Annotated in this window: 42 protein-coding genes; 20 read left to right on the top strand and 22 right to left on the bottom strand. The window is 45.1% G+C overall.

Annotated elements, in window-relative coordinates:
• Positions 1-279: 279 nt before the first annotated feature.
• Both QUB61_RS17285 and QUB61_RS17280 read right to left on the bottom strand, forming a co-directional pair.
• Positions 280-5,385 (bottom strand): PAS domain-containing protein, encoded by a 5,106-nt coding sequence (locus tag QUB61_RS17285; RefSeq protein WP_333130466.1) that lies wholly within the window; start codon positions 5,383-5,385, stop codon positions 280-282.
• Positions 5,386-5,544: 159 nt separating this feature from the next.
• On the bottom strand, positions 5,545-5,979 hold the full coding sequence (locus QUB61_RS17280; RefSeq protein WP_333130468.1) for a hypothetical protein: 435 nt from the start codon (positions 5,977-5,979) through the stop codon (positions 5,545-5,547).
• A 48-nt stretch (positions 5,980-6,027) separates the two neighbouring features.
• Here QUB61_RS17280 and QUB61_RS17275 point away from each other — a divergent pair, with 48 nt between their 5' ends.
• Positions 6,028-6,867 (top strand): glycosyltransferase, encoded by an 840-nt coding sequence (locus QUB61_RS17275; RefSeq protein ID WP_333130470.1) that lies wholly within the window; start codon positions 6,028-6,030, stop codon positions 6,865-6,867.
• A gap of 2 nt (positions 6,868-6,869) precedes the next feature.
• On the opposite strand, the gene gloB is transcribed toward QUB61_RS17275, so the two are convergent.
• Entirely contained in the window at positions 6,870-7,643 is a 774-nt protein-coding gene (gloB, locus tag QUB61_RS17270; protein ID WP_333130472.1) for a hydroxyacylglutathione hydrolase, read from the bottom strand.
• 614 nt (positions 7,644-8,257) lie between these two features.
• On the opposite strand from gloB, the gene galE reads away from it, so the two are divergent.
• The 10 genes from galE (at position 8,258) to QUB61_RS17220 (ending at position 20,217) form a co-directional block, all read left to right on the top strand.
• Positions 8,258-9,259 carry a UDP-glucose 4-epimerase GalE gene (gene galE / locus QUB61_RS17265; RefSeq protein WP_333130541.1) on the top strand — a complete coding sequence of 334 codons (1,002 nt, stop codon included), beginning with the start codon at positions 8,258-8,260 and terminating at the stop codon, positions 9,257-9,259.
• Between the two features lie 92 nt (positions 9,260-9,351).
• The gene (locus tag QUB61_RS17260; RefSeq protein ID WP_333130474.1) at positions 9,352-10,275 is read left to right on the top strand and encodes an alpha-1,2-fucosyltransferase; all 924 of its coding nucleotides are present in this window, start codon (positions 9,352-9,354) and stop codon (positions 10,273-10,275) included.
• A gap of 29 nt (positions 10,276-10,304) precedes the next feature.
• On the top strand, positions 10,305-11,141 hold the full coding sequence (locus QUB61_RS17255; RefSeq protein WP_333130476.1) for a hypothetical protein: 837 nt from the start codon (positions 10,305-10,307) through the stop codon (positions 11,139-11,141).
• Positions 11,142-11,420: 279 nt separating this feature from the next.
• Entirely contained in the window at positions 11,421-12,578 is a 1,158-nt protein-coding gene (locus QUB61_RS17250) for a glycosyltransferase family 4 protein (protein ID WP_333312610.1), read from the top strand.
• A gap of 86 nt (positions 12,579-12,664) precedes the next feature.
• Positions 12,665-14,668, top strand: coding sequence for an ABC transporter ATP-binding protein (locus QUB61_RS17245; protein ID WP_333130480.1), 2,004 nt, complete (start codon positions 12,665-12,667; stop codon positions 14,666-14,668).
• A 222-nt stretch (positions 14,669-14,890) separates the two neighbouring features.
• The gene (locus QUB61_RS17240; protein WP_333130482.1) at positions 14,891-16,090 is read left to right on the top strand and encodes a glycosyltransferase family 4 protein; all 1,200 of its coding nucleotides are present in this window, start codon (positions 14,891-14,893) and stop codon (positions 16,088-16,090) included.
• Between the two features lie 115 nt (positions 16,091-16,205).
• Positions 16,206-17,156 (top strand): glycosyltransferase family 10 domain-containing protein, encoded by a 951-nt coding sequence (locus QUB61_RS17235; RefSeq protein ID WP_333130484.1) that lies wholly within the window; start codon positions 16,206-16,208, stop codon positions 17,154-17,156.
• An 11-nt stretch (positions 17,157-17,167) separates the two neighbouring features.
• The gene (locus tag QUB61_RS17230) at positions 17,168-18,283 is read left to right on the top strand and encodes a formylglycine-generating enzyme family protein (RefSeq protein WP_333130486.1); all 1,116 of its coding nucleotides are present in this window, start codon (positions 17,168-17,170) and stop codon (positions 18,281-18,283) included.
• A gap of 96 nt (positions 18,284-18,379) precedes the next feature.
• Positions 18,380-19,348: an Npun_R2821/Npun_R2822 family protein gene (locus QUB61_RS17225; protein ID WP_333130488.1), complete on the top strand. Its 969-nt coding sequence runs from the start codon at positions 18,380-18,382 to the stop codon at positions 19,346-19,348.
• Complete coding sequence (locus QUB61_RS17220; RefSeq protein ID WP_333130490.1) at positions 19,345-20,217, top strand: Npun_R2821/Npun_R2822 family protein; 873 nt, start codon at positions 19,345-19,347, stop codon at positions 20,215-20,217. The genes QUB61_RS17225 and QUB61_RS17220 overlap by 4 nt, the downstream gene beginning before the upstream one ends.
• Here the strand turns inward: QUB61_RS17220 and QUB61_RS17215 are convergent.
• Positions 20,182-20,454, bottom strand: coding sequence for a hypothetical protein (locus QUB61_RS17215; protein ID WP_333130492.1), 273 nt, complete (start codon positions 20,452-20,454; stop codon positions 20,182-20,184). The genes QUB61_RS17220 and QUB61_RS17215 overlap by 36 nt on opposite strands.
• Positions 20,455-20,512: 58 nt before the next feature.
• Between QUB61_RS17215 and QUB61_RS17210 the strand changes: the two genes are divergently transcribed.
• Positions 20,513-22,411, top strand: coding sequence for an Npun_R2821/Npun_R2822 family protein (locus QUB61_RS17210; protein ID WP_333130494.1), 1,899 nt, complete (start codon positions 20,513-20,515; stop codon positions 22,409-22,411).
• A 113-nt stretch (positions 22,412-22,524) separates the two neighbouring features.
• Here QUB61_RS17210 and QUB61_RS17205 read toward each other — a convergent pair whose 3' ends face one another.
• From QUB61_RS17205 to QUB61_RS17190, 4 genes are all read right to left on the bottom strand, one after another.
• Entirely contained in the window at positions 22,525-23,475 is a 951-nt protein-coding gene (locus QUB61_RS17205) for an NAD-dependent epimerase/dehydratase family protein (protein ID WP_333130496.1), read from the bottom strand.
• A 194-nt stretch (positions 23,476-23,669) separates the two neighbouring features.
• Entirely contained in the window at positions 23,670-24,086 is a 417-nt protein-coding gene (locus tag QUB61_RS17200) for a hypothetical protein (protein WP_445300253.1), read from the bottom strand.
• A 221-nt stretch (positions 24,087-24,307) separates the two neighbouring features.
• Positions 24,308-25,984 carry an AarF/ABC1/UbiB kinase family protein gene (locus QUB61_RS17195; RefSeq protein WP_333130498.1) on the bottom strand — a complete coding sequence of 559 codons (1,677 nt, stop codon included), beginning with the start codon at positions 25,982-25,984 and terminating at the stop codon, positions 24,308-24,310.
• A 36-nt stretch (positions 25,985-26,020) separates the two neighbouring features.
• The gene (locus tag QUB61_RS17190) at positions 26,021-26,185 is read right to left on the bottom strand and encodes a hypothetical protein (RefSeq protein ID WP_333130500.1); all 165 of its coding nucleotides are present in this window, start codon (positions 26,183-26,185) and stop codon (positions 26,021-26,023) included.
• A 257-nt stretch (positions 26,186-26,442) separates the two neighbouring features.
• Between QUB61_RS17190 and QUB61_RS17185 the strand changes: the two genes are divergently transcribed.
• A complete protein-coding gene (locus tag QUB61_RS17185) occupies positions 26,443-27,657 on the top strand; it encodes a transposase (RefSeq protein ID WP_333130502.1) in 1,215 nt (404 codons plus the stop codon).
• Positions 27,658-27,754: 97 nt separating this feature from the next.
• On the opposite strand, the gene QUB61_RS17180 is transcribed toward QUB61_RS17185, so the two are convergent.
• Entirely contained in the window at positions 27,755-28,912 is a 1,158-nt protein-coding gene (locus QUB61_RS17180) for a DegT/DnrJ/EryC1/StrS family aminotransferase (RefSeq protein WP_333130504.1), read from the bottom strand.
• Positions 28,913-29,039: 127 nt separating this feature from the next.
• Between QUB61_RS17180 and QUB61_RS17175 the strand changes: the two genes are divergently transcribed.
• Positions 29,040-29,819: an ABC transporter permease gene (locus QUB61_RS17175; protein ID WP_333130506.1), complete on the top strand. Its 780-nt coding sequence runs from the start codon at positions 29,040-29,042 to the stop codon at positions 29,817-29,819.
• 432 nt (positions 29,820-30,251) lie between these two features.
• Positions 30,252-30,899, top strand: a complete 648-nt coding sequence (locus tag QUB61_RS17170; RefSeq protein ID WP_333130508.1) for a Uma2 family endonuclease — start codon at positions 30,252-30,254, stop codon at positions 30,897-30,899.
• A gap of 88 nt (positions 30,900-30,987) precedes the next feature.
• Here QUB61_RS17170 and QUB61_RS17165 read toward each other — a convergent pair whose 3' ends face one another.
• The 7 genes from QUB61_RS17165 to QUB61_RS17135 form a co-directional block, all read right to left on the bottom strand.
• Positions 30,988-31,497: a hypothetical protein gene (locus tag QUB61_RS17165; RefSeq protein ID WP_333190062.1), complete on the bottom strand. Its 510-nt coding sequence runs from the start codon at positions 31,495-31,497 to the stop codon at positions 30,988-30,990.
• 355 nt (positions 31,498-31,852) lie between these two features.
• Complete coding sequence (locus QUB61_RS17160; RefSeq protein WP_333130512.1) at positions 31,853-32,095, bottom strand: hypothetical protein; 243 nt, start codon at positions 32,093-32,095, stop codon at positions 31,853-31,855.
• A 1,019-nt stretch (positions 32,096-33,114) separates the two neighbouring features.
• Entirely contained in the window at positions 33,115-35,004 is a 1,890-nt protein-coding gene (locus QUB61_RS17155) for a hypothetical protein (protein ID WP_333130514.1), read from the bottom strand.
• A gap of 288 nt (positions 35,005-35,292) precedes the next feature.
• A complete protein-coding gene (locus QUB61_RS17150) occupies positions 35,293-35,967 on the bottom strand; it encodes a nitroreductase family protein (protein WP_333130516.1) in 675 nt (224 codons plus the stop codon).
• 265 nt (positions 35,968-36,232) lie between these two features.
• Positions 36,233-37,216, bottom strand: a complete 984-nt coding sequence (locus tag QUB61_RS17145; RefSeq protein ID WP_333130518.1) for a GntR family transcriptional regulator — start codon at positions 37,214-37,216, stop codon at positions 36,233-36,235.
• Positions 37,217-37,431: 215 nt separating this feature from the next.
• Positions 37,432-38,988 (bottom strand): adenylate/guanylate cyclase domain-containing protein, encoded by a 1,557-nt coding sequence (locus QUB61_RS17140; RefSeq protein WP_445300254.1) that lies wholly within the window; start codon positions 38,986-38,988, stop codon positions 37,432-37,434.
• A 188-nt stretch (positions 38,989-39,176) separates the two neighbouring features.
• On the bottom strand, positions 39,177-40,565 hold the full coding sequence (locus QUB61_RS17135; RefSeq protein WP_333130522.1) for an aminopeptidase P family protein: 1,389 nt from the start codon (positions 40,563-40,565) through the stop codon (positions 39,177-39,179).
• Between the two features lie 399 nt (positions 40,566-40,964).
• Here QUB61_RS17135 and QUB61_RS17130 point away from each other — a divergent pair, with 399 nt between their 5' ends.
• Both QUB61_RS17130 and QUB61_RS17125 read left to right on the top strand, forming a co-directional pair.
• A complete protein-coding gene (locus QUB61_RS17130; protein ID WP_333130524.1) occupies positions 40,965-41,408 on the top strand; it encodes a DUF4332 domain-containing protein in 444 nt (147 codons plus the stop codon).
• Between the two features lie 103 nt (positions 41,409-41,511).
• Complete coding sequence (locus QUB61_RS17125; protein WP_333130526.1) at positions 41,512-41,871, top strand: Spx/MgsR family RNA polymerase-binding regulatory protein; 360 nt, start codon at positions 41,512-41,514, stop codon at positions 41,869-41,871.
• Between the two features lie 2 nt (positions 41,872-41,873).
• Here QUB61_RS17125 and QUB61_RS17120 read toward each other — a convergent pair whose 3' ends face one another.
• The 6 genes from QUB61_RS17120 to QUB61_RS17095 all read right to left on the bottom strand — a co-directional run bounded on the left by QUB61_RS17120 (position 41,874) and on the right by QUB61_RS17095 (position 46,885).
• Entirely contained in the window at positions 41,874-42,122 is a 249-nt protein-coding gene (locus tag QUB61_RS17120) for a GNAT family N-acetyltransferase (RefSeq protein WP_333130543.1), read from the bottom strand.
• Between the two features lie 27 nt (positions 42,123-42,149).
• Positions 42,150-42,287 carry a hypothetical protein gene (locus QUB61_RS17115; protein WP_333130528.1) on the bottom strand — a complete coding sequence of 46 codons (138 nt, stop codon included), beginning with the start codon at positions 42,285-42,287 and terminating at the stop codon, positions 42,150-42,152.
• Between the two features lie 164 nt (positions 42,288-42,451).
• Complete coding sequence (locus QUB61_RS17110; protein ID WP_333130530.1) at positions 42,452-44,062, bottom strand: cyclic peptide export ABC transporter; 1,611 nt, start codon at positions 44,060-44,062, stop codon at positions 42,452-42,454.
• Positions 44,063-44,202: 140 nt separating this feature from the next.
• On the bottom strand, positions 44,203-44,808 hold the full coding sequence (locus QUB61_RS17105; protein ID WP_333130531.1) for a Uma2 family endonuclease: 606 nt from the start codon (positions 44,806-44,808) through the stop codon (positions 44,203-44,205).
• 158 nt (positions 44,809-44,966) lie between these two features.
• Entirely contained in the window at positions 44,967-46,538 is a 1,572-nt protein-coding gene (locus tag QUB61_RS17100) for an NAD(P)H-quinone oxidoreductase subunit N (protein ID WP_333130545.1), read from the bottom strand.
• A gap of 197 nt (positions 46,539-46,735) precedes the next feature.
• On the bottom strand, positions 46,736-46,885 hold the full coding sequence (locus tag QUB61_RS17095) for a hypothetical protein (RefSeq protein WP_333130533.1): 150 nt from the start codon (positions 46,883-46,885) through the stop codon (positions 46,736-46,738).
• A gap of 153 nt (positions 46,886-47,038) precedes the next feature.
• On the opposite strand from QUB61_RS17095, the gene QUB61_RS17090 reads away from it, so the two are divergent.
• From QUB61_RS17090 to QUB61_RS17080, 3 genes are all read left to right on the top strand, one after another.
• On the top strand, positions 47,039-48,289 hold the full coding sequence (locus QUB61_RS17090) for a transposase (RefSeq protein ID WP_333130535.1): 1,251 nt from the start codon (positions 47,039-47,041) through the stop codon (positions 48,287-48,289).
• Positions 48,280-48,564, top strand: a complete 285-nt coding sequence (locus QUB61_RS17085; protein ID WP_333130537.1) for a methyltransferase domain-containing protein — start codon at positions 48,280-48,282, stop codon at positions 48,562-48,564. Before QUB61_RS17090 ends, QUB61_RS17085 begins: the two co-directional genes overlap by 10 nt.
• Positions 48,565-48,651: 87 nt before the next feature.
• Positions 48,652-49,491 carry a hypothetical protein gene (locus QUB61_RS17080; protein WP_333130539.1) on the top strand — a complete coding sequence of 280 codons (840 nt, stop codon included), beginning with the start codon at positions 48,652-48,654 and terminating at the stop codon, positions 49,489-49,491.
• The last annotated feature ends 818 nt before the right edge of the window (positions 49,492-50,309 follow it).

Genomic DNA, 50,309 nt, shown 5'->3' with positions numbered 1-50,309 from the left:
AAAGGTTTCATCCTATTTTACCTTTTTTTGTCTACCCCCTTGACAATTTGCACTTTTTCTTAACTTGTCACAAATGGTTGACGGTTGACGGGCATAATATCTTTTGGCGTTGCTGATTTACGGTATGAAAGGCTAAATATGCCAGTCATAGAAACCAGTATCCACAAAGCTTCTGGATGTTAAACTTATTTTTTTCATACCCTGATTAAGCAACGCCTATCTTTTAACTGGCAAATTCAGTTGGAAATTCGCCAAACGGAGAGGTGCTGCTCTTGAGGCTTACCTACCACTCTGTCGCGATCGATCGCTCTCAACGATCGATCGCGCTACAGTAGCAACTAACTGGGTCGGATCGATCGGCTTGGCTAAATGTTTGTCAAATCCTGCTTGCAAAACTTGGCGCTCGTTCGCTTCTCCAGCATAGGCCGTTAAGGCGATCGCCAACAACTGCCGATACTCAGGCGCAAGCTGAGTGCGGATGCGATTTATCAACATATATCCGTCCATCTGGGGCATTCCGATGTCGCTGACGAGCAAATCCGGTGCAGTTTGTTCGATCGACTCTAGCGCCTCAGCAGCAGATGACAGGGAAATCACCTCTGCACCCGCTTCCTCAAGCACGAAAGCGACAAAATCTCGCGAGTCGAGTTCATCATCTACCACCAAAATTCTCAATCCAGCTAGCGGCAAGGATGAGAGATCGGGACTAGCAGCCCCATGACGTTCTTCCTCCTCCTGCCTTCTAGAATCATCATTTAATAGCGGTAATCTCACCGTAAACGTCGCTCCTTGACCCTCTCCGGCGCTTTCTGCAAACACCGTTCCCCCGTGAAGTTCGATCAGTTGGCGGACGATCGCCAATCCCAAACCCAAGCCGCCAAATTTGCGAGTTGTGGCGCCATCTTCTTGTCGGAAATGGTCAAAAACATAAGGCAAGAAATCCGGAAGAATGCCTTTACCAGTGTCTGTGACTTGAATTTGAGCTTGGCGTTCGATTTGCCCTAATCGAACTTCAACTCTACCGCCTTCGGGCGTGAATTTCACCGCGTTTGACAGCAAATTCCAGACAATTTGCTGCAAGCGACTTGTATCGCCGACAACTTGCCCGACATCGTGACTTAAAATTGTTTGAATTTGAATTTTTTTTGCTTGGGCTGCTAATTGCACGGTTTCCACGGCAGACGGAATAATGGTTGCCAGATTCACCGGAGCCACATTCAATCTGAGTTTCCCTTGCAGAATCCGAGACACGTCAAGCAAGTCTTCGATTAATTGAGATTGCAGTCTGGCGTTGCGCTCGATCGTCTCAAAAGCCTTGGCAGTTTGAGGCCTGTTCAGCTTGCCGCCGACGAGCAGTTGCGACCAGCCTAAAATCGGATTCAGGGGCGATCGCAACTCATGAGAAAGCACCGCCAGAAACTCGTCTTTAATGCGGTTAGCTCGCTCGGCTTCCGCGCGGGCAGCTTGTTCTAATTGAAGAACCATATCGCGCTCAGTTTCCACTTGTTTGCGCTCTGTAATGTCGATAACAGAGCCGATATAACCCTCAAATTGTCCGCTTTCGGAAAATCTGGGAGCAGCCGCATCTATCGCCCAAGAATATCCGCCATCCTGGCGCCGGAGGCGATATTCCACGCGGAAAGATTCCTGGCGTTCGTTGGCGGTCAAGAACACATTTTTGGCCTGTTCTCGGTCTTCTGGATGCGCCGCGTTTACCCAACCCAATCCCAAACCTGTTTCCTCAGTTTGACCTGTGAATTCATACCAGCTTTCGCTCAAGAAAGTGCAATAGCCTGTGGGGTCTGTTACCCATACCATAAAGGGAGCGTTGTTAGCCATATTGCGGAATCGTTCTTCGCTTTCTTGCATCGCTGCTTCGGCTTGTTTGCGTTCTGTGATATCCCGACAGACAATCACTCCGCCTTTGATTTCGCTGCTAACATCAACTACCGGATAACCGCTGATACTGATCCAGCGACCTGCGGAATCTTCGCGGCGGACAAATACCTCTACATCATTGACATATTCACCTTTGATTGCTCTGGCCAGAGGTAGTTCAGCGTCGGGGAAGAAGGTTTTTTTGTCTGCCGTAAATAGTCCGTAGGTGCTCGACCATTCCTCACAAGATTTTTCATTCGATAGCTGACCGAATATCCCTACGGCGGCTCGGTTAAACAACACAAACTCCCCTTGTTGGTTTGCCAAAATTAAACCATCACCAATGCTGTCAATGATGACTTGCAGTAACTTAGTTTGTTCTTGCATGGCGACTTCTGCTCGTTTGCGATTTGTGATGTCGCTGGAGATGCCAATCAAGCCGATAACTTCTCCCGCCTCATTGCGGTAGGGAGCTTTCATTACCAGAAATGTCCGAAGGCCATCGTGAGATTCTTCGAGGGCTTCTGTTTGGCCGGATTCCATAATGCGCCGATCGTTTTCCGTGACTGTGACTCCAAGTTCTGCTACTGGGTATAAATCGCGATCGCGACCACCAATTACTTCAGAAGCAGGTTTGCCCATTATTTCCAGCGTGGCTGGATTTGCATAAATAATCCGTCCTTCTCGATCTTTGACAAAAATTGGCGTGGGCGCTGACTCGTTAATCACGTTCAAAATCGCATTCTTTTGCCGCAGTTCTTCTTCAGTGCGTTTGCGATCGCTAATATCGCTCCAATAAGCCGTAAGTCCTTCGGCCGCAGGATAGGCGCTCACTTCTACATACATCTGGAGCGAGGGCAAAAACTCTTCAAATTTCACAGAAACTTGCTCGTTAACGACTCGATGAAATTCTTGATATGCCCTTGAATTTGATTCTTTCTCGGCGGGGAATAGCTCCCAGATCGATCGACCTAACAAGTCGGCTCTCGATCGAGAAAGCAGTTTTTCTGCTGTGGCATTAACGTAGGTATAGCGCCATTGTGAATCGAGCGCCATAAAGGCATCGGTAATACTTTCTATAATATTGCTGACTTGCTGGGAGGCTGCTTGCACCGCGAGTTCAGCGTTTTTGCGCTCGGTGATGATTTCGCAAAAAATCATGATGCCGCCAATCTCATTGGTGTTGGTTCGCCAAGGATGGATTTCCCAGTGCACCCAGTCAACGCAGCCATCAGGGCGGGGAACCAGATCTTCTTGGCAGGTTTCAACTTCTCCCGCCAGACAGCGCTGGTGGATTTGTTTGAAACGATCGGGCAAATCCGGAAAGAGGTCGTAGTGCGATCGGCCCACAATGTTTTGAGTGCCGAGTCCGTAACTTGCCAGCCAGCGGTCGCTCACCAGCATATACCGCATCTGGCGGTCAAACATCGCCACCCCCGCAGGCGAATGTTTGACGAACAGCCGCAGTTGCTCTTCCTGTTGCCGCAGGAGATTCTCCGACTGTTTGCGATCGCTGATTTCTTTGAAAAGTAAGGCGACTTTTCGGCTCTGCGGCTCAGGAGTGCGGAACGCCAAAACCTCGAACCAGCGGTTCATGACTTCCGAGCCGTGCTCGAAGCGCAAGGACTCCCCCGTCAGCGCCACTTTGCCGTACATCTCAAACCAATAATCTTCGAGATCCGGAACGAGCTCGCGCGCCGTTTTACCCGCAGCTTGTTCGAGTCCGGTTTGTTTCAAGAAAGCCGGATTGACTTCCAAAAAGCGGTAATCGATCGGCTTTTCGTTGGCGTCAAACAGCATTTCGATGATGCAAAAGCCTTCGTCCAGGCAATCAAACAAAGTGCGATAGCGTTCCTGGGAGCGGTGCAAAGCAGCAAGAGCTTGTTTGCGCTCGCTAATATCCATAAACGCTGCCACAGAGCCGCGAACTGCGCCCTGTTCGTCAAATAACGGCACCGCATTCACCAACCAATCAAAGGCTACCCCGTCCGATCGCACCATTTGAATTTCCACATCTCGCACTGCGACGCCGTTCGCCACCGCCAGTTGCATGGGCAGTTGTTCTCCCGGAATTTCCTGTCCGTTGCGGAACCGTCTAAACGGAAGGGCGGAGGCTTGCTCTCCGGTTCCTGAAACATTGGTATCGGGCGGGACTATCAACATCGACTGGGCAAATCGGTTAGCGCGAATTACTTTACACTGTGGGTCGTCCGCGATCGTAATGCCAACGGGTACAGCATCAAGTATCGATTGCAGTTCATTAACTCGTCGCTCTAGTTCCTGGTTGAGCCGTCGAATTTCTTTTTGGGTAGCTTTGCGATCGGTAATTTCATGCACCGTCACATTCACGCCCAACACGCGATCGTCCTCGGCCCTCAGCGGATAGAGACTCAACAGCCAATCCTGTTCGACTCCCGGCCGTGCTGAGTTCGTCCTGCGAACTTCGAGCTGTTTGAGTGGAACTTTAGTTTCAATAACTTGTCGGTAAAGCGGCTCTAAATCATCTGCCATTTCTGGCAAAATTTCGCGCACTGTTTTGCCGATGTGGGCGGCGGCTGGAACTCTGTTGATTTCTGCTAGCCGATCGTTGAGGCGGACAAAGCGCAACTCGGTATCGATAAAGCAAAGTCCGATCGGCGCACTAGCATAAATCGCCTCGATTTCTGCTAGTTGTTGCTGCACAGTTTGCGCTTGTTTAATAAAAATAGCCCTTGCCGCTTTCTCCTCGGTCACATCTTGAAAATAAACGGCAAGTCCCGATGGGATCGGATAGGCTCGTACCGCATACCAAGCATTGAGCGGCGGATAAAAAGATTCAAAACTAACTGTAACTTGGAAGGTGGCGGCGCGGCGATATTCCTGTTCAAACAAACTGCCCACTGATTCGGGAAACTCTTCCCAAACGCTGTTGCCAATCAAATCTTTCGAGGCTCGATTCAGCCACCGCGCCGCTTGCGAATTGACGTAGGTAAATCGCCAGTCTCGATCCAAAGCAAAGAACCCGTCCGAAATACTTTCGAGGGTGTCTGACAGTTGTTGCGCGGGCGCGTTACAAACTGGTTCGGGCTTTTGTTGAGCGAGCTCCGTGAAGGTTGTTACTACCGCATAGGGAGCCGATCGATCTCCCTGAAATAAAGGTTGAGAATTAAGCGTCAACCACACCAATTCTCCCTGTGGCCGATCGAAGCCCATGATGACATTTGAGCATGGTTGCCCGGTTTGCAGCGCCACCATCGCCGGATGCGTCTCGCTGGGAAAATCCGAGCCATCTTCACGCACAGTCTGCAGCAGGCTATTTATTGAAGTGCAGCCCTGCATCTGTTGTGCTGTCATCCCCAACAGCTCCTGGGCGTGAGAATTGCACCCCTGAATGCTACCATCTGCTAATTGCAGAAGCATCCCTACATCTGTTGGCAAAGGCGCGCCTGGGTAGAGCGGTTTGTTAGAATCCGTTGAAACAGAGGGGTCGATTTTCGGTTGGAGTTCAGTATTGCGTGGGTTTTGCATCGGTTTCTAACAACGCTCATTTTACTGTTGGCAAAGCCAATCGCGCTCATCTATAATAGGGAAATAACCAGAGGAACTTTGGGTTTAATCAGGGTGACAATCTAACCTAAGAGGGATGTCGTTCCTGCTGGTGGAATGTCAAGGTCGGGAAAATTTATTTTATCGTAGAGCCCCACGTCTTAACCAGTTGCCAGATTCAGCACAGGCGACGGGCCAATTTCTGGCTGTTTCCAATGCGAGGTCAGTCAGTCTCATCAGTTTTCCGCGTTGCTGCATATTACCAACGGCTGTTGCTGGTTTTAGGGCGCGAACAGATGAAACTTGGGCACAGGTAAATAAGTGGTGGATGAAGCTTGAAAATACATCAGCCCTCTCTTGCAGCGAGTGAAACGAAGCAATCGCTCTTGTTACGCCCGCCTTACATTCTGTTACATTGTAAACTTGATTGGCGCCTGCCAACTTAAAAACCCCGTTTCTTTGTGTAAACCAGATCGTAAATTTAGGCAAGGTTATGTTCGTCTCAACGGTAAACGGGCGATCGTATTTACTCAATACAGGGTCGCCTGCTTCCTGCCGTGCCAGCGTTTTTGTCAAGTTTGACCGCGCGCCTTTTACCTTTGTTCATTTCACAAACTTAATCCTATGCACATATTCACAGCCGCCAATCGCAACTATATTCTGGGGTTAGCAGCACTTCTTAAGTCTATAGATCTCAATGTTAGTAAATCTGGACAGGAGCAGGTAAAAATTAGCATTGTATCTACCGGCATAGATCCACAGCAAAAGGAACAGTTACAGAATTGCTGCAAATACCACATTGAATGGCAAGAATTCCAATCTAATTACGACCAACTTCTTTCGCTGTCAGGTTCTAAACTTGCTTACGTTAAATTGCAGCCGGAAAAATATACCAAGGAAACAGGAAGGCTGATTTGGATCGACAGCGACGCGATCGTTCTGGGAAGTTTAGAGCCGCTGTGGAACCTCGATCTTCAAACAACGCCGATAGCAGCCGCACCCAACGTCTGGGGAAATCCGAACAATTCTCAAGATCGAAACCCTTATTTAAATAGTGGCGTTTTAGTTTACAACATGAAGCTTTGGGAGGAAGAGCAAGTGTCCGAAAAGTTGATGGAAAACGCTCGATTAAACATTTGGGCCGATCACGATCAGGGTGCATTAAATTCATTTTTAGCAGGAAGGTGGAAGCAATTAGAGCAAATATGGAACAACCACAATACAGAAGATATGTCAACTAAAGTGATGCACTTTATATCGAGACCGAAACCGTGGGAAAGCTCAGCCCCCAATCAATTATGGCTCGATATGTTGTCTCAGACACCGTTTAAGGACGACATGGAAAACAATCCCAATAAGTTTAAAAAGGTGTCGAGATTTCAGCTAAAATACAGAAAATTTGGTCAGTGGTTGACAGAACCGATACTCAAGTTTAAGAGTTACGTGAAGAAACAAAAACGTTAAGGTCAAAACCGGTCTTTCATGCCGCGCAATCGAGCGAAGGTTTGCACTGGATCGCGGGTGTTGGTGGCTGATTGGAGGTTGGGAAAATCCCAGCGCAAAAATGGGTTTGTGCTTTTTTCCAGGCCGATCGATGATGGTATTGTAGGTTGCGATCGACTTCGCGCTTCCTTGACCGAGTCCCAGCGCTGCAGCAGATCGGGATTGTCGCCATCTACGCTGATGGCAAATTGCAAGTTTTTCAGCGTGTATTCGTGGGCGCACCAAACTCTTGTATTGTCGGGCAAGTTTCGCAGTTGCCCGAGGGAGGCTAACATTTGGGCGGGAGTGCCTTCAAATAGTCTGCCGCAGCCTCCAGCAAATAAAGTGTCGCCGCAGAACAATTCGCCGGTTTCCCCTGGGTTGCTGGGGGGGAAATAGTAGGCGATGTGAGCTTTTGTGTGGCCGGGTACGAAGAAGATTTCGGCGCTTCTGCCAGCAAATTCAACGCGCGAGCCCGCTTGTAAAAACACTTGCTGTCCGGGTATTCTGCCTCGGTCTTCTGCGCCGCCGTAAACTTTAATTTCGGGAAAGCGATCGATCAGTTGCTGGTTGCCGCCTACGTGGTCGCTGTGGTGGTGCGTGTTGAAAATTGCTGTTAATTCGGCGCCGAGCGATCGCAGTTGCTGCAAGACCGGCTCTGCTTGCGCTGGATCGACGACGGCTGCCGTGCGGCGATCGGGGTCGTGCAGCAAGAAAATGTAATTGTCCGACAGTACCGGAAGCCGATAAACCTGCATAGAAAACTGCCTCTCTCGGAAAAATATTATATAATTAAATTACTCTGAACCCTATCCAAAGACTGAATCCCGAATTATCAAGTCCACACATCTATCTTTGGAAGTAAAACTCTGATACGTTATTTCTGCTGTTGAGCAAATTGATTTGCAGTCGGGTGCGCATCATTTTTGGGTCAAGAACGGCAATCCCGTTTAACTATTGTGACATAAATGCGAACATCTCACAACAAATCGAACTTAACAATTTCTCAAATGGTCGATCGAATTGTAACGTCTGGCAAGATCACTCGCCGGGAAAATTTAGTTTTGACTTCTGCTCTTCTCTCAGATGATAAAATTTCAGAAGAGGATCGGCATCAAATCAATCGGATATTTGATTATATCCAAATTGGTCGCCTCAAGTTTATCGATTGAACAGAAAGACTTGCTCCCTCAGCATCTGTCTGGAGTATAAAAAGCGTTTTTTAGGAGTGCGAGCGTCCCGTCGGGCACAGCAAAGCCTATATATTGCGCTTGAATTCTCCGGCTCGCGCCGAGTGTGAAAGCCTCAGATGTGGAAGTCTCAAATTAACAAGGCTTTTGGCAATCCCAGCTACAAAAACAGGCAGAAGAAAATGAGTGCAGACAAACCAACTATTTTGGTGACGGGCGGAGCAGGATATATTGGCTCTCACGCGGTATTAGCCCTGAAAAACGCCGGTTACGGTGTGGTGATTTTGGATAATTTAGTTTACGGTCACCGAGATATAGTAGATCGGGCTTTGCAGGTCGAGTTGGTAGTTGGCGATACGAGCGATCGCACTCTTCTCGATAACGTATTTGCCAAGCACAAAATTGATGCGGTAATGCACTTTTCTGCATACGCTTACGTGGGCGAATCTGTTACCGACCCAGCTAAATATTACCGCAACAATGTCATCGGTACTATTACCCTTTTGGAAGCAATGATTGGTGCTGGGGTGAATAAATTGGTGTTTTCTTCTACTTGCGCGACTTACGGCGTACCGCAGAAAATCCCGCTGACAGAAGACCACCCACAAAACCCGATCAATCCCTACGGTGCTACTAAGTTAATGGTAGAACGGATTTTGTCGGATTTTGACGCCGCGTACAATTTCAAGTCTGTTTGTTTCCGCTATTTTAACGCGGCTGGGGCCGATCCGAACGGGTTGGTAGGAGAGGATCACAATCCAGAAACTCACCTGATCCCGCTGGTGTTGTTCGCTGCTTTGGGGAAACGAGATTCGATCGCGATTTTTGGCACGGATTACGATACTCCTGACGGTACTTGCATTCGGGATTACATTCACGTTAACGATTTGGCATCTGCTCACATTTTAGGATTAGAATATTTGCTAAATGGTGGCAAATCTGATTTCTTTAATTTGGGCAACGGCGGCGGGTTTTCGGTGAAAGAGGTGATAGAAGCGGCTCGCCAAGTGACGGGAAAAGAGATTAAGGCTGTTGAGCGCGAACGGCGTCCGGGAGACCCGCCTTCTTTGGTTGGCAGCAGCGAGAAAGCCATCAAAACCTTGGGTTGGTCTCCAGAATATCCCGACATTAAGAACATTATCTCCCATGCTTGGCAGTGGCACCAAAAACGCCACAGCTCTTAGTATGTAGGGTGGGCATTGCGCACCTTACTATTACAGCAAAGTTTGATTGAATTCTTGTGGGGCGGGCGTCCCCCCCGCCCCAAAAATACAATATGCTAATAATATCTGCTAAATCGGGACAACTCGGCAACCGACTGCTGCTTTTTGCTAATTTCATTGCTTGCGCGATCGAGCATAATTTGACTGTTCTCAATCCTGCTTTTGACGAATATGCAGAATTCTTTGTGGGAACCGCTGGGGATTTTTTGTGTTGTTATCCTCCTCCCTATTTTACCGCAGCAGGTAACAATTTTGTCAGAAGTAAATATTATAATTTTATTAAGTATTTAAGCAACAAAAAAATATTAAAAACGCAAGAAATAACCCGAAAAGAACCTTTTAGTTGGCTCAAATATCAGGATATCGAACAAATCAAGCACGGTTCAATTGTTTGTTTTCAAGGCTGGCTGTTTCGAGATGGCTGGTTTGTAGAAGATGTCCCCAAGTTACACAAGTACGCCGACCCGATTAGAGCCTACTTTGAACCATTAGAGCGATATAGAATCAATGTAGATCGTTTGATATTGGATTTAAAAAATAACTCCGATCTGGTCGTCGGAATTCACATCCGCCAAGGGGATTATGCTCAGCATCAAAAGGGGAGATACTTTTACACAACTGAGCAATATTTAGAAGTCATGAATTCTGTGGTAAGGCTATTTGAAGGAAAAAAAATCAAGTTTTTGATTTGTTCTAATATTCCGCAAAATCAGAGTTTATTTGATAATTTTAACTGTGGATTTGGCAGCGGTCATTTAATTGAAGATATGTATGCTCTGGCTGAGTGCGACTATGTTGTCGGGCCGCCTAGCAGTTATACTATGTGGGCTTCTTTTTATGGAGATAAACCTCTTTATACGCTCCGCAATGTCAATAAAACAATTAACCTGAAAGATTTTGTACATTTTTATGAATGGCAAGGAATTTATCACAGTCGAGATGACTGGAGTGAGAGCTTTTGGGAGTGGACACACTGAGGTCAATAAGTAAATCAATAAGTAAATTAATGAATTCAAAGAAATTAGCAGTTAAGGGATTTATCACTATTTTAACTGGTCTTTACTCTTTCCAGGATTGCGTTCATTTTCTGGCGTCTGTCAGGAAGTTTCACCGCGAACCAATTATTATTTTAATAGATAGAGTACCTCTAATTTTATATCCTTTACTTCAGGTGTTCGGAAATGTCATATTGAAACCTGCACCTTCTCGCGAAAATCCTGTTTTAGCGTCGCGGCTAGCTAAGCTGGCTTTGTACCGGGAATCTCTGTTTGAGAAAACTATTTATATGGATTGTGATATTTGTTTGCTGTCGCCAATAGATGAGGTTTTTGATTTTCTTGACGGGGTGGATTTGTTGGTGACGGAAGATGTGCAGCCTGCGATTGCTAAAGCGGCAAATTTATTAAGAGTCAAGCAGGATATTCTGTCAACTTTGCAGTCTGTCGGGTTGCCGCTAAATGAAAATAGCATTCAATACAATGGCGGATTTATCGCTTTTACCAAAAGCAGTAAAACTCAGGAATTGTTCACAAACTTTAAGAAATATTTCGAGATGGTAGTAGCACATCAAAATGTGCTACTCTTAAAAGACCAGGGTGCTTTTGCCGCGGCTGTTGAATCGGTGAAACCGAAAATGACAACTTTGTCCCCGGTTTACAACTACTTGGATAAGTGGAAGGAAAGTTATGCGATCGACAAACCGATTAAAGTAATGCACTGCACTTATCCTTACCGCCCTCAGTACGCCAAGAACGTGACGCGATCGCTCTTTACTAGAATAGTCGATCGGACGGCAAAAATATTTTTACCAAATCAACTTAACAATCCTTGGCGTTTAAAATAATTAAAGTTGGTTGGCTAACTCCATCAAAAACAACAAAACTCAGGCAACAATACAAAAAAAATTAGCCTCAACATCTCCAAAAATTTACCTATCATAAGTATTGCTGGCTTGAATAACAGTCCTGGGTGCATCACTGGTTGGTTTTTACCAAAATACTTCGTTGCTGACCTTTCCCCTGGTTAAAAACCCCGTTTCTTTGCTCAGGCGCAACTCCTGCTCGCCTTCACAAAAGCTCGGTTAAGCAGAAAAATCAAACAAATGTTTTCAACAAAATCCTCAGTGAAAGTTTCATTAGTAGTGAGCGATTTGTCAGGAGGAGGTGCAATTCGTGCTTTTCTCTTAGCTCAAGTCCTGATCGAGCTTAAATGTGATGTAGAAGTTGTTGGATTCCAGTTTGGCAAGGACTTGTATGCTATTCCTCCCAGAGACATCCCGGTATGTGCGATACCAGCTCAAAATTATCCGGGGTTTTTGATGGATGCTCAAAAACTTTGGAAAAAAATAGATGGGGATATTATTTATGCAGTCAAACCGAAACCTACAAGCTTGGGTTTATCGCTGCTAAAAAAACTGGCGAGTCGCCACTCTATAATTTTAGATATAGACGACTGGGAACTGAGCTGGTACGGTGGAGATGAATGGCAATACCGTCCCTCTTTCAAACAACTTTATCGAGATATTTTTAAACACAACGGTCAATTGAGAGAACCAGATCATCCCCTCTATCTCAAGTGGATGGAAAGTCTAATCCACCGTGCTGATGCAGTCACCGTTGATACTGAGTTTTTAAAACAGCGTTTTGGTGGTGTATATATGCCTAATGGCAAGGATACTGCAATGTTTGACCCTGCTAAATACAATCCTGAATTGAGCAGACAGCGTTACGGCTTGTCCGGCTATAGAATCTTAATGTTTCCCGGTGCGCCGCGACCTCACAAAGGTGTTGAGGATGTTTTGATGGCCCTCGAACAGTTAAATGAACCCGATTTAAAATTAGCGATCGTTGGCGGAAGCCCTTATGATGATTATGATGATAAACTTGTGAAACAATGGGGGCGTTGGATTGTTAAACTGCCAAGATTTCCAGTCGAGATGATGCCGTCGGTTGTAGCGGCCGCTCACGTTGTAGTTGTTCCTCAGCGAGAAACTCTCACAGCCGTGGCTCAGTTTCCGCTCAAGCTGACAGATGGTATGGCAATGGCTAAGCCTGTTTTGTCTACGCGAGTGGGGGATATTCCAGCAATTTTAGGGGGAACTGGTTATTTAGTCGATCCGAGTTCTCCCGCTCAAATTTCACAAAAAATTCAATGGATATTTCAAAATTTGACTGCCGCGAATTTGCAAGGAATGAAAGCTCGGGAAAGATGTGTGAAAAAATATAGCATTCAAGCAATGGCACCACTCCTCTCAGATATAATTGCAGGTATGTCAAGGTAATTTTCAATCGACTCAATGGAGGAAGAAAAACTGGCTGTCATTAAAGAATATTTTGATATGTCGTATTGTTTAGCTGGGAATGCTGTATGTCTGCCAATAAGCTACTCCTAAAATATGCCAGACGATATCCCGGCAGAATTATCTTAACTGTGATGCTGGGCTTTTCTGGGGCTTTATTTAACGGTATCAGCACTACTCTAATTGTACCAGTGCTTTTAAGTTTTTTAGAGGAAGCTATCGAGCTGCGCGGCGCTCCACCTCTAATTAAAACTTTGATGCATCCCTTTGAGGGAATGCCCGAAAATCAGCGTTTAATGTTGATGACAGGAACGATTGTGCTGGCAATTTTTTTGAAAAATGTTACCAGTTATATCAATACTTTAGTAGCTACTTCTCTGACGCGCTCTCTGACTTCGGATTTGCGAGAAGCAGGTGTGCGGTTGTTGTTAAAAGTAGATTTAGAGTTTTACTCTCAAACTAAAGTCGGGGACTTAATTAATATATTGGGCGGAGAGATTGGTCGGACTGCTAGTGCAGTCAGCACGGCGATCGCAATGTTTACTACCTCAATGACTGTTTTTGTGTTTGTGGGTCTGCTGCTTTCTATCTCGTGGAAACTGACGGTGACAGCTACAGTTTTGCTGGCGTTAGTTGCTTGGGCAAATCAATATATTATTAACCGTTCCAAGCATTTTGGCTCCCAGCTTTCTGCAATGTCGAAAGATTATTCGGTTAGGGTGCTGGAAACCCTTACTGGGATTCGGCTGGTCAAGTCAACGGGGAACGAGAAAAGAGAGTATCAACGGCTCAAGCATTTAATTCAAAAGCGAGAAGAAGCGGATTTTCATGCTCAGGTAAATTATGCGGCGATCGGCCCAATTAACGAAGTTGTTAATTTAATAGTTATAATTTTGATTATATTTATAGGTCGCACAATATTTGCAAATGAGATAGAGTCTATATCTACAATTTTATTAACCTATTTATTGGTACTTATTAGGTTAATTCCTTTAATTTCTCAGTTGAATAGCGGGCGCAGTCAATTTGCTAGTACATCGGCTAGTGTAGAGGTGGTTAATAAATTTTTGAGGCGCAAGAAGAAGCCCTTTATGCGGAACGGTTCTGTGCCGTACACTCCTTTGCAATCGGGAATTCATTTTAATAAAATATCTTTTAGTTATCCTAACAACGAAAAATTTTTTCTTAAAGAAGTTGATTTATTTCTACCTCGCGGCACTACTTTGGCTTTGGTAGGAGCTTCGGGTTCTGGCAAGTCAACTTTGGCAGATTTACTGCCGAGATTTTACGATCCTACTGAAGGTCAGATCTCGATCGATGGTACGGATTTGCGCAAATTTGAGCTGAAAAGTCTGAGAAGAGCGATGGGTATTGTTAGCCAAGATACGTTTTTGTTTAATGCTTCAGTGCGCGAAAATATTGCTTACGCTAAGCCCCTAGCGACTGAGGAAGAAATTGTGGAAGCGGCGAAGGGAGCGAATGCTTACGAGTTTATCAAACGGTTGCCGGACAGGTGGGATACTCAAATTGGCGATCGGGGCAAGATATTATCGGGAGGGCAGCGTCAGAGAATTTCAATTGCTAGAGCTTTGCTGCAAAACCCGGAAATCTTAATTTTAGATGAAGCAACCAGTTCGCTGGATACGGTTTCGGAAAAATACGTGCAAGCGGCGATCGAGAAATTGAGCTGCGATCGCACAACCTTGGTCATCGCCCATCGCCTCTCCACAGTCCAAAAAGCCAACAAAATCGCCGTGATCAAGGAAGGACAAGTAGTAGAAATGGGTTCCCACAAAGAATTGCTAGCAAAAGGAGGTGAGTACACTAAATTGTATTCAGTGCAATTTGCCGAAGACACCGCTCGCGATGAAGCTCTAATTAGAGGTTCTTACGAAATTCGCACTAGCCTGAATTTCATGATAAATTTCCTCACAGTGCTAGTAGATGAAATGGGAGACCCTTCTGAAGAAAGAGACGAGTTAATCAGTAAATCATATGAATCTGCTGCTAATATTGTCAAGACTTTAGAATCTATAGAATATATTATTAAGCGTCAGGCTGTTAAAAAGTAGTCAGAAGGAAGAAGGAAGAAGGAAGTTCGGCAACGAGCAATGTACGGGATGTAACGGATGTAACGGATGTAACGGATGTAACGGATGTCAGGAAGAAGGAAGAAGGAAGAAGGAAGAAGGAACAAAGAAGTTAGGAGGAAGGAGTCATAAGTCATATCATGTCCGGTTGATTCAGCCTTCCAGGCTCTGCCTCCCATTACCAATTACCAATTACCAATTACGATGTCTAAATATTATGTATTTTTTACCAGAAATATTTTGCCGCAACCCAATGTAGCGAGTTTAGTTCAAGTTGCGCACTCTGCCAATGCCGCAGCAAATCTCGGTTATCCAGCAGTTTTGGTATACCTCCGCAAAGGCTGGAGTGCTTTGAATCCGGTTGATTTGCTTTTTCCTTTTCAACCGAGGAAACCCGATGACAAACTTGCCAAAATTTACAATATTCAGGAAAAATTAAAAGTAGCAGATTTGCCGATGCCTTGGCCGATAGACCTTTGGGATAACAAGTGGACGAGTGCGAGTACCATAGTATCAAAATACTATTTACCGATTCACCTGCTTAAATCGACTCAAATTGTCCATAGCCGGGACTGGAACTTTGTCAAAGCAGCAGTTAAAAACGGAATTCCCGCTATCTACGAACAGCACCACCATGAAAACAAGCAATTTGAATCAGAAATTGTCCGCAATCCTCTGTTTCAGATTTCCGTAACTGTTGCCGATACAGTGCGAGACAGCATGATTTTGAATGGGATGCTGCCGGAAAAAGTAATTACGCTGCACAACGGTTTTAACCATTTGTTTCTTGCGAGACAAACAGAAGCTGCCCAGAATTGGCGACAGCAATTATTAGAAGATGACAGACAGCATTTAGCAGTTTATGCAGGCGGACTTTACCCGTTTAAAGGTGTCGATATGCTAGTGGATGTGGCCCGGGAGTTGCCGCGAGTTCAATTTGCGATCGCCGGCGGTGATTCATCCCAAGTAACAGCCTACCAGCAGTTAGCCAAATCCAAGCAAGTTAACAACATTAAATTTCTCGGCTACCTGCCTCAAAATCAACTGGCTAGCTTGCTGCAAGCAGCCGATGTTTTGACTCACCCGCACTGTTTGACAGAGGCCGCGACGTTCACATCTCCTTTAAAATTCTTTGATTACATGGCATCGGGAACTCCGATTGTAGCGACGGAGATTGCATCTTTAATGGAATTTAAATCGGGAAATATAGCAGCAACTTGGTGCGAACCGGATAACCCGCAGCATTTCGCGCAAAGCATTCGAGATTGTTTAACCAAATATCCCAGGAAAAGCGAAGGTTATGCAGAAACCTTGAATTTTGTCAAGCAATTTTCCTGGGAAAATAGGATACAGAAAATTATGGGTTATGTAGATGAAGGCGTGCGATCGCAAATCATTCATTAATCCTCATCCGATAATTTGAAAATCCGTAGGGGCGGGTTTTACCAACAATCATCGCCTAAAATTAATAATCTCATAAACCCGCCCCGCCCACACGCAAAAACCAGATTTATTAGATATGAACCCAAAAATCATCGGCACAATCACCACCTACCCAGGCATGAACCAAAGCGACTGGCTGTGGCAACAAACCCCCCAAAACTTCGGCAAATGGGGAAACATTCAAATGCTCGCCAACCACCCAGAACCAGACTTTTTACTCATGTATCAATTCGACTTTCCCCAACCGCCTAAAAAGCAATCGTGGCTCGATACAATACGTCGCTACAGGCATCAAAACCAAGAAAACGACATTCAAGAAAAATTGCGCGGTGTCCCCAAGGAACGCATAATTTACCTGCTCCGGGAGCCACCATTACCAGAAGTTATTGAAATTACCAAAGCCAACTACGAACAAGCCAAACTTTATTGCGGTTACGTTTCCGGACCCGACGATTTCGCACCCAAACCAGATTATATGCCCGCGATTTGGTATCACTCTAACTCGTTTAGAGAACTCGATGAAATGCCTGGGCCGCCGAAAACTAAATCCTGTTCTTGGATTACTTCAGGTGTTAGCCGCACCGCCAATCACCGCCACAGATTAGACTTTATCAAATTGCTGCGATCGCAAGAATTGGATTTTGACCTTTACGGGCGAAACTTGCCAACTTGGGCGCGCGGTAACGGCACTGTAAACAATAAATGGCACGCCGTGGCACCATACTATTACAACTTAGCTATTGAAAATTATGCCGAAAACGATTGGTATGTCAGCGAGAAGCTTTGGGATGCTTTGTTAGCTTGGTGTTTGCCAATTTATTACGGCGGTTCGGCGGCCGATAAGTTGTTGCCGGCGGGGAGTTTTCTGCGGCTGCCCAGTCTGGATGAGAAAGGAGTAGAATTTATTAAAGAGGTTGTGGCTACTGCGGATTATTGGCATGAAGCGAGGGAGAAAATTGCCGAAGCCAGACAAATCATTCTCCATGAATTAAACTTGCTCAATTGGCTGTCTAACTTTGTATCTTAGGAAATAGCGCAATGACAGAAAACCCAAATCAACCCAGAGAATACGATGCCGTCAAGGGCGGTGAATCTCAAGTGCCATTCGCTGCGGCTGTTTTAGGCGGGATTCCTGGTGTTAAGAGTCGTTTGGCTTCACCGATTCTTGAGGTAAAAATTGCTGCACTGTCTGAAGCGCTGAAATATGGAGACGCAGGTTTAGATTTAATAATTGGGGTACTGCAAGATGAATCAATGGCGGTGAAGTTTGCAGCCTATTCGCTGTTGAAGGATAGAGATGAACTAAATATAAAAGAGCAGTTACACAAATTATTGCCTATTTTTGAATTTGATGTGATAACGGTTGATGTTGAAGGAAAAGAAAACAGTCGCCGCCGTCATTCTGCTCGCTTCTTCTCAGAAGAATTAGGAAACGGAGTTATGTTGGAAATGGTTTATATTCCCGGTGGCACTTTTATGATGGGTTCGCCAGAAACAGAAGAAGGTAGATACCGTGATAATGAAAGTCCGCAGCATCAAGTAACAATACCCGCTTTTTTTGCAGGCAAATATCCCGTCACCCAAGCACAGTGGCAAGCAGTAATGGGAAACAACCCATCGAAGTTAAAAGGTGAAAAACGTCCTGTAGAACAAGTATCGTGGCAAGATGCCATCGAATTCTGTGACAAACTATCGCAAACAACCGGGAAAAAATATCGTCTCCTGAGTGAGGCAGAATGGGAATACGCCTGTCGCGCTGGTACAACAACTCCATTTTATTTTGGGGAAACTATTACCCCGGAATTAGCCAACTATGACGGAAGGTTGCCCTACGCAAACGGCCCGACAGGAGTTCGGCGTCCAAAAACAACAGATGTCGGGATTTTTCCTCCCAATGCCTTTGGATTGTATGATATGCACGGCAATGTTTTCGAGTGGTGCAGCGATAGGTGGCACCCAAACTATAACGGCGCACCAACTGACGGAAGTTCCTGGGAAACTGGCACAGGTAAGGGCCGAGTGCAGCGTGGCGGTGCCTGGTACTACAATGCGGTTCTTTGCCGCAGTGCCAGTCGCAACTGTTATTCGGAGGGCAACTGCCCCGGGAAAATCGGTTTTCGTGTAGCGATCTCGTCGGTTTCTCCCTCGTATTAGTTTTTCCCGATCGCCGTTCTCTACCATTTTACTAAATGATTCGGCGGTGGAAACCGCAGCTACACAAACAAAGTCCGCCTTCGCGAGACTATAGATATGAATGGAATTTGCACGCTAGCCAACGATACAGTTTGCGACCAATTAATTGCCTTGCTCAACAGTATTGAAGTTATCTTAGGCTCAAATACTCCTGTCTGTATTTATCCTTTCGACGAGCAAATACAGCAAATCAAAGCTGCAATTGTTAACCGTCCCAACGTGTTTATTTATGAAGATAGCGCCTCGATTCAGCGATGGGACAAATTCATGCAAGCAGCAAGTCCTCAAAGTATAAACCGTAAGTACAGAATTTATGGTGGACATCGGCGTTTTTGTGCCTTTGACAACCCCTTTGATTATTTTGTCTATATGGATGCTGATACATTATTAATGAATTCACTAGACGGGGTTTTTCAAAAGTTGAATGATTATGATTGTGTCGTCTACGATTTTCAATTTTATCATCCAGATAAAGTTTATAATATTCAATCAGAAAAACTCTTTAATGTTTTTGAACAGCAGCAACTTAAATCAGAAATATTTTGTTCGGGATTTTACGGTTCAAAGCGAGGTTTGTTTGACCAGGAAAAAATAGAGTGGTTATTGTCTAAGCTCAAGGAAGGAGAATCGGAAATTCTTTACAAAACCGGCGATCAACCTGTTTTAAACTATATGTTTATGCGGTCTGGGATTCCGATTTATAATTTTGCTTATCATTTGCCAGATAGCGAAAAAACCGGGTCATCGGTGACTTCAAAACATTTTGAAGAACGAGATAAAATTCTCTACGATAAGGGTAATAGACTTACCTATATTCATTATATTGGCATTCCTCCAAGTATTACTAAAGCATTGTGCCTCGGCGAAAATATTGAGTTTCCCTATCGCGATTTGTTCCTGCATTACCGCTATCTCCGCGAACCGGAAAAGCGGCCGGTTTTTCGGGAACCGCCAAAGTCTTATACTGAGGTTTCTGGGCCGAATTTGTTAACCAGGGTATTGAGAAGGTTGAGGATAAATGTATGAGTCGCGGTATTTATATTGTTGCGAATGATAAAGTGCTCGAAAGTGCGATCGCCCTTTTAAACAGCATACGTCTGTACAATTGTCAAGTACCAATTTTTCTGATTCCCTTCGACGACAATTATCAGCAAGTGGCAGCCGCACTCAGCAGTCTCCACGGGGTGCGATTGTTCCCAAATCTGGAGTTTGTGGAACAGTTTACCAGAGAAATTGGCCAAACGTTCGATCGCAACTTTTTAGCCCTCCCCAACAAAATGCGAAAACTCGCCGCCTGGTTTGGCCCCCTTGACGAATTTCTGTACATCGATACCGATATCATCGTCTTTGAAGACCTCGCAGACAACTTAAACAAACTATCAGAAGTAGACTTTTTTTGCTGCGACTACCACCACCTCAGCGAAAAACTGCGAAATGTATTTTCACCCGCTGTAAAAGAACAGAATATCTTTACCGACTCACAGCTTCAAGATGTATTCAACAGCGGTTTTTGGGCCTCCCGAAAAGGAACTATTACAGAATCGCAAATGTATGAAATTTTGCGAGAATGTTCGCAGCATCGAGAATATTTTGACTTTACTCAAAATGTCACCGACCAACCTATACTAAATTATATCATTCTTAAGCTGATTCCCAAGCGCTGCAATCTTGTTAAAGATTCAGCAACCGAACCTGGAAGCTGGGCTGGTTCCAAGCATTTTCAAGAAATAGATTATGTTCTTTATGACAAAGGCAAAAGGTTAAAATATATTCACTGGGCTGGAATACCAATTAAATCTGGTAGTCCTTATTGGAAACTTTGGAAACATTATCGTTATCTCAATGAGGAAAAACCAAATTTATTGCCAAAAATATTTCGGGCTTTCAGTAGGTGAGGATAAAATCATATGTTGTATCATTATCAACAAGCTTTGAAGAACAGGCAAGATGCCTGTTCCACAATTCATAAATTTTGTTGTGTTTTTGACACCAAACAAGCTTTGAATAACAGGCAAGATGCCTGTTCCACAATTCATAAATCTTGTTGTGTTTTTGACACCAAACAAGCTTTGAATAACAGGCAAGATGCCTGTTCCACAATCAATAAATTTTATTTCTTGTGGTGTGGGCATCTTGCCCGCACCTAAAAAGCAATATATATGCGCTGGGTTACTTATTAACTAAAAAACTATGGCTGATGGCATTTATATACTAGCAAACGATGTTGTTTTCGACCACTTAGTCGCTTTATTGAACAGTCTCGAAGTAAATGGGGCAAAAGATATTCCAGTTTGCATCATTCCCTATGATGACAGAATGGAAAAAGTACGAGTAGAAATTGCAATTCGCCATAATGTCACCCTCTTTGAAAATAGCGACTCCATCGATTTTTGGGAAGACTTTGCGACTCAAGCTTGGACATCTCACCGCAAGGCTCAAAAAGTTTGGCAAGCTAAAGGTTGGCAACAAGTTCACTGTTTGGGAATGCACCGAAAATTTTGCTGTCTTGACGGCCATTTTGACAAATTTGTCTATTTTGACTGCGACACTTTGTTAATGGGTTCTCTAGATTACATCTATCAAAAACTTGATGAATTTGATTGGGTAGCAAACGATTTTCAATACAAATCAGACCTCAATTATGTATTTGATTTATCATCCCCAAAACTCGCCGAAATTTTCAATCTTGGCAAACTGCACTCTCATATTTTTTGTGCGGGTTGGTTTGCTGCAAAAAAAGGTATTTTAAATCGAAATAACTCTAACCAGCTTTTAGAAAAATTGATTTCAGGAGAAGCAGAAATTTTGTCTTTACGGGGAACTGACCAACCTTTATTTAACTATTTAGTCGCCCGCAGCGGCATCTCTTTTTATAACTTTGCTTATCATCAACCGGCAGAGGTAACGGGAAATCATTGGTCTTCTCAATTTGATGTGATAGATTATGTTCTATACGATAAAGGGCGGCGGCTGACTTACTTGCACTACATGAGTATTTCGGCTGCCAAAATTAATCAATTGTGTGCTGGTGAAGATGTGGAGATTCCCTACCGAAATGTATTTCTGCATTACCGTTATTTGAAGTCGCCGGAAAAATGCCCCCAACTCAAATCCCCAAGTTGGCTAGTGCGCGGATACAGAAATGCCAAAACCTTTGTCAGGCAAAAAAATATCAACTTTAGGTATAGATTGGCAAATACAGAAATGAATATTTTGCGAAAAGCTGGCCGAAAAATTCGCAGTTTACAACTCGAAAATAAAGTTTACCAACAGTATTACAAAATTATGATGGACTTGCGGACAAGCCTTCTCGGCGTTCGCTTAATTTCAATTCGGCGTCCGTCGGTCGCTAACAGAAGTAAAATATCTCTAGCTATTACCCACTTTAACCGTTCTAGTTTGGTTGTAGGTGCATTGTGCAATGCTTTGTATGACGATCGGATTGATGATATTATTATTTACGATGATGCTTCCTCCCCCGAAGAGTTTTCTAGGATGCAAGCAAATATAGCAAACTTGTCACCTAAAATTTCTATCCGCAGAGGTGAGCAAAATTTTGGTGCGTATAAAAGCAAAATTTTGGCTATTTCCCACTGCAAAAATGAGTGGGCAATTATTCTTGACTCTGACAATGCCTTGAGCGAAACTTATGTCGATAGACTTTACCACATAAGTGCATGGAATCCCAAGCTAATTTACTGTCCGACATCCGCCAATCCCTACTTTAATTTTAAATTATTTTCTGACACAGAAATTAATTTTGAAAAAGCACGAGAATTAATTCTAAATAATCCCCATCCTAAATTATTTCGCAATTTTATTAATGACGGCAACTACTTCGTCAATGTACAGAAATACCTGGATTGTGCCAAGGATAATCAAGATATTTGCGTGCAAGCTTCCGATGTCGCCGCTTTCAATTATTTGTGGTTAAAAAGTGGCGGCAGCTTGTATGCTGTGAGTAATTTAAGTTATTATCACCGGCAACATTCAGGCAGTTATTGGCTGAGTACAATGACGGATTCTAAAAAAGTTTTGAATAAAATTATCGAAGCCATTACTAATCACAAAAACTGCGATTTTTTCTAAAAAATAATGGTAGGAGCGCCGTATTTCGCTGGCAGATAAATATCAAAAGTTGGGTACTTCAAAAAGTTAACAATGTTCAATTTAAGTGGCGGAATTTCTGGGATAAATAGCATCTAACTATACAAAGACTTAATCCACTCCCATTCGCGCCTTAAACCTTCTTCTAAAGCAACCTGCGGCTGATAACCTAAGATTTTCTGGGCTTTAGACACATCCGCGCTAGTGTGCCGCGCGTCTCCCCTCGCAGCTTGGGTAAAATCTATCCGAATAGGTCGATCGACTATCCTCTGTATTGTATCAATAACTTCTCTCAAAACTACCCGACTTCCCCCACCAATATTAAAAACTTCCCCCGCAGCTTCCGGAACCTCAGCCGCCGCTAAATTCGCAGCAACGCAATCGCTGATAAACGTAAAATCCCGCGTTTGCAATCCGTCGCCGAAAATTGAAATCGCCTCGTCAAACAAAATCGACTTAAAAAACTTGTGAAAAGCCATATCGGGGCGCTGTCTCGGCCCGTAAACAGTAAAATAGCGCAGGGAAGTAGTCGGAACGCCAAAATTTTTGTAATAAAGTCCGCACAAACGTTCACCGGCTAACTTCGTAATTCCGTAGGGAGAAACTGGCTGCGGACAAGCGTTTTCATTCGTGGGGAAAGCTTCAGCATTTCCGTAAATTGAAGACGATGAGGCATACACAAACCTTTGTAAATTGGGCGCATCTTTTGCCGCTTCTAACAATACTTGGGTAGCGTTAATATTGCGTTCCGTATAACTGCGGAAACCGTCGCCCCAGCTTGCGCGGACTCCCGCTTGCGCCGCCTGGTGAAAAATTCCCTCTGCATCGGATAAAAGACCTCGCCAATTCAGAGATAAAATATCTCCCTCAATCAATTCAAAACCGGGATATTTTTCTAAATGTGCAGTGTTTTTTCGCTTCAATGCCGGATCGTAGTAATCGTTGAACTCGTCAACACCTATCACCGTGTCCCCTCTCTTTAAAAGAGTTTCTACTAGATTAGAGCCGATAAATCCTGCTGCACCCGTAACAATAAAAATACCCATTCGATTTTAGATTTTAAATTTTAGATTTTATACAGAAACTACTGCCACAAAAATTACTGCATAAGTTATGAGCCTCTTTTTTCTTTCCCTCTGCGTTCTCTGCGTTCTCTGCGGTTCAAAAAGCGTCAAATAGGATAATCATCTAGAACTATCAACCCCATTCCTGCTCAGAAAAGAGGGTTGACAGTTAACTTTCATTGTTCAAAAGAATCCAGATCCAGCGCTTGGGAACCTCCGCGTTCTAGCTCGATCAAAAGCTTGCCCAACTGAGTCCAAACTAGCCAACCTGTGAGTAGCGTCAGCGGCAAAGCTAGCGCATAACAAAGTAGTTTTGGGAAGCCAAAAATCTCCATCCCCGAAGCTAAAAATACACAAATTCCTCCGGCCATTCCCAGAAAAGGTATGACCAATTGCAGCCTTGGCAGGTTAGCCAAGGTGCGAGTAGAACGATTTTTAGACCACTGTTGTACGGCTTGTTTGAGAGTTGCTTCAAATGCTACGCCGGAGGCCATACCTGCTAGTAATCCCGCCGACATTAAAAAATAGGGAGGCTCTGGAAAATAATACACGAATAATTCCTTAATTTGGGTAATTGGAAGTTGGGAAATCATTAGTCATTAGTCATTAGTCATTAATCATTAGTCATTAGTCATCAGTCAAAAGACAGTTACTAATTACCAATTACCTTTCTTTACCACAGGGAAGTGCCGGATACGCGGATTTCAGAAAGCAGAGGCGAAAATTCTTTCCTTCTGACTCCTAACTACTAACTAATGACTAATGACTAATGACTAATGACTGATGACTGATGACTAATGACTGATGACAAAAATTAAAATCGAGTTAGCGTGGCTGCTCCTGCTGTGGAAAACTCAGCCAAAGCGCCTAGAGCAACGTTGAACAGGCGACCTGGTTGCAAGTCTTCCTTGACTAAGTTCCACAGGCTGCGAACTTCTTCGGTGTGAAGTCGATCGTCCTCAATCAAAGCTAAGATTAGCTGGCGTCTCAAAAACGACCCTTCCTCTGACAGCAAAAATTGCAAGCCTAGTTGGGCGGTGGGGAGCAAGTCGAAACTGCGATCGGACCTAGCGATCGCGATCATGTCCTCTAACCTGTTCCACTGGAATTTGCCATCCTTGAATAATACCTCAATCAGACGCCGCCGCAGTGCCGGAGATTCTCCGTTCAACAAACGCCGCGCTACATAAGGATACGCCACCTCGACTATCTTGAAATCGGGATTCAGGGTCAGGGCCAAACCTTCTTCTGTCACCAGAGAGCGAATAATTAAGGCAAATTTCGCCGGCACTCGGAAAGGATAATCGTACATCAACTCCGAAAACTGGTCTGTAATCGTCTTGAAGTTAAAATCTGACACCTTTTCGCCGACGATATCGCCGAGCACAGATTCCAGCGCCGGGACGATCGGCATAATATCTGTATCTGGAGTCAAAAAGCCAAGTTTGACAAAATCCTTGGCTAACTGTAAGTAATCTTTGTTGATCAAATGAACGACAGAATCAACCAAAGTTTCTTTAGTTGTTTCTTCCATTTGATCCATCATCCCAAAATCAATGTAAGCCATGCGGCCGTCCGCTAAGGCAAACAGATTTCCCGGATGGGGGTCAGCGTGAAAAAATCCGTGTTCCAGCAACTGCCGCAAACCGCTGCGGACTCCGACTTCAATTAAACTATCGGTATCCAAACCTGCGGCTTTAACACGTTCTATATCTGTCAGCTTGATGCCCTCAATCCATTCGAGTGTCAGAACGCATTTTGAAGTATAACGCCAGTAAATACTCGGAACTTTTACTGTCGGGTCGTCGGCAAAATTTGTAGCAAATTTCTCGGCATTCCGTCCTTCATTGATATAATCAATTTCCTCGAACAATTTGATACCGAATTCATCGACTATTAAACAGAGGTCGTGACCGAGATTCAGTGGCAACAATGGGCCCAACCATCCAGCCGCCCAGCGCATTAAATAAAGATCGAGGCTCAAGACTGGCAGCAGATTCGGTCGCTGAACCTTGACTGCTACTGCTTCCCCGGTGAGGAGGCGAGCTCGGTAGACTTGACCGAGACTTGCCGCGGCGACAGGTTCGGGGGAGATTTCGCTGTAAGTTGCGCTAATTTTGCGATCGAGTTCCGCTTCTATAATCTCGAAAGCTCGCGCGGAGTCAAAGGGCGGCAATTGATCCTGAAGTTTGATCAATTCTTCGAGAAAGTCTTTGCGGATCAAATCCGGTCTGGTGGAGAGGGCTTGACCGACTTTAATGAAAGTGGGGCCCAAGCGAGTGAGTATTTGTCGCAGGTGGGCGGCCCGTTCCGGCTGGTGTGCTGCGGCGGAGTGCTGCCAACTGTCCCACAGCATCCCCAGCACGAAGCCCGCAAAAGACCAAATAACGGTAATTGCGCGCCAAATTGCTTTCCAAGGACGGTTGCGGTAATACTGAGCGATCGCTTGTGGATCGTAGCGTCTAGCCTGAGTGAATTGATACTGAGGCACTCGTTTATTTTCCTCTTATCTTTAGAAAATTACAGGTTAAATTGAGAATTGGGCATCGGCCATCGGGCATCGGGCATCGGGCATCGGGCATCGGGCATCGGGGATGGGAAGTCGAAAGTTCAAACATTCTTTATTCTTCCTTTTTCCTTCTTCAGGCTTGACTTCTTCCCTCCGACCTCTTCCTTCTTCCTTCTTCATCATTGACCGATCGCATTCCAAGTTTTAGGCGAGCGGAAAATGCACCCGTTCGAGGCGGATTGCTAGCCTAAATTTGTTTCTTTTCATTAAATATAGTACATAAAAGTACAAGTTATCGGTCAAAATACTTAACCGTTCTCCCTGACCGGAAATTTGGGTGCAAGCCCCTTCTGAGCGTGGCCGGCTTTAATTATTTTATTGAAAAAGCGTCCCGACGTTCGCTCATGGTTGTGGTATAATCAGGTAGGAGGATAGAGCAAATGTTTAATTTAACCTACGAATTCAAACTTAAACCAACAACGGGACAGACAGCAATCTTTGAGGATTGGCTAGAACAATGCCGTCGCGTGTATAATTACGCATTAGCTGAACGTAAAGACTGGTTTAAGTCTCGTAGTTGTCAGATTAACGCTTGCTCTATCCGATCTGAGTTCATCATAGGAGCCGAAACAAAACGACCAACTTATGCCAGCCAGTGCAAAAGTTTAACTACGGCTAGGGCAAACATACCCGCTTTGGCTGCCGTTGCCGTACACGTTCTACAACAGACACTGAAAAGACTTGAAAAAGCTTTTGTAAGTATGTGGGAACAAAAGCACGGTTTCCCTCGCTTTAAGAAAGCAGGAACAATGCGATCGTTTGTATTCCCACAATTGGGGGTTAACCCCGTTCAAAATCAAGCGGTGAAGCTCCCTAAAATTGGTTTGGTTAAGTTTCATCAATCACGTCCTATCCCTGATAGTGCAACGATTAAACAAGCAAGGATAGTCCGTAGGGTTAGCGGTTGGTACGTGATGTTAACGCTGCAATGGGACCTGTCAGTGCCATCTGTCATGCCTCACGGTAAAGGTATTGGGCTCGATGTTGGATTAACTAATTTCCTAGCAACTTCTAACGGTCTTTTAGTCAAACGTCAAAAGTTTTTCGTCGATGCAGAACGCAAGCTTAAATTGCTGCAACAAAGTGTCAGTCGGAAAAAACTCGGCTCGAACAATTGGCGTAAAGCTCAGAAGAAAGTCGCCAAACTGCATGAGTACGTTGCTAACTGTCGGAAAGATTGGCATCGCAAATTATCTCATCAAATCTGCAAAGACGTGGGGATGATTTTCGTTGAGAATCTGAATCTGATTGGGCTGTCTAGGGCGATGCTAGGGAAACATTGCTTAGACGCAAGCTGGGGTCAGTTCTTCACGATCCTAGAGCAAACTTGTTTGAAATATGGCGTGTACTTTCAGAAGGTAAGCGCCCACAAGACAAGTCAGACTTGCCCTAACTGCCTAACGGAAACGGGTAAAAAAGAGCTCTCAGAACGTACTCATTCATGCTCGAATTGCGGCTATACAACCGACAGAGACGTTGCAGCAGCCCAAGTAGTTCTAATTAGAGGACTTGCAGCCGTAGGGCATACGGTCAAGATGCTTTCTGAGGGTAAATTCGTCGGAATCCCTGCGAAGAAAGAATCCCCATGCCTTTAGGCTGGGGTATGTCAACGCTGCACATTCTCACAACCCTGCAACCCTGCAATTCTTTTATCCTCCTGCGTTTGCCGTAGCTTTTGCCCTCGCGCCAAAGCTACCGGATGCGATCGCTATGAGCCAAGCAATCTTTGATCCCATAAATCGTCCGCTCTTGTTGATCCCTCGACAGTTCCGGAAACATCGGCAAAGACAAGACTTCGCGACAAACTTGCTCGGCCTGTGGCAACTGACCGACAACATAGCCCAACGATTTGTAAACAGGTTGCAGGTGCAAAGGTAACGGATAGTAAACCATCGAACCGATGCCGCATTCCTGCAACTGAGATCGCATCCAATCTCGAAAATCGCCAGAGGGATTTTGCGCGTCTTCTGGACTTGTCAGCCGGATCGTGTATTGATTCCAAACTCCTTTTGCCAAGGGCAATTCTTTGGGGACGGCAACTCCGGGCACGCGGGAGAGAAATTCGCTGTAAAGTGTGGCGTGAGAACGTCGCTGGGCGTTCCAACTGTCGAGATATCGCAATTTAATGCTGAGAATCACCGCTTGCAGGGCATCTAAACGGCTGTTGTATCCGATTTCTTCGTAGAAATACCTAGAAGACTGTCCGTGTTCTTTGAGCATTCGCATTTCTGCTGCGAGGGCTGGATCGTTTGTCGTCACCGCGCCACCGTCACCGCAAGCGCCTAAGTTTTTGGTCGGATAAAAACTGAAGCAGCCGACATGGCCGATGCTGCCGACTTTTCGAGACTGCCACTGGGCGCCGACAGACTGGGCGCAATCTTCAATTACGGCTAAATTGTGTCGAGTCGCAATTTCCATCAACCGAGTCATGTCTACCGGTTGGCCGAAGATGTGCACTGGCATAATTGCTTTGGTTTTTTCGGTAATTGCCGCTTCGAGGAGCTCGACATCCAGATTAAAAGTCCCGCTGTCAATATCGACAAATACTGGAGTCGCGCCGACGGCGCTAATTACCTCAGCCGAAGCAAAAAAGGTAAAAGGAGTGGTAATGACTTCATCGCCGGGGCCAATTTTGAGAGCACGCAAAGCCAAAATCAAGGCATCGGTGCCGGAGTTGCAGCCAACGCACTCGGAAACGCCGATGTAGTCGGCGAAATCTCGTTCAAAACTCTTGACGACTGGGCCGCCTACGTAGCTGCCAGAGGCAAGCACTTTTTGCACCGCAGCGGTTATCTCGTCGCCAATCTGCGCGTATTGGCGGGTTAAGTCGAGGGGGGGAACATTATTCACTCTTCACACCACAAATTTCAAGCATTATCAAAGCAAATTCTTGCAGCAAAACTGTTTCCCAGAAACGTTTATTCAAATATCTTATATTTGGACAGGCAAACAATCACGTTATCGAAAGGGTGGGCCGGTGTTAATTCCGCTAGATTTTATAGATTTGGGTTGGGCTTTGGGGATGGTGGCGATCGCGATCGGGCTTTCGGCGTGGCAGGGATTGGGATTGGAGGGGGCGATCGCGATCGCGGCGGGGCGCACCCTGATCCAGCTAATCTTAGTCGGGTACGTGCTCGCAGTCGTATTTGACCCCGAGGGGAAAAATCCTTGGCTGGTTTTAGCAGTTTTAGCAATCATGCTGACAACAGCTAGCATGGTTGCCAGCAACCGCACCAGCAAAAAAATCAAGAACTTACTGCCCTTGGTTTGGGGTTCAATTTTTATCAGTACGGCCTTGACTCTCGCCTATACAAACTTGCTAATTTTGCAACCTGACCCTTGGTACGAACCGCAATACCTGATTCCTTTAGCGGGTATGATTTTGGGCAATGCCATGAACTCCGGGGCGATCGCGGGCGAAAGACTTGTGAGTACAGTTAATAGCAGCCAGTTAGAAATAGAAACCCATTTAAGTTTAGGTTCGACGCCGCAGCAAGCAGTAAAGCAGTACCGCAAAGATGCGATCAAAGCTGGATTAATCCCGCTCTTAAATACAATGACGGTGGTAGGAATCGTAACTTTACCCGGGATGATGACAGGTCAAATGCTGAGCGGTGTCAGTCCTCTCGATGCAGCATCTTACCAGATTTTGATTATGTTTGTGTTAGCGCTGGCAACTGTAATCGCAACTCTGCTGTTGACTGAGGGATTGTCGCGGAAGTTTTTCAATCAAGATGCACAATTGATCAAATGGTGATTGGGCATTGGGCATTGATAATTGGTAATATAATGTAGGTAGGAACTTGCATCTAACACTATTTTTAAGAACAGGCAAGATGCCTGTTCCACAAGACTTAAATTTTCTTGTGGGGTGGGCATCTTGCCCGCCCGAAAAAAATAATTTAGATGCCAGACAGCTTATCTATTAAACCCGCAGTATTTTTAAGAACAGGCAAGATGCCTGTTCCACAAGACATAAGCTTTCTTGCCCAACAGGCAAGATGCCTGTTCCACAAGACATAAGCTTTCTTGTGAGGTGGGCCCAACAGGCAAGATGCCTGTTCCACAAGACTTAAATTTTCTTGTGGGGTGGGCTTCTAGCCCGCGCAAGATGCCTGTTCCACAAAGAGTGAGTTATCTTGTGGGGTGGGCTTCTAGCCCGCCCCAGTCATCACTAAGGAGAATAGCCATGATTCAAATAGCAGTTAAACCGCTAACTTTTGAAGAATTTGCGGAAGGGAAACCAGAAAACGGACGTTATGAACTGCACAACGGAGAGATTGTTGAAATGTCACAGCCATTAGGAAAGCATGAGAAAGTTATAGGTTTTTTAGCCAAAAAATTGAGCGCGCAATTCGATCGATTAAACCTTCCGTACTTCATCCCGAAACAAGCATTAGTTAAGTCGCCAGAAAACGAATCAGCTTATTCCCCCGATGTTCTGATCTTAAATGAAACCAATTTAGCATCAGAACCTCTTTGGGAAAAGTTCTCCACTGTGACTCAAGGCGCATCAATTCCGATCGTTGTTGAAGTAGTTAGCACTAACTGGCAAGATGACTACCTCAGAAAAGTAGGGGAATACGAACTAATCGGCATTCCCGAATATTGGATTGTGGATTATCTCGGTTTGGGGGGTCGCAGATTTATTGGCAATCCCAAGCAACCGACTATTTCGATTTATCGGTTGGTTGATGGTGAGTATGAAGTTAGTCAATTTCGGGGAGATGACAACATCGAATCCGCAGCTTTTCCCGAGTTGAAATTGACAGCGCAACAAGTTTTTCAATCTGGATTGACTGCGGGTGAAATTGCTGGAAATACTGATATCGGGTAGGGACACGGCATTGCCGTGTCCTGTATTTCATCGCCGTAGCGTGTATTTTATCCGCCCACTGAGATCGCCTGTGAGGCTAGGCTTATTTCTAGGCTTTGCCCGATCGCCTGATCAGGACACTGACAACTTGTCCCGGCTGTGGGCCTGGCTGCAACTTACTCCAATCCCCGACAGCGGCAAATCCCAGCTTGTATAGAGTGTGGATGGTTTCTAACACGGCTTTGCGGGAACCGACAACCGATATCCGCACGACTTCTTGTTCGGATAATGCTGAGTCGGAGTTTGGACGATCGTCTGGGAGGGCTGGGCTAACGAACGAGTTATCCTCAGGCACGAATTCCTGTGACATAATATGGTCTCCTGGTTTTTGGTTTTCGAGGAAAACCCAAAAACCCAGCCGCCCCGCACAGTAACGACAAGCAGGGCGGCTGCAGAGAATGCTAAGATTCTCAATCAGCCTCCAGACTGGCGTGAACAGTTTGGCGGTTAGCTGTCCATTGCTGTTCCAGCAGCTTTGGGCAGTGCAACTAGATTTTCGGGCGACGCGGGCTGCTTCATCTTCAGGCAAAGCAACCTTAATTTCACAGCGTAGCCGCAATGGGGGGCCGCCGTCAATGGATTTTAGATTTTAGATTTTAGATTTTAGATTTTAGATTTTAGATTGTGCTCCAACAACTCGAACAAGCCGGACTCTCTCTCTGAAATTTATCCCTAGAATTAATACTCTTTCACAAAATCTCGATGAACCCAGAGAAATTCGCGGCGTTGGTTGTGCACCCGCACTCTTACCACAGGGCATTGCGGTGTCCTGTGTTAAATTACTCTTTTATATCATGTCCGATCGATCGCGCATAATACATAGCCGGGGCGGGTTTTTGAGATTGTCGGTTTTTGGCAAATATTATTGGTGAACCCGCCCCTACAGGAATCAGGGTAATCGACCGGACATGATATTACTCAGCATATCCAATGATTGGAATTAATCGTTCCTCGATTTCCTTAATATAGGCTGTTAAGCCTGTATCAACACCTTTTTCTCGCAAATATTCCAGAGGCGTCTCTTCCCAGCACTGTTGTTCGCGCTCCATTCTGCCACCTGTTAGCTTTTCGACAACTACTTTAGGATTTCTAAGGCGATCGGGTTCTGTCAATGAGTTGCGTAGTCTGTGTGACTCCTCGCAAGGATTAAACGTCAATTGTGTCGTTATCTCTTTAAGGATTTGTTTTTCCTCTCGATCAGATGGAATAAACCCATTCAAAACCCAGGCTTCCCGCATTCTGTCGGGTGTACCAATAATAATTGCTAATTTAGGTTGTCGATCGCTCTGTTCTGAACAGGCTCGATCGTGTTCTGAACAGGCTTGCTCAATACCTTCTCTTCGTTAAAAGGTGTTCGGTTATCCCCCAGTAAATCCCTGAAAACCGATTTGACACAAGTCCTTCGTTGCGTTAGTATAATATCAGGAGTATCGTGAACCAAAAATTTTTGCTTCTGATATCCAAAAGTCTCTCATCAGAGGAGAGGGACTTCGTTGCGGAAGCTGGTAGAATGGCGCAGATGGCTACACCGATTGTCTACGTGGCAACCAAGCCACGGAAAAGGTCGAAAAGCGTGCCTCCAGCAGACGGGGGCGAAGCAGGGAAAAGCAATGAATGAACTCATAGGTGAAATTAACCGCGTTCTACAAATCCGTAGAACGTTAGGTGTACTAGGTTCAGCCCTCGCCATTTGCTACTTGGTCTTCGTCAACAAGTCTCCTTTATTCTTAAAACTGAATAACTTATAGGTCTTCGGCGTTGCTGAATGCAGCTATGAAAGGCTCGCTCGAACCCCGGAGACTGACTCTAAATCTTGAGCAATCATACCCATATTCCGCAACGCAGTAACTGTCAGCTTGATTATCTAAATCTCGAATAAAGAAAGGAGCGTGAATTAAATAATTTGCAGAAGCCTGTGGGATGGGCGTCTCGCCCGTCTATAAGCGACGGGCGAGACGCCCATCCCACGATTTTTGTAGGGGCGGGTTCACCAACAATACCTGCGAATAATTGACCATCTCAAAAACCCGCCCCGACCGGGATATTATGGTTAATCGATCGGACATGATATAAGTTGTTAGCGCGCATTTAATTGCAACAATCATGTTTCTTGAAACAATGAGTGGGGCGTTGCTCCTAGCCCGCCCCAAAAACTAAAATTAAATGCCGTAACAGCTTACTTCGGTTCGTGACTCCCAATCCGCTTGCCTTCGGCATCGTACACCTGCAGCGGGATTTTGGCGTTTTCTGCGATCGCCTCCAAGGCTTTTTGCAAAGTTTGAACGTGCTTTTCTACAGCTTGGCGAGTCTTAGTAGAGTTGTTGTTTTCCGCTTGGATGAAAGTTTGTTGCAGTTTCTGCACGTAATTAGGAGTCATCTGCACGGCAATCAAATCTTTGCTAACAGTATAGTCGCAAATCTTGGGGTTGCCTTTACAAGTTCTATCTAAATCCGTGCGGGCTTTTTGCACTTTTCTTTCTTCCTGCAACCTTACTTCTGCTTCCTGCAAGGAAGTTTTGTAGGAAGCGAGCAGCGGTTGGGCTTTCTGGGAATATGAAGTTGCCGCCGGCACTTGCTCCGCGTAACTCAAAGCTCGGCGCCAGTATTCTGATGCTTTAAACCAGGCGTTTTTGCCCTCAAAAATTCGAGCTTCCGCTGCTAAAGTCACAGCTTGAGTATAGGCATTTTCCGAAATTCCTTCGACATTTTTGCGCTCTATCGCTTCTGAAAGTTTGGTTTCGTATTTGGGAACTAACAGTTTAGCTTGTTGGTAAGATGTCGTGCCCGTGGCAATTTCTGATAGGATTGCGAGGGATTCTTCCCAACCTGCTTGCACTTGAACCCAAGTCTCGGCTGTCTGAGCTACTGCTTCGCGAGCTTCTGCTATTTGGGCTGTATTTTTGGCGGCGAGCAGCGTTTTTTCGGCTTGTTTCTCTGTGCTTAACTGCCGATTTCCTGTTGCTACATTCTTCCGGTATTCCTTCGTTTTTCTCTGAGCAAACGGATAAACAGGGCTGTCTGTGGGGATTTCTCCGAGTTCGGCGATCGCACTTTGCCACAGAGCTTGCGCTTCCTGCCCGTCCTCGGCAGAATAAGGCGGATTTTGGGTTTTCTGGGCTGCTGACTGTGCGAGGCGCGCTGCATCGATCGCAGAGTTTAAATGTTGATTTTGCGAACGGTACTTTTCCAGGGCGCTTTGAGCTTCACCGCGATGACTTGACCATGAGGGAATCGGTTCTAAAAGGGCGATCGCCTGTTTTAACTGTCGCTGCGCTTCTTCGGGGCTGTCGGCAACTTTTGACGTTTTCAGCGTCTTCGTCGAATTCTCGCTCAACTGTTTGGCATTAGCTAATGCAGTACATTCTCCGATGACGCAGGGGCGGCTCAGCAGATAATAACCGCCTGCCAAAACTAGCGCCGCGATGCTGACGATTCCAGCAGCAGCCAGCATCGCCAACGGTGAATGCTTGGGTTTTTGGGCAACTGTTACCGCTTCCATATCCAGCGGATTGAAGGGATTGTCTGCAATATCTGTCGGTATTGCAGCTACCTTAAAGGCGATCGGATCGGAATTGCTGGAACTCTCAGACAAATCGGGAAAATATTCTTCACCCCCCGCGTCTTTAATATCCGTTCCTAACCCTATCTTTTCCTCTACATCCGGCGTCTCGGCCGCATTTTCTGTTAAGACTATCCCCGTTTCTGCTGCCGGGATATTCTCGGTTTTTTTGAACAAATGCACTGTTTTGGGTCTTGACAAAACCGGGTGGTGCATGGTAAAAGAATGGAAAGCATAAGGCTGTTTTTGCCCGGTAATTTTTAGGCAAAGTCCAATCTGTTGAATAGCTTCGGGTTCAATTTCGAGAATTGCCGCTTCTAGCACCGCAAAAGTCGGTTTTGCTTTGAGAACTAAACTGCGCGGGTGTTCTCCCACAACCGTTAAAGATTCATCTCGAAAATCGCAACTAATATAAAGCGGTAAATTTTTAAATCCGGCTGCTTGCAAGTGCTGCTGCAACTTTACTTCGAGAATTTGTGCGTTGCTTTGTCGCGTTGCTACTGTCATATTTTTTCCTCTCTCTCAACTCACCACTTTCGATTTTAGATTTTGAATTTTAGATTTGATATCATGTCCGATCGATTAACCATAATATCTCGGTCAGGGCGGGTTTTTGAGATGGGAGATTGTTGGCAGGTATTGTTGGTGAACCCGCCCCTACAAAAATCGCCGTCGCTCGACCGGACATGATTTGAGATTGCGGAACAGTCTGGCTTTTTGATTTGTTTGAACTTTGGCACCGATTAATTCCAAATCTTAACTCTTAAAATTCAAGTTGCTACAAAATCTCAACTCTCAAATCTCAACTTGCAACGCCTCTCCATAACTTTCGCTGTAACAAACTTGAGTCACGTCAAAACGCCCGCCATATTGTTTTAAAGGTGCTGCTGCATAACCAAGCGGCAGCAAACAGCAAACATCTACTTCTTCGGGAATTTGAAAGGCTTCTTTCACGTGAGCGCTGACAAAACCTTCCATCGGACAACTGTCTACTCCAAAGCTTTTAGCTGCAATCATTAAGTGAGCTACTGCGAGCATTGTATGTCTGTTTGTCCAAGTTTCTAGGGACTCGAAGCAGGGACGGTTATCGAACAATTGCGGGATTGCTTGTCGCATATAACCGGCTAAATTGTCATTCATTGCGCCTGCGGCTTTGCCCAATTCGATGACGGCTTCGGTGTTTTCGTGTCCGGTGGCGCGCCGATCGCCACAGCAGATTAATACTGTTGGGGCTTCTACCACTTGGCGCTGATCGAAGGCGCAAGCTTTTAATTTTTCCTTGCTGGCTGGGTCTTGAAGTACAATAAACCGCCAAGGCTGCAAGTTGAAACCCGAGGGCGATCGCACTCCCAACCGCAAAATCTCTGCCAATATTGCTGGGGGAATCGGATCGGGTTTGAAGCTGCGCGCGGCCCGGCGGCTTTCGATCGCGGTTTTAGCATTAATTGAAGGTTGGATTTCAATTGTCATGGATAATCCTAATGGGTAATTGGTAATTGGTAATTGGCAATTGGGTATCCGGTATCGGGTAGTGGAAGTTGAAAGTTACAAGTTCAGTCCAGGACGCATAACCTAATTATTTAGGGTGCGCCGCGGGCAGCTTACGCCGAGCCAGGAATTGGGAATTGTACCAGTTCCCCAAAGAATGTAACTCTAAAGAATATCCCAACCATTATGCAGTCAGTCATTCCCAATTTTTTAATCGAAAATCGAAAATCGAAAATCGAAAATGGTATCATCCCAAGCCCAACTCGCGCTTGAGCAAATTAATCGACTTAGAGCCGATGTAATTTTCGCAGCATACCAGTTGCGGGGGACGAATAATATCTTCTCTGGCGGCATTAATGGCAGCTTTTACTGTAGCAAAACTCGGTTGGTCGCAGAAAATTGTTCTGGCCGATCGCACGATCGAGTTAATCTTGTACTCGTCTGACAGCAAGGCCGTCATCACCAGCAAATCCTCTCCCCGGATGCTGTGGATGATGACTTGGGTCGATCGCAGCATACCCGAACTCAGGCTGACAAGACCCAAATAACTGTCTTTCGGCAAACCCCCAACTAGCTGGATTTCCTGGCCGTAGTCGTAGATGTCTACGGGAATAACTCGCACCGAACGCGGAGCCGAAATCGATTCTGCTTCTCCGATAAAATATCGGCTGGTGATCACAGTTCCCGAAGAGATTTGGTCCAAAAAAGTACCTAGCTCTTCCATCGGCACTAACTGTATGGGAATGCGGAGAGCTTGTTCGAGTTCTTTCGCCATCAGCTCGCCCACGCCGATGTCTTCTGTGGGGGCTGTGACGACCACTCGGGCGCTGCACCTGAGCCGCCAGTCAATTTCGGCCAAAAATAATTCCCTCGCTTGGTTGAGCGTACAGCCCTGTCCCAGCAATTGATCCATACTTTCTTGGACTATTTTGTTGGCAAGGGGATATTCTTCGAGGATCGGGGATTTGAGTTTGCTGCCACCTTCGTGGCCTTGAGCGCGGACGTAAATGCCCGATCCTGCTTGGGCTTCTACCAGTCCGGTATTTTCGAGCTGTCGGTATACTTTGCTGATGGTGTTGCGGTGCAAACCCGTCTGCATGGCTAGCTGTCTGGTGCTGGGCAAGCGGTGCCCGGGCGGAAATTGTCGCGAGGCGATCGCAAACCTGATTTGATTGAATAGTTGGGTGGATGCTGGAATTTCGCTATCTGTTTGAATATGAAATTGAACCATTATTAAAGGCTCCTAGGACTTCAACTTAGTATTTTTATAACGTCGAGTACCGCGCATCGGATTGCTCGGATATCTCTGTCTATAGCATAATCTTATTTGGCTGCTCTGCTGCAGCCGTTATGCGACAGGGCGATCGCCTCTTCGAGGCGATCGATCGCAGCCTCCGGAATTTCCCCCAACAATCAGGTACATTCAAGTCTAAGTTTTATTTACTCTCAGATTTTGAGAGCGCTTGCTGTTTTTGGGCCCGTCAGGAAATAAGTCCGCATTTCCCCTTGACCTTTAATATCGATCGAGCCGCGCTCTTCAAATTCATATTTATCCCGCAGCAACTCATAAGTATAGGAGCTAACTTGAATGCGACCTGGTACGCCGTGAGATTCCATGCGGCTGGCTGTATTCACGGCATTTCCCCACAAATCGTAAATGAATTTTTTAGTGCCGATTACCCCTGCTACCACCGGGCCGCTATTAATCCCGATGCGGAGGTCAAAACTCGCCTCTAGCTTTACATTTAATTCATCAATTGCTACTAGCATATCCAGCGCCATTTCGGCGCTCGCTTCTGCGTGGTCTGGGCGTTCAATGGGAATACCGCCTGCTACCATGTAAGCGTCCCCGATCGTCTTGATTTTTTCTAAGCCGTGCTTCTCAGTCAGTTCGTCAAAACTTGAGAAAATTTCATTCAGCAAGTATACTAATTTAGTTGCAGACATGGTGGTAGAAATTTGGGTAAAATTCACCAAGTCAGCAAAAAGAATTGTTGCTTTTTCAAACTTGTCTGCAATTACCCCCGGTTCCTCCTTCAACCTTTCGGCTATCGGTTCTGGCAAAAGATTTAGCAGTAAATTTTCAGTTTTGTTCCGTTCTTTCCTGAGTGCCGATTCCATTTTCTTACGCGTGGTGATGTCGTGAAAAAACACCGAAATGCCGTCGCGGCTCGGAAAAACCCGGACTTCCCACCACACTTTTAAGGGACGATAATATTTTTCAAAAATCACTCCAACTTGTTTCGCTACAGCTTTATGATACTGATCGTAAAATACGGAATTTACTAAGCCGGGAAACTCTTCCCAAAAATTTTTACCAAAAAGTTCCTCCGGCGAGCGCTGCAAAAATTGCGCTGCTTTGTAATTGACGTAACTAAATCGCCACTGGGTGTCTAAAGCAAAAAAAGCATCGCTCATTCCTTCTAAAAAATTGACAATTTGCTCGTCAGTTGAACGGAGCTTTGCTTCTACTTGTTTGTTCTTGATCAGTGCGCGCTTTAATTTAGTCAGATTTATTCGCAACTCCATTTGGTTGATAATTTGCCTTCCTAAAGTCTGCAGCGCTTCTAGCTGTTCTGGGGTGAGATTGCGAGGAACTGTATCTATCGCGCACAAAGTGCCGATCGGGAAACCGTCAGGAGTGACTAGCGGCGCTCCAGCATAAAACCGAATATTTGGCTCGGAAGTTACTAGCGGATTGCCCGCAAAGCGATCGTCTTCTAGAGCATTGGGTACAACTAGCAATTCGTTGGGATTTAAAATAGCGTGGGCGCAAAAAGCTAACTCTCTCGGAGTTTCCGGCGCTTCCACACCGACTTTTGATTTAAACCACTGTCGGTTAGAATCTACTAAGCTTACTAAAGCAATAGGAGTTCCGCAAATATAAGAAGCTAAAGCTGTTAGGTCATCAAAAGCTTCTTCGGCCTCTGTATCGAGAACATTGTAGCGGTAAAGTGCTTTTAGCCTCTCTTCTTCATTGCTAGGAAAAGGTGCAGCTTGCATCGGCGGCGGCGGCGAGGATACACGCTTGCGAAAAGTGCGCGCCAGTATCCGTGCTGCGAATTTTTGGACTTGCGCGGCAAGTTTTTCAACTAGCATCAAAAGGCTTATTTGCCAACCTTTATTCATATTTTTTTATTTTTTCTCACACTTGATTGAGATGGGGGCGCTCTCTGTAATTCCATAGATACTTATGCACTTAGCGCAACTAACTCTTCAATCTCCAGAGCTTTTGTTGGCAATTTCCCTGTCAATACTTCTCTACCCTCTTCCATAACAAGTATATCATCTTCTATGCGTATTCCCCGGACATCGGCGAATTTTTCCAACTCGTCCCAGTTAACAATATTTTTATATTTGGCGCGATTTTCAGAATTATTCAAAATAGCCGGAACTTGATAAAATCCCGGTTCGATCGATACCAGCATTCCCGGACGCAAAACTCGATTCAGCCGCAAAAAACCCAACCCAAACCGGCTGCTTCTCGTTCTCCCTGCTTGATAGCCAGCCAAATCTCCTAAATCTTCCATATCGTGAACATCCAAACCGATTAAATGTCCGATTCCGTGCACAAAAAACAGCGCGTGAGCGTCCATTTCAACCAACTCGTCAACATTGCCCCGCAAGATACCTAAATCGACCAACCCTGCCGCCATAACTCGAGCAGCTAACAGGTGAATGTCTAGATATTCCACCCCCGAACTAATGCAATCAATACAAGCATCGTGCGCTGCCAAAACCACATCATAAATCGCTCTTTGAGTCGGAGAAAACTTGCCAGAAACCGGCCAAGTGCGAGTCACATCAGCCGCCCATCCCGTTGATGTTTCTGCACCGACATCTGCTAACAGCAAATCTCCTGTTTGTAGGGGATTGTGATAATGTTCGCTGTGCAGGACTTCCCCGTGCACAGTCACAATACTGGGATAGGCATAGGTCATATTTTCCGAAATGATGACACTTTCCATTGCAGCGCGCACCCCTGCTTCAATTTGAGCTTTTCCAGTTGTCGCCATTCCCGCTTTGTGAGCTTCTATGGTGACAGCCGCAGCTTGACGCAATTCGGCCAAACTGCCTGCATCGTGGCTCAGGCGCAGAGATACGATTGCCTTGGTTAATTCTAGGTCAAGTCCGGTTGGCGACTTGGGCGGTGCCAGAGGGCGATCGAGAATTTGAGACTGTTGCAACTGAGTGAAAGAATCCTGAACGGCGATAGTTGCTGCATTGGTGGATCGCGATTTCAATTGCGCCATTGGGAAAGCAGCATCAGCCCCAATTAGTTCCGCAATTTCTGCTCTTTTCGGCATTTCTCCGTGCCAAAGAGTGCTGCTAGCAGGTGCATCATCTAAGAACAGTTCTAATTTGCCCGCTTCTAAGCGAATGGCAGCATTTTCTAAGGGCAAACCAGCAAAATATAGAAAGTGACTGCTGGCGCGAAAAGGAAAAGTCAGAGCCGGATAGTTGCGAGGAATGCTGCAGCCAGACCAGAGAATTGTCGGAAAATTAATTAAAGTGGCCAGTTTTTGTCGCCGTTGGTGTAGAATATGTGCTAAAAACTTATCACTTTGTGTAATTTTCATGGGTAAAAACCGATTATCTTGAGTTTGGTTGGCAGTAAGCAGCGAGTCCTTTCATTCTCGGCATTCAAGCACTAAAGTCCTGACGGCAAACTTGGCAGTCATTTTTGGGAAAAAGTCTCATCTTTATTTTATTCTTTGCTATCAACTCTTGGGTTGCCTTTTTGATCATCTTTGTCCTCATCGCCGGCATGATTTTGTGCAGCAATAACACGGCCAGACTGCTAGGACAAAAAGGCTGAAAGTGCGACTGCGACGGCAATTAGCCGGGCCGGCGGCTGCACCCGCGACCGGCAAAATTTGTTGGTCGGGTTTTTGTTAAATGCGTGACCTGAGCGATCGCCTCTCTTGACTATTTGATATTTTAGACTTTAAAGTATAAGTAAATTTACCGAAAAAAACATGAAAACTTCTCACAAAGCTCCTCAAACTTCGGTGCAAGTACGCGACTGGCCCATAGCACACTTACCGGGATTGAGCAAGGAAAACCAAGCTCAACTGGAAGAGTGCAGCATCACCACAACCGAACAACTAATTCGCATGACCAAAACCCCTGCTGCGAAAGCGTTACTAGCGCATCAATTACAGGTTAACATTCAAGATGTTAATAAATGGGTAGCGATGGCAAAATTGGCTCGAATTCCGAGTGTAGGCTGTCAATATTGCGGGCTGTTACTTCACGCCGGGGTTGCTTCTGCGGATCAATTAGCTGAAATGCCCGTAGAGAGATTGCACCAACAAATCTTAAAACTGCACGTAGCGACAATGCAGCGCAATGACTTGACTCCTGGGGTCGATCGCGTGCAAAAATGGGTTCAACAAGCTAGATTAGTCAGGAGTGATTAGTCATTAGTTAGCAGTCAGTTGTCAGTTGTTAGTTATTATTAGCAAACAGTCAACAGTCAACAGTCAAAAGTCAACATTCAACAGTCAACAGTCAACAATCATTATGTCAATTCAAGTTTACGGAATCCCGAACTGCGGAACCTGCAAAAAAGCTTTCCAGTGGCTTAAAGATAGCGCTGTTACTTACGAGTTCATTAACACAAAAGAACAGCCGCCGACTCGCGAAACAATCCAAAGCTGGGTAGCTGCTTTGGGTTTTCAACCCATGCGAAATACTTCCGGCCAATCTTACCGCGCTTTGGGCGAGTCCAAGAATAATTGGACTAGCGAAGAGTGGGTAGAGGCTTTTGCAAAGGATGCGATGCTGCTGAAACGTCCTCTTTTTGTTAAAGATGGAACGGCTGTTTTAGTAGGTTTCAAAGAAGACGCAATTCGAGAAAAATTGGGGCTTTCAAAGGGCTGAGTTCAGCCTGTTGTTCGGCGCAAAAACTTAATTTCGCCCACGTCATCCGAGAAACCCCAACGCTCGTAAAACGGTATCATGTTCGGCAAACAATTAAGATAAAAATGCTCGACAGTTTGCAATTTGGGATGATTTAAAACTGCATCCATCAACTTTGCACCCAGTCCCATCTTTCTGTGTGTCGGCTTGATAATGACATCAAAAATCATCGCTCTGTAGACAAAATCGGTGAGGACGCGGGTAATGCCAATTAGTCGTGAAGCGTAGCTATCCCGCTCTTAATCGCACTCATCGACCAAACCAATGATAACATCAGTAGAAGCCAGCATTTTCACAACATCCTGCCGCGTCCGCTTGTCGCTCCAAAACTCGTTTTTGTATAAATCCATCAAGTCGGAAACCTGGCTTTCGGTCAATCGATTTTAGATTTTAGATTTTAGATTTTAGATTGACCCCACGGATAAATGCGGGGGCTTGAGGATTTTCGATTTTCGATTTTGGATTCCACGGATAAATCACGTGGCGGGTACCATCAAGAAATTCGCTTGTCAAAATTTCGACAATTCGGTACTTATCCATTTTATCGGTCATACTCAACTTTACCGTAATCTAGTTTAATTGCGCGATCGGCTAAATCAAAATAGCGGTCATCGTGACTAATCACAAACACCGTTTTCCCCCGCCGCTTCAACTCCGGTAGCAACTGCTTGTAAAAAATATCCCGGAAAAACGGGTCTTGATCCGAAGCCCATTCATCAAACAAATAAATCGGTCTATCTTCCAAATACGCCGTCAGCAAAGCCAGCCGCTTTCGCTGTCCCTGAGACAAAGCCGTAGTTGACAAAACTCCATCTTTCACCTGAACTTTATTTTCCAAATGAAACTCTCGCAAATATTCAGCAGCCTGCTTGTCCAAATCGTGATTAGTCATCCCCAAAAGCCTTTCAAACAGATAGAAATCCGAATAAATCGCAGAAAAATGCTGCCTGTACCACTCTCGATTTTCCTCAGTAATTGGCTGACCATCTAGGAGAATTTTTCCCGATTCAGGAATGTACAAACCAGTGATTAACTTAGCTAAAGTAGACTTCCCGCTGCCATTCCCGCCAATTATAAACACCAATTGACCCGGATGAAACTTCAAATTTAGCTCGCCCAAACTAAAATTGCTGTCTTCTTTTTCTCCCGGATAGCTGTGAATTACTCGATTTAACTCCAGCGTCTCCCACTGAGCCGTGTCAGGCAGTTTAACCGTTGAATTTATCTCAGCTTGACTTGCCAAAGCCAAACCCATCCTCTCTATCTTTTCCACAGAAGTATTAGCACGAAAAAGCGCCGGCAACCTTTCCAAAATATTCTGAAACGGAGACATCAAATAGGTACTTGTCAGAATGTAAGCTGACAAAATCGGAGTAGAAACCGGCACAAATTTGGGTACAACAAATAACAACAAACCCATCAGCATAAAAAACAGCAACTGCCCAACTCCGATCGCAACTGCACCAGTATTCAAAGCAGTCACGTTATAATTGCGGGAAGCATCAGCACTCACCTGCAATTCTTCCGTAAAAAACTCTTGGCGGCGCAAGGAATGCAGTTTTAGTTCCTTAATTCCATCAGTAATACTGCGGAAATGCTTAAACAATATATCTTGTTCTTCTCTGGCTAAATCGAAGAATTTTCGCATTTTATTGATCGACAACTGCACCGTGCCAATCGTCAGCACCAGAAAACAAAATACAACAACAAAAACTGTACCCGAAATCGTGCTTAAATAAGTTAAGCAGCCGACAACAACGGCGATATCAACACAGAGAAAAGGAATCAAAAATATAGTATTAGAAAGCGTTCCCACATCATCTGTGAGAGTTGCCAGCAAGCGATTAGCGCCCAACTCTTCCAAATTCCGCAAAGGAGTAGACAAAATGCCACGGCTCAAACTCAGCCGCAGATTGTAAACAGCTTCTTGAGAAAGGTAGATTAACAAAAATTGGGATACAAAGCCACTCAAAAGAGCCAAGATTGCTAATCCCGCAAAATACCAGACTAAATTACCATTGGAATTGTCGCTGATTGCCCGATTAATTAAGGAAATTAGCATAGCGCTGCAACCGCCGCTGATTAAGCCTGTGAGTATGGCGATGGAAACATTTAACCAAGAAGCTTTTAACAGTAACCAAATTACATTCATCTAATTTTACTCTTAATTTAACTTTTGAAACTGTGGTGCAAACCAACCCAATCCCCGACTTCTTGGTAACAATCTCGATTACAACTGAATAAATTTGATTCAGCAGTCGGGACTCTTGATATTCGCATCCCCCAATAGCATTAATTTTCTTCTTGTACTTCCGTTTCCTGGGTTTCAAATACGACCAGCTCATAAATATCGAGCATCGACATTTGCACTTCCACTGAAGCGAAGGAAACTATTGCTAATTCTCCCTCATATTCCCGAAACAACCATTCATTTGATTCTGTTTTAATATATTGTGCGACTAAAAACTCAGATTGATTGACTAACACATATTCACGGAATTCAGGGATCGATCTATAAAACCGAAACTTATCCTCCCGATCGAAATCCTTGGTAGACTTAGAAAGCACTTCCACAATCAGCACAGGATTGAGTATTTCATCTTTCCGTCCCTCTGTGCAAACTAATTCTCCTTCAACTACCATCACATCTGGATAAGTCCCGCGTCGATACCGAGGAATCCACAACCGCAAATCGCTCATAAATGGTCTGGCATTCTTTCCCCGCAAAGCAGATTTTAAGAACGCATAAATATTACCGATGATCTGGCTGCGATCAATACTACCACCACTCATTTGTACAATTTCTCCATCGCGGTATTCATTTCTAAACTCAGCAGTTTCCTCTAACTCCCGGTACTCATCTGGAGAATAAATTTTTTTCTTACTTTGTACTAACATTGTTGCCTCTGTACTAACCTTAATCTGCGTTAATCTGCGTTAATCTGCCTACATCTGCGGTTAAAAATCCTACTTAACAGTATATCACACCAAAAAAGAAACGCCCAACTTCACAAAGTAAAGCTAGGCGCGTTTCAATATTTCAAAACCAGGAAAAATTAATCCCGGCGAGACAACAAATTAGATTCAACTTTCGCCGCCGAAATCGGTACAACATGACTCAATGCTGACTGCAACATGGGAGTTTTGGTGACAGAATCGTTGGCTAAATTAAACAAAGGATTAGACAAAATTCCCGCCAAACTGGTCGCAACTAACGTGAGTACAACGCTGACCTGCAAAGGCCGCATTCCCTGAAGGTTCCAACGAACTTCGGGATAATTTTTCACCGCGTTTGACATCTCTTGAGGTTCCTTCACTACCATCATCTTGACAACGCGGATGTAGTAGTAAATCGAAACCACGGTGGTAATTAATCCGAGGATAACTAAGCCGTAAAGTCCAGCTTGCCAGCCTGCCCAGAACAGATAAATTTTGCCGAAAAATCCAGCCAGGGGCGGAATTCCGCCGAGAGAAAGCAGGCAAATACTCAACGTTAAAGTTAGCAGCGGGTCTTTTTGATACAAACCCGAGTATTCGCTAATTTGGTCGGTTCCAGTCCGCAGGGAGAACAGAATGATGCAGGCGAAAGCGCCCAAGTTCATAAACACGTAAACCAACAGATAAAATATCATGCTGGAGTAACCGGCTTCTGTGCCTGCAACCAAACCAATCATTACAAAACCGGCTTGGGCGATCGACGAATAAGCCAAAAGGCGCTTCATGCTAGTCTGGGCGAGGGCAACCACATTTCCCAACACCATGCTGAGAATGGCTAAGGCCGTGAATACGAAGTGCCACTGTTCGGTAAGTGCGGGGAAAGCACTTGTTAACAAGCGGATTGCTAGGGCAAAACCGGCTGCTTTGGAACCGACTGAAAGGAAGGCAACAACGGGTGTAGGAGAACCTTCGTAAACGTCAGGAGTCCATTGGTGGAAGGGAACCGCAGAGATTTTGAAGGCGATGCCGGCGATCGCAAAAACCAAAGCAATCACCAAACCGAGAGATTGACCTTCATTCACAGTAGAAAGGTTAGCCGCGATCGCACTCAGCTTAGTTTCGCCGCCAGACAACCCGTACAGCAGCGAAAGCCCGTAGAGAAACACTGCCGAAGAAGACGACCCAATTAACAAATATTTCAAAGCAGCTTCATTGGAACGCGGGTCGCGTTTTGTGTAACCCGTCAGCAAATAAGACGAGATACTCAGAGTTTCCAACGAAATAAAAATCATCACTAACTCATCAGCGCCGCTGAGGAACATTCCCCCCAAAGTAGCGGTCAGCAAAATGCCGATAAATTCCGCTAAAGCAGTACCGGTTTGCAGTACATAGCGGACGGATATCAAAATAGTGACAGCCGTAGTCAAAGCGATAATTCCGCGAAACACTAAACTCAAGGCATCGCTGTTAAAACCGCCCAGAAACGAGATGGTATCCGTGTTATCCCACTGCAAAAACAAAGCAGCGACGGCGGCCAGCAAACCTGCAACGGCAACGTAGGGAGTCCAACCCGAGGAACTGCGGCCTACGATTAAATCGCCGACGAGAACCACCAAGAGGGTGATGATGACAATTCCCTCTGGCAAGATAGTTCCAGCATTTAGCTGGGCGGCAAGAGTAGCAAAATCCATATTTTCACGCAGGTTGGGTAGTACAAGCCGAAAAGGCTGTAAAGGGCTGTGAACTTGTAAAAATTCTTTACCAAACACAGATTGTAGCGGATTACAGCTTCGCGAGCCCAGTTGGGCGGGTGTTTGTTGCCGGGGAGTTGATACTCGGTAGCGGTTTTGCATACATTTGCGGGCATTGTAGAGATTGCTGACTGATGTCACCGGGGACGAGAGTCGCGATCGACCATAACTGCCACAATGTAGAAAGTTAAACCAGTAATTTGGCATGACTGACTCGCTTGCGTGCCTACAAACGGCAGATTCTCAATGACTTCAACAACCGCCCCGACTACGAGAATGAATTTCACCAAAAATTTTGGGCGTAGCGTAGCGGAGGGCTGAAGCCCGGTCCTTCTAGGACGGCTTTTTCTTCGTCTTTCTTAATCTGAACTCTAAATATTTCTTAATGAGTTATCCGGCTTTTTGTTGTACTGTATTATAAATCCTAGGAGGATTCAGTGATGTTTGGTTGTCAACAAAATCTAATTCGAGCTGATTCAGATATTCAAGCAGTTCTTGAGTATCTGTGTTCCGAATCGGCAAAGCTTACTAATTGCGGTATTTACTATTCTCGCCAGATATACTTTAAAACTGGCAAGATTGCGAACCGCGCCAAGTTGCACAAAGTTTTGGGGACTGAGAATAGAAACTTGCACTATCAAGCGTTCTATTCAGATACAGCTCAGCAAATTTTGACGGGGGTAGCAGAGTCTTTTAAGTCTTTTATGGGCTTACTCAAAGGAATTAAAAATGAGACAGTTACACAGCACCCTAAATTGCCAGGATATCGTAAAGGTGGAATGGCACTTGTAACATTTACGGGAAGGTCAGTAAAACTTAAAAATGGAATGCTGCGATTTCCCTTGGGAAGCAAGGTTAAATCGTGGTTCGGGTTAGATGCGTTTTTCCTGCCAATGCCATCCAATCTAGATTTTAAAGCGATCCGAGAGTATCGGATTCTTCCCCGTAACGGCTGCTTTTACTTGGAATTAATTTACAAAACAGAAGATGTCCAAGCAAATGTAGACCCTACCAAATGCTTGACAATTGACCACGGCGTGGATAACTGGCTAACCTGTGTGAGCAATGTTGGCACAAGTTTTATTGTTGACGGCAAACATCTCAAGTCCATCAATCAAGGATACAACAAACGGGTTGCTTTTCTAAGGTCAGGAAAAGTTAACGGCTACTGGTCTAAAAGGCTGGCTGGCTTGACCGAGAGACGGAATCGCCAAATGCGAGATGCCGTCAACAAGTCAGCAAGAAAGGTAATTGACCACTGCTTGAAAAATCGAATAGGGACGGTTATTTTCGGTTGGAATAAGGGACAAAAAGAGTCTGCCAATATGGGAAGCAAAACTAATCAAAAATTTGTGCAAATCCCTACGGGCAGACTGAAGGATAGAATATCTCAACTGTGTGGGCAATACGGTTTAAGGTTTGTTGAAACTGAAGAATCATATTCGTCTAAAGCTTCGTTTGTCGATAATGACTTGCTACCTAAAATCGGCGAAAAACCCGAAGGGTGGCTTCCTAGTGGCAAACGAGTTAAGCGCGGTTTGTACCGGACAGCTCAAGGTTGGCTAATTAATGCAGATTGCAACGCTGCGGCGAACATTGGTAGAAAAGTAGCGATAATGCTTGGACTCGATCTAAGCGGAATCGGTAGAGGTGCTTTGGCATCGCCTTTAAGACTCAAATTGTGGTCTTAAGAATCTCCGTGGCGTTGACTCCCGGAGAGTGTCAAAAACAAGCTGCAACTCGGTTAGTAGAATTGGCAAAAGTGCGCTCGGGCCAGCTTGTTCTAGATATCGCCACCGGAACAGGTTTAGCGGCGATTGCGGCCGCGGAGGCTGTTGGTTCTGCTGGCAGTGTGTTGGGAACTGACTTTGCTGCGGGAATGTTGCGGCAAGCTCAGCAAAAAGTTACCGATTTAGGATTGACAAATATCGAGTTTGAGGAAGCAGACGCAGAATTTTTGGCATGAGGTCACAATGTTTTTTATAGTTTGCTATAAATCTAATTCACCAATTTTGTTTGTGGGAAATATCAAGCTAAGGCAAGAGGAAAAATTATGCCTGTAAGTAAACCGATCGTAGATAGTATTTGCGTCGAGGCTTCATGTATTGGTAATCCGGGTGATGTTGAATACAGAGGCGTGCATACAGCAACCGGGGAAGTAATTTTTCACAAGCGTCCCATGTCAAATGGCACGAAGGAACTCGCAGAATTTTTAGCAATTGTTCATGCCCTAGCTCATCTCAACAATCAAGGTAGGAACATACCTATTTATTCCGCTTCGGAAACAGCTATTCTGTGGGTTAGAAGCAAGAATGTGCGGACAAACTTGGAACCCAGTGAAAATAACGAAGAAATATTTAACTTAATTGAAAGGGCATTAAGTTGGCTAAAAAATACAAATTACACCAATGCTGTCTTGAAGTGGGATACTTCAGCTTGGGGCAAAATTCCTGCTAATTTCGGTGGGGAACACCCGTTAATAAATCCGTCCCAACAGACTGTTCAACAACGGCAAACAATTGAAAGCAGCGTTAATTTAACAGGGTCGAGAAGCATTGAGCAACGAGTTAATATTGTTATTTATGGAAAAACTTATCCTGTTAAGGAGCAGTTGAATAAAGCCGGACTGAGTTGGAATGATAAGGCATGGATAGGAGCTTTGCCACTGGATAAGATTGAGAGATTGAAACAGTTATGCCGTGACTATGACATCCAGTATACGATTAAAGGAGATGGATTCCAAGAGTCCAGACTTGCCAGAGGTTCTCGCCCCATCGCGAGTTCCAAGATTGCGGCCGTCATGGGAGAAGGAAAGTTTCAATGGGAAATTGAAGAGACTTTTGATATTGAAGGTTTGCGGCACCGGCAACGCAGATCGAAGGATCGAAGTTAGAAAAGGTGAAATTAGTTCAATATTGCGCCGCAGAGTGCGATCGTCAGCAACGCCGCTGCTGCACAAATATGGTTCCAGATTGTTTAGTTGGCAAGGTAGCTAGCCCATAGTTTCGCGCCGTCAATCGATTTTAGATTTTAGATTTTAGATTTTAGATTGACCCCAGGGATAAATGCGGGGGCTTGAGGATTTTCGATTTTCGATTTTGGATTGATTCCACGGATAAATCCGGGGACTTGTACCATCAAGAAATTCGCTTGTCAGTGCTACTAGGCTCGAATTTTGCCATTGCTTCGTTTAGCGGTACATTAAATGCGATCGTCACTCACTGCTAAATACACGATCTGTCAGACCTCGCACCCTGATGCGGATGGGACTTTTTTGCACAAATCTCTCAAATATTATTTCCAGCCTCAACTCTTGACTCTTTATGCTCTGAAACAGCCTACCTTGTCTCTTCCCGAATTCCAACGCCTCCAGGCCGGCGGTCTCCGGACAAGCCCGTTAGGTCGAGGAAGCTGCGAAAATCAGGTTTTTTAATCAATACCAGCTATCTTTCGTCGCAGTTCCCCCGAAATTTTTATTTATCCTCTTGACAGGGCTGGCTATTCGGAGGTTAAGGTGATGGCGGAGGATGCACTTAGGTCGATCGGACTCAAGAAAATATGAGTCGCCTTTTCTACACTAGGAATGCTTTAGATAGTATGTCTAAACTACTCAATTACATCTGTATCTTTATTTGGCTCTACCGAACCTAGTATGTAAAAAAGTTAATAAATTTTATAAAAATTGGCTATAAAATCTAAAAATTAGGCGCT

Origin of the sequence: Microcoleus sp. C2D2 (assembly GCF_036702495.1) — a bacterium.
Lineage (GTDB): Bacteria > Cyanobacteriota > Cyanobacteriia > Cyanobacteriales > Microcoleaceae > Microcoleus.
This window is presented reverse-complemented; position numbering and strand designations above follow the sequence as displayed.

What these genes read in the sequence shown, in the direction of transcription:
- QUB61_RS17285 (WP_333130466.1), bottom strand. Translation starts at nt 5,385, where the DNA reads ATGCAAAACCCACGCAATACTGAACTCCAACCGAAAATCGACCCCTCT.
- QUB61_RS17275 (WP_333130470.1), top strand. Translation starts at nt 6,028, where the DNA reads ATGCACATATTCACAGCCGCCAATCGCAACTATATTCTGGGGTTAGCA.
- gloB (WP_333130472.1), bottom strand. Translation starts at nt 7,643, where the DNA reads ATGCAGGTTTATCGGCTTCCGGTACTGTCGGACAATTACATTTTCTTG.
- galE (WP_333130541.1), top strand. Translation starts at nt 8,258, where the DNA reads ATGAGTGCAGACAAACCAACTATTTTGGTGACGGGCGGAGCAGGATAT.
- QUB61_RS17260 (WP_333130474.1), top strand. Translation starts at nt 9,352, where the DNA reads ATGCTAATAATATCTGCTAAATCGGGACAACTCGGCAACCGACTGCTG.
- QUB61_RS17255 (WP_333130476.1), top strand. Translation starts at nt 10,305, where the DNA reads ATGAATTCAAAGAAATTAGCAGTTAAGGGATTTATCACTATTTTAACT.
- QUB61_RS17245 (WP_333130480.1), top strand. Translation starts at nt 12,665, where the DNA reads ATGTCTGCCAATAAGCTACTCCTAAAATATGCCAGACGATATCCCGGC.
- QUB61_RS17240 (WP_333130482.1), top strand. Translation starts at nt 14,891, where the DNA reads ATGTCTAAATATTATGTATTTTTTACCAGAAATATTTTGCCGCAACCC.
- QUB61_RS17235 (WP_333130484.1), top strand. Translation starts at nt 16,206, where the DNA reads ATGAACCCAAAAATCATCGGCACAATCACCACCTACCCAGGCATGAAC.
- QUB61_RS17230 (WP_333130486.1), top strand. Translation starts at nt 17,168, where the DNA reads ATGACAGAAAACCCAAATCAACCCAGAGAATACGATGCCGTCAAGGGC.
- QUB61_RS17225 (WP_333130488.1), top strand. Translation starts at nt 18,380, where the DNA reads ATGAATGGAATTTGCACGCTAGCCAACGATACAGTTTGCGACCAATTA.
- QUB61_RS17220 (WP_333130490.1), top strand. Translation starts at nt 19,345, where the DNA reads ATGAGTCGCGGTATTTATATTGTTGCGAATGATAAAGTGCTCGAAAGT.
- QUB61_RS17215 (WP_333130492.1), bottom strand. Translation starts at nt 20,454, where the DNA reads ATGCCCACACCACAAGAAATAAAATTTATTGATTGTGGAACAGGCATC.
- QUB61_RS17210 (WP_333130494.1), top strand. Translation starts at nt 20,513, where the DNA reads ATGGCTGATGGCATTTATATACTAGCAAACGATGTTGTTTTCGACCAC.
- QUB61_RS17205 (WP_333130496.1), bottom strand. Translation starts at nt 23,475, where the DNA reads ATGGGTATTTTTATTGTTACGGGTGCAGCAGGATTTATCGGCTCTAAT.
- QUB61_RS17200 (WP_445300253.1), bottom strand. Translation starts at nt 24,086, where the DNA reads ATGATTTCCCAACTTCCAATTACCCAAATTAAGGAATTATTCGTGTAT.
- QUB61_RS17190 (WP_333130500.1), bottom strand. Translation starts at nt 26,185, where the DNA reads ATGATGAAGAAGGAAGAAGGAAGAGGTCGGAGGGAAGAAGTCAAGCCT.
- QUB61_RS17185 (WP_333130502.1), top strand. Translation starts at nt 26,443, where the DNA reads ATGTTTAATTTAACCTACGAATTCAAACTTAAACCAACAACGGGACAG.
- QUB61_RS17170 (WP_333130508.1), top strand. Translation starts at nt 30,252, where the DNA reads ATGATTCAAATAGCAGTTAAACCGCTAACTTTTGAAGAATTTGCGGAA.
- QUB61_RS17155 (WP_333130514.1), bottom strand. Translation starts at nt 35,004, where the DNA reads ATGACAGTAGCAACGCGACAAAGCAACGCACAAATTCTCGAAGTAAAG.
- QUB61_RS17150 (WP_333130516.1), bottom strand. Translation starts at nt 35,967, where the DNA reads ATGACAATTGAAATCCAACCTTCAATTAATGCTAAAACCGCGATCGAA.
- QUB61_RS17145 (WP_333130518.1), bottom strand. Translation starts at nt 37,216, where the DNA reads ATGGTTCAATTTCATATTCAAACAGATAGCGAAATTCCAGCATCCACC.
- QUB61_RS17140 (WP_445300254.1), bottom strand. Translation starts at nt 38,988, where the DNA reads ATGCAAGCTGCACCTTTTCCTAGCAATGAAGAAGAGAGGCTAAAAGCA.
- QUB61_RS17135 (WP_333130522.1), bottom strand. Translation starts at nt 40,565, where the DNA reads ATGAAAATTACACAAAGTGATAAGTTTTTAGCACATATTCTACACCAA.
- QUB61_RS17130 (WP_333130524.1), top strand. Translation starts at nt 40,965, where the DNA reads ATGAAAACTTCTCACAAAGCTCCTCAAACTTCGGTGCAAGTACGCGAC.
- QUB61_RS17125 (WP_333130526.1), top strand. Translation starts at nt 41,512, where the DNA reads ATGTCAATTCAAGTTTACGGAATCCCGAACTGCGGAACCTGCAAAAAA.
- QUB61_RS17110 (WP_333130530.1), bottom strand. Translation starts at nt 44,062, where the DNA reads ATGAATGTAATTTGGTTACTGTTAAAAGCTTCTTGGTTAAATGTTTCC.
- QUB61_RS17105 (WP_333130531.1), bottom strand. Translation starts at nt 44,808, where the DNA reads ATGTTAGTACAAAGTAAGAAAAAAATTTATTCTCCAGATGAGTACCGG.
- QUB61_RS17100 (WP_333130545.1), bottom strand. Translation starts at nt 46,538, where the DNA reads ATGGATTTTGCTACTCTTGCCGCCCAGCTAAATGCTGGAACTATCTTG.
- QUB61_RS17090 (WP_333130535.1), top strand. Translation starts at nt 47,039, where the DNA reads ATGTTTGGTTGTCAACAAAATCTAATTCGAGCTGATTCAGATATTCAA.
- QUB61_RS17080 (WP_333130539.1), top strand. Translation starts at nt 48,652, where the DNA reads ATGCCTGTAAGTAAACCGATCGTAGATAGTATTTGCGTCGAGGCTTCA.